Annotated in this window: 58 protein-coding genes; 30 read left to right on the plus strand and 28 right to left on the minus strand. The window is 68.4% G+C overall.

The window, feature by feature from the left end; genetic code table 11:
• From KBY81_RS05545 to KBY81_RS05575, 7 genes are all read left to right on the plus strand, one after another.
• On the plus strand, positions 1 to 2149 hold a 2149-nt coding region (locus KBY81_RS05545), incomplete at its 5' end, for a BamA/TamA family outer membrane protein (RefSeq protein WP_254975885.1).
• On the plus strand, positions 2149 to 3021 hold the full coding sequence (gene lpxC / locus KBY81_RS05550; RefSeq protein ID WP_254975886.1) for a UDP-3-O-acyl-N-acetylglucosamine deacetylase: 873 nt from the start codon (positions 2149 to 2151) through the stop codon (positions 3019 to 3021). The genes KBY81_RS05545 and lpxC, both read left to right, overlap by 1 nt.
• Before the next feature lie 97 nt (positions 3022 to 3118).
• Positions 3119 to 3547 (plus strand): 3-hydroxyacyl-ACP dehydratase FabZ, encoded by a 429-nt coding sequence (fabZ, locus tag KBY81_RS05555; protein ID WP_043327381.1) that lies wholly within the window; start codon positions 3119 to 3121, stop codon positions 3545 to 3547.
• Positions 3548 to 3566: 19 nt separating this feature from the next.
• Positions 3567 to 4373 (plus strand): acyl-ACP--UDP-N-acetylglucosamine O-acyltransferase, encoded by an 807-nt coding sequence (lpxA, locus tag KBY81_RS05560; RefSeq protein ID WP_106220329.1) that lies wholly within the window; start codon positions 3567 to 3569, stop codon positions 4371 to 4373.
• On the plus strand, positions 4373 to 5572 hold the full coding sequence (lpxB, locus tag KBY81_RS05565; RefSeq protein ID WP_254972894.1) for a lipid-A-disaccharide synthase: 1200 nt from the start codon (positions 4373 to 4375) through the stop codon (positions 5570 to 5572). The genes lpxA and lpxB overlap by 1 nt, the downstream gene beginning before the upstream one ends.
• Positions 5563 to 6189, plus strand: coding sequence for a peptide-methionine (S)-S-oxide reductase MsrA (gene msrA, locus KBY81_RS05570; RefSeq protein WP_254975887.1), 627 nt, complete (start codon positions 5563 to 5565; stop codon positions 6187 to 6189). Before lpxB ends, msrA begins: the two co-directional genes overlap by 10 nt.
• A gap of 151 nt (positions 6190 to 6340) precedes the next feature.
• Positions 6341 to 6544: a hypothetical protein gene (locus tag KBY81_RS05575; RefSeq protein ID WP_015110624.1), complete on the plus strand. Its 204-nt coding sequence runs from the start codon at positions 6341 to 6343 to the stop codon at positions 6542 to 6544.
• Between the two features lie 8 nt (positions 6545 to 6552).
• Here KBY81_RS05575 and KBY81_RS05580 read toward each other — a convergent pair whose 3' ends face one another.
• From KBY81_RS05580 to KBY81_RS05600, 5 genes are all read right to left on the minus strand, one after another.
• Entirely contained in the window at positions 6553 to 6828 is a 276-nt protein-coding gene (locus KBY81_RS05580) for a hypothetical protein (protein ID WP_106220326.1), read from the minus strand.
• An 84-nt stretch (positions 6829 to 6912) separates the two neighbouring features.
• Positions 6913 to 8415: a leucyl aminopeptidase gene (locus tag KBY81_RS05585; RefSeq protein ID WP_254975888.1), complete on the minus strand. Its 1503-nt coding sequence runs from the start codon at positions 8413 to 8415 to the stop codon at positions 6913 to 6915.
• A 48-nt stretch (positions 8416 to 8463) separates the two neighbouring features.
• The gene (locus KBY81_RS05590; protein ID WP_254975889.1) at positions 8464 to 9069 is read right to left on the minus strand and encodes a GIY-YIG nuclease family protein; all 606 of its coding nucleotides are present in this window, start codon (positions 9067 to 9069) and stop codon (positions 8464 to 8466) included.
• Positions 9066 to 9752: a hypothetical protein gene (locus KBY81_RS05595; protein WP_254975890.1), complete on the minus strand. Its 687-nt coding sequence runs from the start codon at positions 9750 to 9752 to the stop codon at positions 9066 to 9068. The genes KBY81_RS05590 and KBY81_RS05595 overlap by 4 nt, the downstream gene beginning before the upstream one ends.
• Positions 9753 to 9785: 33 nt before the next feature.
• Complete coding sequence (locus KBY81_RS05600) at positions 9786 to 10493, minus strand: response regulator transcription factor (protein ID WP_106220322.1); 708 nt, start codon at positions 10491 to 10493, stop codon at positions 9786 to 9788.
• Positions 10494 to 10669: 176 nt separating this feature from the next.
• Here KBY81_RS05600 and KBY81_RS05605 point away from each other — a divergent pair, with 176 nt between their 5' ends.
• From KBY81_RS05605 to pyrF, 4 genes are all read left to right on the plus strand, one after another.
• Positions 10670 to 10993, plus strand: coding sequence for a DUF1825 family protein (locus tag KBY81_RS05605; RefSeq protein WP_106220321.1), 324 nt, complete (start codon positions 10670 to 10672; stop codon positions 10991 to 10993).
• A 6-nt stretch (positions 10994 to 10999) separates the two neighbouring features.
• On the plus strand, positions 11000 to 12409 hold the full coding sequence (locus KBY81_RS05610; protein WP_254975891.1) for a flavin monoamine oxidase family protein: 1410 nt from the start codon (positions 11000 to 11002) through the stop codon (positions 12407 to 12409).
• Between the two features lie 154 nt (positions 12410 to 12563).
• A complete protein-coding gene (gene tyrS / locus KBY81_RS05615; RefSeq protein WP_254975921.1) occupies positions 12564 to 13793 on the plus strand; it encodes a tyrosine--tRNA ligase in 1230 nt (409 codons plus the stop codon).
• Positions 13793 to 14545, plus strand: coding sequence for an orotidine-5'-phosphate decarboxylase (pyrF, locus tag KBY81_RS05620; protein WP_254975892.1), 753 nt, complete (start codon positions 13793 to 13795; stop codon positions 14543 to 14545). The genes tyrS and pyrF overlap by 1 nt, the downstream gene beginning before the upstream one ends.
• Before the next feature lie 9 nt (positions 14546 to 14554).
• On the opposite strand, the gene KBY81_RS05625 is transcribed toward pyrF, so the two are convergent.
• The 3 genes from KBY81_RS05625 to KBY81_RS05635 form a co-directional block, all read right to left on the minus strand.
• A complete protein-coding gene (locus KBY81_RS05625) occupies positions 14555 to 16453 on the minus strand; it encodes an EAL domain-containing protein (protein ID WP_254975893.1) in 1899 nt (632 codons plus the stop codon).
• Positions 16454 to 16860: 407 nt separating this feature from the next.
• The gene (locus KBY81_RS05630; RefSeq protein WP_254975894.1) at positions 16861 to 18096 is read right to left on the minus strand and encodes a hypothetical protein; all 1236 of its coding nucleotides are present in this window, start codon (positions 18094 to 18096) and stop codon (positions 16861 to 16863) included.
• A 77-nt stretch (positions 18097 to 18173) separates the two neighbouring features.
• Complete coding sequence (locus KBY81_RS05635) at positions 18174 to 18746, minus strand: peroxiredoxin (protein ID WP_254972880.1); 573 nt, start codon at positions 18744 to 18746, stop codon at positions 18174 to 18176.
• Positions 18747 to 18930: 184 nt separating this feature from the next.
• On the opposite strand from KBY81_RS05635, the gene KBY81_RS05640 reads away from it, so the two are divergent.
• Positions 18931 to 19437, plus strand: coding sequence for a DUF1993 family protein (locus KBY81_RS05640; protein ID WP_254975895.1), 507 nt, complete (start codon positions 18931 to 18933; stop codon positions 19435 to 19437).
• 33 nt (positions 19438 to 19470) lie between these two features.
• Here KBY81_RS05640 and KBY81_RS05645 read toward each other — a convergent pair whose 3' ends face one another.
• Genes KBY81_RS05645 through KBY81_RS05660 form a run of 4 tightly spaced genes read right to left on the minus strand, consistent with a single transcriptional unit; the run spans position 19471 to position 21899 of the window.
• Positions 19471 to 20520 (minus strand): DUF3326 domain-containing protein, encoded by a 1050-nt coding sequence (locus KBY81_RS05645; RefSeq protein WP_254975896.1) that lies wholly within the window; start codon positions 20518 to 20520, stop codon positions 19471 to 19473.
• Positions 20517 to 20726, minus strand: a complete 210-nt coding sequence (locus tag KBY81_RS05650) for a hypothetical protein (RefSeq protein ID WP_106220313.1) — start codon at positions 20724 to 20726, stop codon at positions 20517 to 20519. The genes KBY81_RS05645 and KBY81_RS05650 overlap by 4 nt, the downstream gene beginning before the upstream one ends.
• A complete protein-coding gene (locus tag KBY81_RS05655; RefSeq protein ID WP_106220312.1) occupies positions 20723 to 21088 on the minus strand; it encodes a 2Fe-2S iron-sulfur cluster-binding protein in 366 nt (121 codons plus the stop codon). The genes KBY81_RS05650 and KBY81_RS05655 overlap by 4 nt, the downstream gene beginning before the upstream one ends.
• A 52-nt stretch (positions 21089 to 21140) precedes the next feature.
• A complete protein-coding gene (locus tag KBY81_RS05660) occupies positions 21141 to 21899 on the minus strand; it encodes a TIGR02466 family protein (protein ID WP_254975897.1) in 759 nt (252 codons plus the stop codon).
• 386 nt (positions 21900 to 22285) lie between these two features.
• Here KBY81_RS05660 and KBY81_RS05665 point away from each other — a divergent pair, with 386 nt between their 5' ends.
• The 6 genes from KBY81_RS05665 (at position 22286) to KBY81_RS05690 (ending at position 26562) form a co-directional block, all read left to right on the plus strand.
• Positions 22286 to 22846: a hypothetical protein gene (locus tag KBY81_RS05665; RefSeq protein WP_254975898.1), complete on the plus strand. Its 561-nt coding sequence runs from the start codon at positions 22286 to 22288 to the stop codon at positions 22844 to 22846.
• Positions 22824 to 23540, plus strand: a complete 717-nt coding sequence (locus KBY81_RS05670; RefSeq protein ID WP_254975899.1) for a DUF4336 domain-containing protein — start codon at positions 22824 to 22826, stop codon at positions 23538 to 23540. Before KBY81_RS05665 ends, KBY81_RS05670 begins: the two co-directional genes overlap by 23 nt.
• Complete coding sequence (locus tag KBY81_RS05675) at positions 23537 to 24517, plus strand: NAD(P)-dependent alcohol dehydrogenase (RefSeq protein WP_254975900.1); 981 nt, start codon at positions 23537 to 23539, stop codon at positions 24515 to 24517. Before KBY81_RS05670 ends, KBY81_RS05675 begins: the two co-directional genes overlap by 4 nt.
• A 6-nt stretch (positions 24518 to 24523) precedes the next feature.
• Positions 24524 to 24931 (plus strand): MGMT family protein, encoded by a 408-nt coding sequence (locus tag KBY81_RS05680; RefSeq protein WP_254975901.1) that lies wholly within the window; start codon positions 24524 to 24526, stop codon positions 24929 to 24931.
• A gap of 148 nt (positions 24932 to 25079) precedes the next feature.
• Positions 25080 to 26108, plus strand: a complete 1029-nt coding sequence (locus KBY81_RS16605; protein ID WP_254975902.1) for an HD-GYP domain-containing protein — start codon at positions 25080 to 25082, stop codon at positions 26106 to 26108.
• 22 nt (positions 26109 to 26130) lie between these two features.
• Positions 26131 to 26562 carry a PPC domain-containing DNA-binding protein gene (locus KBY81_RS05690; protein WP_254975903.1) on the plus strand — a complete coding sequence of 144 codons (432 nt, stop codon included), beginning with the start codon at positions 26131 to 26133 and terminating at the stop codon, positions 26560 to 26562.
• Here KBY81_RS05690 and KBY81_RS05695 read toward each other — a convergent pair.
• The 9 genes from KBY81_RS05695 to KBY81_RS05735 form a co-directional block, all read right to left on the minus strand.
• On the minus strand, positions 26513 to 27463 hold the full coding sequence (locus KBY81_RS05695; RefSeq protein WP_106220306.1) for a F0F1 ATP synthase subunit gamma: 951 nt from the start codon (positions 27461 to 27463) through the stop codon (positions 26513 to 26515). The genes KBY81_RS05690 and KBY81_RS05695 overlap by 50 nt on opposite strands.
• A 13-nt stretch (positions 27464 to 27476) precedes the next feature.
• A complete protein-coding gene (gene atpA, locus KBY81_RS05700; RefSeq protein ID WP_106220305.1) occupies positions 27477 to 28994 on the minus strand; it encodes a F0F1 ATP synthase subunit alpha in 1518 nt (505 codons plus the stop codon).
• Positions 28995 to 29058: 64 nt separating this feature from the next.
• The gene (atpH, locus tag KBY81_RS05705; protein WP_254975904.1) at positions 29059 to 29607 is read right to left on the minus strand and encodes an ATP synthase F1 subunit delta; all 549 of its coding nucleotides are present in this window, start codon (positions 29605 to 29607) and stop codon (positions 29059 to 29061) included.
• Entirely contained in the window at positions 29607 to 30122 is a 516-nt protein-coding gene (locus KBY81_RS05710; RefSeq protein ID WP_106220303.1) for a F0F1 ATP synthase subunit B, read from the minus strand. Before KBY81_RS05710 ends, atpH begins: the two co-directional genes overlap by 1 nt.
• The gene (locus KBY81_RS05715; RefSeq protein ID WP_106220302.1) at positions 30122 to 30604 is read right to left on the minus strand and encodes a F0F1 ATP synthase subunit B'; all 483 of its coding nucleotides are present in this window, start codon (positions 30602 to 30604) and stop codon (positions 30122 to 30124) included. Before KBY81_RS05715 ends, KBY81_RS05710 begins: the two co-directional genes overlap by 1 nt.
• Before the next feature lie 100 nt (positions 30605 to 30704).
• On the minus strand, positions 30705 to 30950 hold the full coding sequence (gene atpE / locus KBY81_RS05720) for an ATP synthase F0 subunit C (protein WP_015110594.1): 246 nt from the start codon (positions 30948 to 30950) through the stop codon (positions 30705 to 30707).
• A 154-nt stretch (positions 30951 to 31104) separates the two neighbouring features.
• A complete protein-coding gene (gene atpB, locus KBY81_RS05725; RefSeq protein WP_106220301.1) occupies positions 31105 to 31833 on the minus strand; it encodes a F0F1 ATP synthase subunit A in 729 nt (242 codons plus the stop codon).
• Positions 31834 to 31907: 74 nt separating this feature from the next.
• On the minus strand, positions 31908 to 32381 hold the full coding sequence (locus tag KBY81_RS05730) for an ATP synthase subunit I (protein WP_254975905.1): 474 nt from the start codon (positions 32379 to 32381) through the stop codon (positions 31908 to 31910).
• 46 nt (positions 32382 to 32427) lie between these two features.
• Positions 32428 to 33669 (minus strand): class I SAM-dependent methyltransferase, encoded by a 1242-nt coding sequence (locus tag KBY81_RS05735; RefSeq protein WP_254975906.1) that lies wholly within the window; start codon positions 33667 to 33669, stop codon positions 32428 to 32430.
• A 149-nt stretch (positions 33670 to 33818) separates the two neighbouring features.
• On the opposite strand from KBY81_RS05735, the gene KBY81_RS05740 reads away from it, so the two are divergent.
• From KBY81_RS05740 to KBY81_RS05770, 7 genes are all read left to right on the plus strand, one after another.
• Positions 33819 to 36845, plus strand: a complete 3027-nt coding sequence (locus KBY81_RS05740; protein ID WP_106220497.1) for a phycobilisome rod-core linker polypeptide — start codon at positions 33819 to 33821, stop codon at positions 36843 to 36845.
• A 385-nt stretch (positions 36846 to 37230) separates the two neighbouring features.
• Positions 37231 to 37716, plus strand: coding sequence for an allophycocyanin subunit alpha apoprotein (locus KBY81_RS05745; RefSeq protein ID WP_015110589.1), 486 nt, complete (start codon positions 37231 to 37233; stop codon positions 37714 to 37716).
• Positions 37717 to 37759: 43 nt separating this feature from the next.
• Positions 37760 to 38248 (plus strand): allophycocyanin subunit beta, encoded by a 489-nt coding sequence (gene apcB / locus KBY81_RS05750; RefSeq protein ID WP_015110588.1) that lies wholly within the window; start codon positions 37760 to 37762, stop codon positions 38246 to 38248.
• A gap of 46 nt (positions 38249 to 38294) precedes the next feature.
• A complete protein-coding gene (locus tag KBY81_RS05755) occupies positions 38295 to 38495 on the plus strand; it encodes a phycobilisome linker polypeptide (RefSeq protein WP_106220298.1) in 201 nt (66 codons plus the stop codon).
• A 149-nt stretch (positions 38496 to 38644) separates the two neighbouring features.
• Positions 38645 to 39871: an FtsW/RodA/SpoVE family cell cycle protein gene (locus KBY81_RS05760; protein WP_106220297.1), complete on the plus strand. Its 1227-nt coding sequence runs from the start codon at positions 38645 to 38647 to the stop codon at positions 39869 to 39871.
• A 25-nt stretch (positions 39872 to 39896) separates the two neighbouring features.
• Complete coding sequence (locus tag KBY81_RS05765) at positions 39897 to 40625, plus strand: cytochrome c biogenesis CcdA family protein (protein WP_254975907.1); 729 nt, start codon at positions 39897 to 39899, stop codon at positions 40623 to 40625.
• Positions 40622 to 41941: a cytochrome c biogenesis protein ResB gene (locus tag KBY81_RS05770; RefSeq protein ID WP_254975908.1), complete on the plus strand. Its 1320-nt coding sequence runs from the start codon at positions 40622 to 40624 to the stop codon at positions 41939 to 41941. Before KBY81_RS05765 ends, KBY81_RS05770 begins: the two co-directional genes overlap by 4 nt.
• Position 41942: 1 nt before the next feature.
• Here the strand turns inward: KBY81_RS05770 and queF are convergent, their stop codons facing one another.
• A complete protein-coding gene (queF, locus tag KBY81_RS05775) occupies positions 41943 to 42359 on the minus strand; it encodes a preQ(1) synthase (RefSeq protein WP_254975909.1) in 417 nt (138 codons plus the stop codon).
• A 216-nt stretch (positions 42360 to 42575) separates the two neighbouring features.
• Here queF and KBY81_RS05780 point away from each other — a divergent pair, with 216 nt between their 5' ends.
• Complete coding sequence (locus KBY81_RS05780) at positions 42576 to 42914, plus strand: P-II family nitrogen regulator (protein ID WP_015110582.1); 339 nt, start codon at positions 42576 to 42578, stop codon at positions 42912 to 42914.
• A gap of 40 nt (positions 42915 to 42954) precedes the next feature.
• Here KBY81_RS05780 and KBY81_RS05785 read toward each other — a convergent pair whose 3' ends face one another.
• Positions 42955 to 43785, minus strand: coding sequence for a TlyA family RNA methyltransferase (locus KBY81_RS05785; protein ID WP_254975910.1), 831 nt, complete (start codon positions 43783 to 43785; stop codon positions 42955 to 42957).
• Positions 43786 to 43944: 159 nt separating this feature from the next.
• Here KBY81_RS05785 and KBY81_RS05790 point away from each other — a divergent pair, with 159 nt between their 5' ends.
• A complete protein-coding gene (locus KBY81_RS05790) occupies positions 43945 to 44139 on the plus strand; it encodes a hypothetical protein (protein ID WP_233133925.1) in 195 nt (64 codons plus the stop codon).
• A 52-nt stretch (positions 44140 to 44191) separates the two neighbouring features.
• The gene (purB, locus tag KBY81_RS05795; RefSeq protein WP_254975911.1) at positions 44192 to 45487 is read left to right on the plus strand and encodes an adenylosuccinate lyase; all 1296 of its coding nucleotides are present in this window, start codon (positions 44192 to 44194) and stop codon (positions 45485 to 45487) included.
• Positions 45488 to 45496: 9 nt separating this feature from the next.
• On the opposite strand, the gene KBY81_RS05800 is transcribed toward purB, so the two are convergent.
• Entirely contained in the window at positions 45497 to 48286 is a 2790-nt protein-coding gene (locus KBY81_RS05800) for an RNA helicase (RefSeq protein WP_254975912.1), read from the minus strand.
• A 336-nt stretch (positions 48287 to 48622) separates the two neighbouring features.
• On the opposite strand from KBY81_RS05800, the gene KBY81_RS05805 reads away from it, so the two are divergent.
• Positions 48623 to 49021 (plus strand): hypothetical protein, encoded by a 399-nt coding sequence (locus tag KBY81_RS05805; protein WP_254975913.1) that lies wholly within the window; start codon positions 48623 to 48625, stop codon positions 49019 to 49021.
• A 177-nt stretch (positions 49022 to 49198) separates the two neighbouring features.
• Here the strand turns inward: KBY81_RS05805 and KBY81_RS05810 are convergent, their stop codons facing one another.
• The 3 genes from KBY81_RS05810 to KBY81_RS05820 form a co-directional block, all read right to left on the minus strand.
• Positions 49199 to 50932, minus strand: coding sequence for an NERD domain-containing protein (locus tag KBY81_RS05810; RefSeq protein WP_254975914.1), 1734 nt, complete (start codon positions 50930 to 50932; stop codon positions 49199 to 49201).
• 180 nt (positions 50933 to 51112) lie between these two features.
• A complete protein-coding gene (locus KBY81_RS05815) occupies positions 51113 to 52027 on the minus strand; it encodes a DUF4868 domain-containing protein (protein WP_254975915.1) in 915 nt (304 codons plus the stop codon).
• The gene (locus KBY81_RS05820) at positions 52028 to 52612 is read right to left on the minus strand and encodes a hypothetical protein (protein ID WP_254975916.1); all 585 of its coding nucleotides are present in this window, start codon (positions 52610 to 52612) and stop codon (positions 52028 to 52030) included.
• A gap of 283 nt (positions 52613 to 52895) precedes the next feature.
• Between KBY81_RS05820 and KBY81_RS05825 the strand changes: the two genes are divergently transcribed.
• Positions 52896 to 54062, plus strand: a complete 1167-nt coding sequence (locus tag KBY81_RS05825; protein WP_254975917.1) for a hypothetical protein — start codon at positions 52896 to 52898, stop codon at positions 54060 to 54062.
• A gap of 224 nt (positions 54063 to 54286) precedes the next feature.
• Here the strand turns inward: KBY81_RS05825 and KBY81_RS05830 are convergent, their stop codons facing one another.
• Positions 54287 to 54907 (minus strand): hypothetical protein, encoded by a 621-nt coding sequence (locus tag KBY81_RS05830; protein WP_254975918.1) that lies wholly within the window; start codon positions 54905 to 54907, stop codon positions 54287 to 54289.
• Positions 54908 to 55148: the final 241 nt, after the last annotated feature.

A 55148-nucleotide genomic window follows, 5' to 3' on the forward strand; every position in this document is an offset into this window, starting at 1 on the left:
CCCCGCTCCGGCACCTGCCCCCACCGCCACCCCCGGGGCGACCCCCGGCCCGCCCGCCGCCAGCGACGATCGGCCCGGCAGGCCTTCCCTGGCGCCGGCCCCCGCCCCCTCCGCCTCGGCCGAACCCCGGGTGCTGATCAGTGAGGTGGTGATCGAGGGCCTGTCCGACCATCCCGAGGCTGAGCGGCTCGAGCTGGCGGCCTATGGCGCCATGGTGGTGACCCCCGGCAACAGCATCACCCGCAGCGAGCTGGAAAGGGACCTGCAGGCCATCTACGCCACCGGCTGGTTCTCCGACGTGCGCATCCAGCCCCAGGACGGCCCCCTGGGGGTGCGGCTGGTGGTCTCGGTGGTGCCCAACCCCGTGCTCACCAAGGTGAGCCTGGATCCGGCCGACGCCAAGGTGCCGGAGACCGTGGTGCAGGAGACCTTCGCCGGCGATTACGGCAAGACCCTCAACCTGGTGACCCTGCAGGGCCGCATGCAGGAGCTGCAGAAGTGGTATGCCGATCAGGGCTTCTCCCTGGCCCGCGTCACCGGCCCCTCCCGGATCGGCCCCGACGGCGACGTGCAGCTGCTGGTCCGCCAGGGCACGGTGAAGGGCGTGGAGGTCCAGTTCCTCAACAAGGAGGGCTCGGCCACCAACGACAAGGGCCAGCCCATCAAGGGCAAGACCAAGGAGTGGGTGATCACCCGAGAGATCTCCATCAAAACCGGCGAGATCTTCAACCGCCGCAATCTGGAGGACGACCTCAAGCGCCTCTACGGCACCGGCCTGTTCAGCGACGTCAAGGTGACCCTGCGCCCCGAACCGGAGGATCCCGGCTCGGTGGTGATCGTGCTGGGGGTGGTGGAGCAGTCGACCGGGTCTCTGTCGGGGGGTCTGGGCTACAGCCAGAGCCAGGGGGTCTTCGGCCAGATCCAGGTGCAGGACAGCAACCTGTTCGGCCGGGCCTGGGACCTCTCCACCAGCTTCACGTACGGCCAGTTCGGCGGCCTGGCCGACATCTCCTTCAGCGACCCCTGGATCAAGGGGGACAAGTACCGGACCGCCTTCCGCTTCAAGGCCTTCGTGAGCCGGGACGCCCCCCAGGTGTTCCAGAGCCAGAACAACGGCAACTTCTTCACCGTCTCCGACTTCTACCAGGCCCCTGGCACCGAGGTCGCCTACAACATCTTCTCGCCCTTCAACCCCCTCCTCGAGGCCTTCCCGTCGGTGACGGCGGCCCGGATCGCCGCCGAGACCAGCGGCCAGAACCTCAGCTGGTTCCAGTTCGACGGCAACAGCGTGCTGATCCAGCGCGTCGGCGCCAACGTCCAGTTCGTGCGTCCCCTCAACGGCGGCAACCCCTTCAAGCGGGCACCGTGGACCGTGCTGCTGGGGCTGACCGGCCAGGTGGCGACGCCGATGGACTTCTCGGGCACCTCCCGCCGCTTCGCTCTGGCCACCCCGAACGAGGCCACCTCGCTGCTGGCCGCTCCCACCAGCTCGATCATCTGCGTGGCCTACAACTGCGCCGCCCGCAACCAGCTGGTGGGTCTGCGGCTGGCGGCGACGATGAGCACCCTCAACGATCCCCGCAACCCCACCCAGGGCAACTTCCTCAGCATCGGCACCGAACAGTTCTTCTCGGTGGGCCCCGATTCCCCCACCTTCAACCGGATCCGGGGCAGCTTCACCCACTACATCCCGGTGCGCTGGCTGAAGTTCTACAAGGGCTGCCGGCCCAAGGCCGGCGAGACCGAGGACTGCAAGCAGGCCCTGGCCTTCCAGGTGTCCGCCGGCACGGTGATCGGCGACCTGCCGCCCTATGAGGCCTTCTGCCTGGGTGGCGGCAACTCGGTGCGGGGCTACTTCGACTGCGATCTGGGCGTCGGCCGCAGCTTCGGCGAGGCCACGATCGAATACCGCTTCCCCCTGTTCAGCATCGTCAGCGGCGAGCTGTTCATCGACGGCGGCACCACCTTCGGCAGCCAGGCGAAGGTGCCGGGCAACCTCGGCGGCCTGCTCAACAAGCCGGGCTCCGGCTTCTCGATCGGCACCGGCCTGATCGTCACCACCCCCGTCGGCCCGCTGCGCCTGGAGGTGGCCAGCCAGGACTTCACCGGCGAGTGGCGCTTCAACCTCGGCGTGGGCTGGAAGTTCTAGTGACCAGCTGGCCCAGCGACTATCGCCAGGCCTGGACCCTGCGCTCCAGCGTGGAGCGCTCCGGGGTCGGCCTGCACAGCGGCGCCGTCTCCCGGGTCCGGCTCGGCCCGTCGGAGCGGCCCGGCTACTGGCTGGGCTGGCTGGACGCCCCGGAACTCCCGATGCAGCGCCTCGGCCCCACCCAGGTCAGCGACACCCGCCTGTGCACCTGCCTGCAGGTGGGTGAGCGCCGCCTGGCGACGGTGGAGCACCTGCTGGCGGCCCTGGCCGGCACCGGGGTGAGCCAGGCGGAACTGTGGGTGGAAGGGGAGGAAATCCCCCTGCTCGACGGCTCCGGCCTGCCCTGGGTGGAGGCGATCGCCGAGGCGGGCCTCCGCGACCGGGGCGAGCGCCTCGAGCCGCCGTTGCCGCCGCTGCCCCTCACCCTCGGCCAGGGCCTGGGGTTCGTGGCGGCCCTGCCCAACGACCGGCTGCGTCTGGCGGCGGCGATCGAGTTTCCCCAGGCGGCCATCGGCCGCCAGCTCTATGCCCTCGATCTCACGCCCGAGAGTTTTGTGGCCGAGATTGCCCCGGCCCGCACCTTCGGCTTCCGGGAGCAGGTGGAGCAGCTGCTGGCCGCGGGCCTGATCCGGGGTGGTGCCCTCGACAATGCCCTGGTCTGTGATGGGGACGACTGGGTGAACCCGCCCCTGCGCTTCGCCGACGAACCGGTGCGCCATAAGCTGCTGGACCTGCTGGGAGATCTGGCGTTGGTGGGCCTGCCGAGGGCCCACGTCTTTGCCTACCGCGGTTCCCATGGCCTGCACACCGCCATGGCCGCGGCCCTTGCGGCCCAGGCGCCCCGCCTGCCCGTACCCGTACCGACCCACTGAATCCTTGACCGTTCTTCCCTCCGCCGCTCCCGAGGCCGCCCCGGCCCCATCCCCCGCCACGCCCGCTGGCCCCGCTGCGGACACGACCCGGGCCGTGGTGCTCAGCAGCGAACAGATCCTCAACCTGCTCCCCCACCGCTACCCCTTCGCCCTGGTGGATCGGGTGGTGGAGTACGTCCCCGGCCAGCGGGCGGTGGCCCTGAAGAACGTCACCTTCAACGAGCCCCAGTTCCAGGGCCATTTCCCCGGCCGCCCCCTGATGCCGGGCGTGCTGATCGTCGAGGCCATGGCCCAGGTGGGGGGCCTGATCGTCACCCAGATGCCCGATCTGCCCAAGGGCCTGTTCGTCTTCGCCGGCATCGACGGCGTCCGCTTCCGCCGACCCGTCGTGCCCGGCGACCAGCTGCTGATCACCTGCGAGCTGCTCAGCCTCAAGCGCAAGCGCTTCGGCAAGGTGCACGCCACCGCCACGGTCGATGGCGAGCGCGTCTGCTCCGGCGAGCTGATGTTCTCGCTCGTGGACTGACGCGATGTCGAGCACAGCCATGACGACATCCGTCCACCCCACGGCCCTGGTCGATCCGAGGGCCCGGCTGGCCCCCGGGGTGGAGATCGGCCCCTATGCGGTGATCGGTCCGGAGGTGGAGATCGGCGAGGGCAGCCGCATCGGTCCCCATGTGGTGATCGACGGGCGGGTGCGGATGGGCAAGGGCAACCGGATCTTCCCGGGGGCCTGCATCGGCCTCGAACCCCAGGACCTCAAGTACGGCGGTGCCCCCACCGAAGTGGTGATGGGCGATGAGAACACGATCCGGGAGTGCGTCACCATCAACCGCGCCACGGCTGAAGGGGAGCGGACCGTGCTGGGCAACGGCAACCTGCTGATGGCCTACAGCCACATCGGCCACAACTGCCAGCTCTCCGACCGCATCGTCATCGCCAACGGGGTGGCGGTGGCGGGCCACGTGGTGATCGGTGAGCGGGCCGTGATCGGCGGCGTGCTCGGCATCCACCAGTTCGTCCACATCGGCAGCCTGGCGATGGTGGGCGGCATGAGCCGCATCGACCGCGACGTCCCCCCGTTCATGACGGTGGAGGGCCACCCCGGCCGCATCCGGGGACTGAACCGGGTCGGGCTGCGCCGCAGCGGCATGGCCCAGCTCGACGACGGCGCCCAGTTCCGCCAGCTCCAGGATCTCTGGACCCTCATTTACCGCAGCGATCTGGTGCTGGCCGCCGCCCTGCGCCAGGCCCGGGAGCGGCCACTGCTGGCCGCGGCCGACGAGCTGTGCGCCTTCCTGGAGGCCTCGGTGGGGCCGGGCCGGCGCGGACCGCTGCCGGCCCAGCGCTGATGGTGCGACTGCTGGTCAGCACCGGGGAAGTCTCCGGTGATCTGCAGGGATCCCTGCTGGTCCAGGCCCTGCACGAGGAGGCCGCCCGACGGTCGCTGCCCCTGGACGTGGTGGCCCTCGGCGGCAGCCGCATGGAACGGGCCGGGGCACGGCTGCTGGCGGACACCACCAAGCTCGGGGCCATCGGCCTGTGGGAACCGATCCCCCTGGTCATTCCCACCCTCAAGCTGCAGGCAAGGGTGCGGCGCTGGCTGAAGCAGCACCCCCCCGACGCCGTGGTGCTGATCGACTACATGGGGGCCAACGTCAATCTGGGCCTGCGCCTGCGGCGGCTGTACCCCGATGTGCCCATCACCTATTACATCGCTCCCCAGGAGTGGGCCTTCCGCCTCGGCGACGGTGGCACCACCCGGCTGATCGGCTTCACCGACCGCATCCTGGCGATCTTCCCGGAGGAGGCCAGCTTCTACGCCGATCGGGGCGCCCAGGTCACCTGGGTGGGCCACCCCCTGATCGACACCCTGCAGCAGCGGCCGTCGCGCCAGGAGGCCCGCCAACAGCTGGGCCTGCCGGCGGAGGCGCCGGTGCTGCTGCTGCTGCCCGCCTCGCGTCGGCAGGAGCTGCGCTACGTCCTGCCGCCCATGGCCGCCGCGGTCGCCCTGCTGCAGCGGCGCCATCCAGATCTGCAGGTGCTGCTCCCTGCCGGCCTGCCGGGGTTCGAGGCGTCCCTGCAGCACGCCATGGAGGCCGCCGGGGCCACCGCCGTGCGGGTGATCCCCGCCGGTGAGGCCGACGGGCTGCGGCCGCTCCTGTGTGCCGCCGCCGATGCCGCCCTGACCAAATCCGGCACCGCCAACCTGGAGCTGGCCCTGCGGGGCGTGCCCCAGGTGGCCGGCTACCGGGTCAGCCGGCCCACGGCCTTCCTGGCCAAGCATGTGATCCACTTCAACGTGGAGCACATCTCGCCGGTGAACCTGGTGCTCGGCGAACGGCTCGTACCGGAGCTGCTGCAGGACGCCTTCACACCGGAGGCCATCGTCGCGGCCCTGCTGCCCCTGTTCGATCCGGCCTCCGGGGCGCGGGAGCGGGTGCTGGAGGGCTACGTTCGTCTCAGGCAGAAGCTCGGTGAGCCGGGCGTCACCCGCCGGGCCGCGACGGCGATTCTGGAACCCTTCCCGGGACACCCACCATGCGACTGATCGCCCTGCTGCTTGGCCTGCTGCTGGCCCTCGGCGGGCCGGTGGCCCCGGCCCTGGCGGCCACCGAGGAGGCCGTGCTGGCCGGCGGCTGTTTCTGGTGCCTGGAACATGATCTGGAGGTGCTCCCCGGGGTCCTCGACGTGGAGAGCGGCTACAGCGGCGGCAAGGGGGCCAACCCCACCTACCGGCAGGTCTCCGCCGGGGGAACCGGCCACCAGGAGGTGGTCCGGGTGCGTTTCGACAACACCGAGATCCGCTACGACACCCTGCTGCGGGCCTACTGGCGCAACATCGATCCCCTCGACGGGGGCGGCCAGTTCTGCGACCGCGGCGATTCCTACCGGCCCGTGATCTTCACCACCAGCGCCAACCAGGCCGTGGAGGCCCGCAACAGCCTGGTGGCGGCCGCCCGGGAACTGGGCAAACCGGCGGCGGCGATCAAGGTGGCGATCCGGCCCCTGGCGAAGTTCTGGCCGGCGGAGGGCTACCACCAGAACTACGCCAAGCGCAATGGCGTCCGGTACAACTACTACCGCTGGTCCTGCGGCCGCGACCGGCGCCTGGACGCCGTCTGGGGCCGGCGGGCCCGCACCAGCCAGCGCTGGAAGGGCGGCTGAGCCCATCGCCGCTGCCCCTCCGCCTGGCTCCTCAGGCGGGGCTGCATCGGTTGTGCTGCCGATCACACGCCGGGGAAACCGCACGGCGCCTCCCCCCTGTTCCGGCCGGGAAAATGCCTTAGCGTTTGACCCATCACCGGAGGGCCTCTGTATGTATCTGCTGACCATCCGGGACGGTCTGCAGACGCGCCACATCGGGCCCTACGCGAGCCCCAGGCAGGCGTCCGACGACCTCGACAAGCTGCAGGCCACCTGCGGCGACAAGGCCACCTGGCAGATCCACCGTCTCGAATCCCCCGCCGAACTGCACGCCCACATCCCCGGCAGGGGTGACACCGAACCGGTGGCGGTCTGAGAGATGGCTCAGGCCCGGGGCGGGGTGCGGGGATAGCCGCGCAGCAGGCCGCTCTCGACCATCAGCCCCACACCGGCGTTGATCAGGATCAGGCCGAGGGCCCCGTACCAGACCCAGGGGCCGGCCTCCGGCAGGGACTGGCCCTGGTCGGCCGCCGCCGCCAGGGCCGACCAGGTCTGGATGCCCTTGCGGATCACCCCCTCCCCGAACAGACAGAGTCCGGCAGGAAGGAGGAGCACACCCAGCTGGGCCTTCACGTACCAGCGGATCTTGTGAACGGCCATGGGGCGATGCGTTGTCTGGTCTGGAAGCAAACCTAGGCCGCAGACTCCGGCCGCCAGAGCCGCCGGGGACGGCGGCCTCGCCGTTCAGGCCGCGGCGCCGGCCACCAGCCAGGCCACCAGGGTGCGCACCCCGAAGCCGGTGGCCCCCGACGGATCCAGCCCCCTCGCCTTGTCGCTCCAGACGGTGCCGGCGATGTCGAGGTGGGCCCAGGGCAGCCCCCGGGTGACGAAGTCCTGCAGGAAGAGGGCGGCGGTGATCGAGCCCCCGGGCCGCGGCCCGGTGTTCTTCATGTCGGCGACGTGGCTCTTGAGCCCCTTCCTGTAGGAGCCGCGCAGGGGCATGCGCCAGAGGGCCTCGCCACCGGCCGTGCCGGCGGTGATCAGGGCCTCGGCCAGGCCGTCACTGGGGGACCAGAGTCCGGCGATCTCCTCGCCCAGGGCGATCACGCAGGCGCCGGTGAGGGTGGCGAGATCGACGATGGCATCGGGCTCCAGGCCGCAGGCGTAGACGAGGGCATCGGCCAGGGTGAGACGCCCCTCCGCGTCGGTGTTGTTGATCTCGATCGTCTTGCCGTTGGAGGCGGTGAGCACGTCGCCCGGGTGGATGGCGCCGCCGCTGATCATGTTTTCGCAGCTGGCCACGATCACGTGCACCTCCAGGCCGGCGGGGCGGATCTCGGCGACGGCGCGGGCCGCCCCCAGCACGGCGGCACTGCCGCCCATGTCGTACTTCATCATCTCGATCTGGGAGCCGGCGGTCTTGAGGTTGTAGCCGCCGGAATCGAAGGTGAGCCCCTTGCCCACCAGCACCACCCGCCGGGTCACCGGCTCGGCGGACCGGTAGGTGAGATGGATGAATTTGGGGGGCAGGTCGGAGCCCTGGGCCACCCCCAGGAAGGCGCCCATGCCGAGGGCTTCACAGTCGGCCCGCTCCAGCACCTTGAGCTCGAGACCGAAGGCGTCGGCGATGGCGGCGGCCTCATCGGCCAGCGACTGGGGGGTGGCCTTGTTGGGCGGGGCCGCCACCAGCCGCCGGGCCAGTTCCACACCGCTGCAGGTGGCCGCCACATGGGCCAGGCCCGCCGCAGCACTCTCCGCCAACCCCAGCAGGGTCACCTGGTGGGGCAGGGAGCGGGGCTCGGTCTCGCTCTTGAAGCGCTGGTCGTCATAGAGGCCGAGCCGCACCGCTTCCGCCATGGCCGCCGCCGCCGCCGCCGGCTCAAGCCCCTCCAGGGGGAACCAGAGGCCGAGCTCTTCGGCGCCGGCGCCGGCGGCCGTGCGGGCCGCACCGGCTGCGGCCTGGCGCAGGGCCTCGAGCCCGAACTCGGCCGGTTCCCCCAGACCCACCAGGATCAGCGTGGCCGGGCTGCCGCCGGGCCGCTCCAGGGTGAGGGTCTGGCCCGTCTTGGCCTCGAAGCGGCGCCGCTGCAGCCAGCCCTCAAGGGCTTCCCCCACCAGCTCCTCAGCGGGGCCGCGACCAGCGCCGGCACCGCCGGCGAACAGTCCCACCACCAGGGTGTCCCCCGTCCAGATCTCCGTGAGGGGCCGGGGGGCGTTCCGGTCGACGGCAAGACAGCGAAACTCCATGGACCCAGCGCAGGCGGCCCGTGATCGTAGCCAGCACCGCCCTGGCGTTCAGGCGGGGTCGGCCGTGAACGGGGTGGCCCAGCGGTCCCGGGTCTCCTTGTTGAAGGGGGGCAGCCAGCGGCGGATCAGGGCCTGCTCCAGGGCCCGGCGGGGGGCGACCGCCGCCGGCACGTCCGACCAGAAGCGGATGCTCGGCCGCGCCTCCAGGTCCGCCCGGGCCAGGGCCTCGCCGTAGGCCGCCAGGTAGTCCTTGCAGTCGTGGTCGCCCTTCCAGCGCTGGTCAGCCCGGCCCGTCTCACCGACGTAGAGCAGCAGGGGCAGCGCCAGCTGCGGCGGGCGATCCATCACCAGGTAGAGGGCCGCCCCCCGCTGGGGAAGCCGGGGCCAGCGCCAGAAGGACAGGCTCTGGGGGCTGAGGCTGAGGGGATTGAAGCGCCGCGCCTGCTCGAGGGGATCGGCGGGGTTGGCGGTACCGGGGAACAGCTGGCCCTGCTGGGGGGGGGCGGCGTCAGCGGCGGCGGCGAACAGCGGCGCCTGGTGGTCGGCGAGACGGGCCTGCCAGGCCAGCAGCTGCTCCCGCCACAGCGGCAGGGACGGGGGCGGCGACGCGCCGGCCACCGCGGCCGCCGGAAACAGTTCCCCCTGGCGGCTCATCGGGCCCGCCTCCGGGCCGGGGGCAGCACCGGGCCCGGGGCGGCGTCATAGCGGAACCGGCCGATCCAGCCCTCCACCTGCCCGGGGGAGAGCTCCAGGCGGTGCTGGAGATCGGCCAGATCCCGGAAGGGCTCCCGGGCCCGCTCCTGCAGCAGCCAGCGGCAGCGCTCCGGCCCCAGGCCGAGCCGCTCCTGCAGCAGCCGCACGGACGCCTGGTTGATCGCCAGCGGCGGCGGCGGCACAGGCCGGGGATGGCGACGGCGACGGAAGCGCAGCACCGGCAGCCAGGTGCTCACGAGGGCGGGGGGAACCTGCAGGGCCGCCGCCAGATCCCCGGGGCCGGACCACTGCTGACCCTCGCCCTGGAGGCGGACCAGCCGGTCCACCAGTCCAGGGGGACAGCCGGGCAGCCGCAGCCAGTCGCCGGCCTCGGCGAGGTTGACCTCGAGACTCCAGCCCAGGGCGGCCGCCTGGCGCACCTCGGCCCCATCCCGGAACCGCAGGGCCGGGTTGAGGGCCAGCTTGAGGGCGAGCAGCTCCCGTTCGACGGCCTCCTCGGCCCCCAACCCGGCATCACCGGTCCCCACCGGGGTGGCCTCGGGCCGTGGCGGGAGCGGCGGCAGCTGGCCGGTGGCCTCGAGTAGGTGGCGGGCCAGGGGATCCAGCCAGTGGCGTCCTGCCATGGAGGCCCGAGCGCTCGCAGGTCGGGCCTGAAGCTAGCGGGTGCCTCCGGGTCGGGGCCAGTCGACCAGGCCCAGCTGCAGGCCGATGACCACCGCCTGGATGCGCCCCCGGACCCGCAGCTTGAGCAGCACGTTGCGCACGTGGGTCTTGACGGTGTCGACCGAGACCATCAGTTCCCCGGCGATCTCATGGTTCGTCAGCCCGCGCACCACCCGCTCGAGCACCTGCCGCTCCCGGGGGCTGAGCGGCTCGGCGGCATCGCCGCCGGGCTCCTGGTCCGCCAGCGCCGCCCCCACCAGGCAACGGTCGAGGTAGAGGCCACCGCCGAGCACGGTGTGCAGGGCCTGCAGGCCGGAACCATGGAGCAGGCGCGACTCCGCCACGATGCCGTCGCAGCCCGCCTGCAGGGCCCTGCGGATCCGGGCGAGGCGGTGCTCCTGGGACACCACCAGCAGGGTGCGGATCTCGGGGTGGCGCTCCTTGATCTGCACCACCAGGTCCACGCCGCATCCCTCCTCCAGCCGGTCGCTGACCAACACCAGCGCGGGCCGATGGCGGCGCACCTGGGCCAGCCCTTCGGACGCCGTGGTGGCGGCCCCCAGAATCCGGGCGGGTGTGCCCATGAGCAGGGTGATCTGGGCCCGGCTGCCCAGGCACAGCACCAGCCGGACCCCGTTCAGCAGCGCCAGTCCCCGGCTGAGGTCGTCACGCACCTGGGGCAGCAGGGGGGTGAGGTCCACGGGCGCAGGTGCGGGGACACCCCCAGAGACGGGGGTTGGTCATCTTCACCAGGGGATGGGCCGGAATTCGGTATCCGGCGTGGCGGGCCGGGGGAAGCGATACGTGGATCCGCACTCCCCAGGCCTGCCCGGGCTCTGCAGAATCGACCTTTCCCGCCGTCCGGAGCACCCTCCCCATGGCTTTCTTCGACTCCGAGATCGTCCAGGACGAGGCGAAGCGGCTGTTCAGCGATTACCAGCAGCTGATGCAGCTGGGCAGTGAGTACGGCAAGTTCGACCGCGAGGGCAAGAAGCTCTACATCGAGCGGATGGAGGAGATGATGGAGCGCTATCAGGTGTTCATGAAGCGCTTCGAACTGTCCGAGGATTTCCAGGCCAAGCTGACCGTTGAACAGCTGCGCACCCAGCTCGGCCAGTTCGGCCTCACTCCCGAGAAGATGTTCGACCAGATGACCCTCACCCTCGAGCGCATGAAGAGCCAGCTCGACGCGGCGGGCTGATCCGGCGTGCGGGACGTCATCGTCGTCGGAGCGGGGTTGGCCGGACTGGTGGCCGCCAGGGATCTGCGCAGGTCCGGCCTGTCGGTGCGGGTGATCGAGGCAGCGCCGGCCGTGGGGGGCCGCATGGTGCGGGCGCCCCTGACGCTGGCCGGCAACGGGCCCTCCGGGGCCCGACCTCCCGCCTGGATCGACCTGGGCGGCCAGTGGCTGGGCGCCACCCACGGCCGCTTCCGCTCCCTGCTCGAGGAGCAGGGCCTGCGCCGGTTCCCTTCCCCCCACGACGGTGAGACCGTCCTCTGCTTCGGGTCCCATCGCTGCACCTTCAGCGGCTTCTTCCAGGGGTTTCCGGAGGGGCAGCCGCCCTCGGTGCCCACCCACGACTGGGACGATGCGATGCAGGCCCTCGGACGCTTCCAGGAGCTGGTGGCGTCCCTGCCGGAGGGCCATCCCCATCACCATCCCGATGCCGCCGCCCTCGACCGGCTGAGCTTCCAGGACTGGATCGAGGCCCACACCCACACCCCCTTCGCCGCCTGGTACTTCGCCTACTTCTGCCGGGCCGTCGGTTTTCTCGGGCCGGCGGAGCCGGACCAGGTGTCGCTGCTGCATGTGGCCTGGGGCCAGCGCACGGCGCCCCAGGGCGACCACCCCGAGGAGGAGCTGATCCACGGCGGTGCCGGCCAGCTGCCGGCCTTGCTGGCCGAAAGCCTGGGGGACGCGGTGCTGCTCGGCGAACCCGTGCGTGAGATCCATCAGGCCGAGAACCCCTCCGGCCCCGGTGCGGAGGGCGCCATCACGGTGACCACCGACAGGGCCAGCCACCAGGCCCGGGCGGTGATCGTGGCCATGCCGCCGGCGATGGCCGCCGCGATCCGCTTCACCCCCGGGCTGCCGGCCGATCGGCTCGCCCTCCAGGAGGGCATGGCCATGGGCCGCTGCACCAAGGTGCTGGTCGCCTACGGGAGCCCCTGGTGGCGGCAGGCCGGACTGGCGGGCATCGGCATCGGCGATCGCCCCTGGGTGGAGCTCTGCGCCGACAGCTCCGATCCCGAAACCGGGCTGGGGGTGATCGCCGCCTTCGTGGCGGGCCGCCGGCAGGAGCGCTGGTCAGCCCTGGACGCGGAGCAGCGCCGGGCGGCAGTGCTGGAGGATCTGGCCGCCTACTTCGGCCCGGTGGCGCTGGAACCGCTGGACTACGTGGAGAAGGACTGGCCGCGGGAGCCCTACGTGGGCGGGGCCTTTGCCGGCTGGATGCCCCCCGGGCTGTGGACCCGCAGCGGCGATGCCCTGCTGCGGCCCCACGGCCGGGTGTTCTGGGCCGGCACGGAGGTGGCGGAACGCTGGCCGGGCTTCTTCGAGGGTGCGGTGACCAGCGGCGAGCGGGCCGCCGCCGATGTGTTGGCCCTGCTGGGCTGAGCGACCGGAGCACCACGGCTGCCTACCATCCCCCCCAGGCAGGCGGCTGGCGTCGATGGGGGAAGCGGAGCACGGGGATCAGGCGGCACATCAGGCGGAACCGCCTGGAGCGCCGCTGCCGGTGCCGCCCCTGGCGGACGCCCTGGCCCGGGGCATGGCCGACCTGTTCCCCGCCGGCCGGGAGCCCGACCCGGATCAGCGGCTCGAGGCCCGGCTGGCGGAGGCGGAACGCCAGGGCCGGCCCCTGCGGGTGAAGCTGGGCATCGATCCCACCGGCAGCGACATCCACCTCGGCCACAGCCTGCTGTTCCGCAAGCTGCGGGCCTTCCAGAACGCCGGCCACACGGCGGTGCTGATCATCGGCGACTTCACGGCCCGCATCGGCGATCCGACCGGCAAGAGCAGCACCCGCGTGCAGCTCGACGCGGCGGCGGTGGAGGCCAATGCCGCCACCTACCTGGCCCAGCTGGGCCAGGGCCAGCCCCCCGAGCGCTCCCTGCTCGACTTCGAAACCCCCGGCCGGCTGGAGGTGCGGCGCAACTCCGAGTGGCTCGCCGGCCTGGCGCTGCCCCAGGTGATCGAGCTGCTGGGCATCAGCACCGTGGGCCAGATGCTGGCCAAGGAGGACTTCGCCAACCGCTACGGCTCAGGCACCCCCATCAGCCTGCACGAATTCCTCTATCCCCTGCTGCAGGGCTACGACTCGGTGGCCGTCGCGGCCGACCTGGAACTGGGCGGCACCGACCAGAAGTTCAACGTGGCCATGGGGCGCGACATGCAGCGCCATTTCGGCCAGCGGCCCCAGTTCGGGCTGCTGCTGCCGATCCTGCCCGGCCTCGACGGGGTGCAGAAGATGAGCAAGAGCCTGGGCAACACGGTGGGGCTGATGGAGGACCCCCTCTCGATGTACTCCAAGCTCGAGAAGGTGCCGGACGCGGTGGTGGAGGACTACCTCACCCTGCTCACCGATCTCGACACCGCCGCCCTGCCCGCCAACCCCCGGGAGCGCCAGAAGGCCATGGCCCTGGAGGTCACCGCCAGCCGCCACGGGCGCGAGGCGGCGCTGCAGGCCCAGGCCGATGCGGCCGCTCTGGTGACCGCCGGCGTCGCCGGCGCCGGGGGGACTGGGGACGGACCCCAGGCGGACAGCGTCCCCGAGGCCTCCCTGGCCGGGCTGCCCTTCCCCCTCAAGGCGTTCTATCTGCTCAGTGCCCTGAAGGTCTGCGCCAGCAGCAGCGAGGGGCGGCGCCAGATCCAGGGCGGCGGGGTCAAGCTCGACGGCGAGAAGCTCAGCGACCCCAACCAGGAGTTCGCCAGCGCCGCGGAACTGGCCGGCAAGGTGCTGCAGCTCGGTAAGAAGACCTTCCGGCGGCTGGTGGCCTGATGGCGGACGCCGAACACACCGTCACGACCGCGGAGCCCACCCTGGCCCCGGCCGAGCGAATCATCCTGGCCCTCGATCGCCCCGACGCCGACGCGGCCCTGGCCCTGGCGGCGGCGGTTCCGGAGCTCCGCTGGGTGAAGGTGGGCCTGGAGCTGTTCACCGCCGCCGGACCCGCCGTGGTGCGGGAGCTGCGGCAGCGGCGCCTGCGGGTGTTCCTGGATCTCAAGTTCCACGACATCCCCGCCACCATGGCCGGCGCCTGCCGCAGCGCCGCCCGGCTGGGGGCCGAACTGATCACCGTGCATGCCTGCGCCGGCAGCGAGGCCCTCGCCGCCGCCCAGGCCGCGGCCGAGGAAGGGGCCGCCGAGGAGGGCCTGCCTCCCCCCACCCTGCTGGCGGTGACCGTGCTCACCAGCTGGGAACCCGACCGCTTCCGCCGCGAACTGGCCGTCGAGACACCGGTGGAAGCCTATGCCGGCCAGCTGGCGCAGCTGGCGGCGGCCGCGGGCGTCACCGGAGCCGTGTGCTCCCCCCATGAGGTGGCCCGGCTGCGGGCGGCCCATCCCTGGCCCTTCACCCTGGTGACCCCGGGGATCCGCCCCGCCGGCAGCGACAGGGCCGACCAGCGGCGGGTGATGGCACCGGCGGAGGCGGTGGCCGCCGGGGCGACCCAGCTGGTGATCGGGCGCCCGATCAGCGGCGCCGCCGACCCGGCAGCGGCCTTCGCGGCCTGCTGCGCCGAACTGAACTGAAGCGGCCGCCTACGGCTCCAGGGGAGCCGCCTTGCCGTAAAGCCAGCCCTGGCCCCGCAGCCAGCCCTGGGAGGTGAGCAGGCGGGCCTCCTCAATGGTTTCCACCCCCTCGGCCACCGTGTCGAGCTCCAGGCCTTCGGCCACCCCCACCAGCGCCTGGGACAGCCGCAGGCTCTTGGTGTCCTTCGCCCGCATGGCGCAGGTGAAGGAGCGGTCCAGCTTCAGCCCGGCGATGGGCAGGTCGCGGAGATGGCTGATCGAGGAGTAGCCGGTGCCGAAATCATCCACGTACCAGCGGATCCCACGGCCGGCGAGCTGCTCCATCTGCTGCCGGATCCGCTCGGTGACGCTGAGCAGGGCCGTCTCGGTGACCTCCAGGTGCAGCCGGTCGGGGCTCACCCCGGCGGCTTCGAGGGCTTCCGCCACCAGCTGGGGGTGGTCGGGCTGGGCGAGGCTGGCCGCCGACACGTTCACCGCCATGGAGAGGTCTTCGGGCAGCCGGGAGAGGGCCGCCAGGGCCTGACGCAGCACCAGCTGATCGATCCGCACGATCAGACCGCGGCGTTCGGCGCAGGGAAGGAATTCGACCGGAGGGACCTCAAGGCCATCGGGCCGCACCCAGCGGGCCAGGGCCTCGTAGCCGGTGACCTCCCCGGTGGCGAAGGAGACGATCGGCATGAACCAGGCGGCGAACTCCTCCATCACCAGCCCCCGCTGGATCTCGGCCGCGAACAGCAGGCGCGTGTGGGCCTCGGTGGCCAGGGCGTCGTCGAGCAGGGCGAAGCAGTTGCGGCCCCGGGCCTTGGCCTGACGCATGGCGAGGCTGGCGTCCCGCAGCAGCTCGTCGGGGAGGGCACCGGCGGCGGAGGTGGCGATGCCGATGCTGACGGTGGGATCGATGGGCTGGCCCCCGATGGTGATCGCCGCCCGGCAGGCCCTCAGGATCCGTTCGGCCAGGGAGGCCGCCTCGGCCATGGAGGTCAGATCGCTCAGCAGCACGATGAATTCGTCGCCGGTGCCCCGGCCCACCTGATCGGGATCGCCGACTTCCCGGACAATGCGCGCCGCCAGGAAGGCGAGCAGCTGGTCGCCGCCGGTATGGGTGAGGGCATCGTTCACCGGGGTGAGTCCATCGACACCGATGCTCAGGACCGCCAGGGTCGATCCGGTTCCCGCCTGGCGCTCGAGGGCCGTGCGGATCCGGGCCAGGGCGACACTGCGAACCGCGAGGCCGGTGACGACGTCGTGGACGTCGCGGAGCGAGAGGAGCCAGGCGCTGCCGTTCCCCTCCGCGGCTGGATGGACGCTGCCCCCCATCCAGCACCAGCTGTCGTCGGCGCGGCGGATCCGCAGTTCGCTGCCGAGGCGGCCCCGGTCCTGCAGGTTCAGACCCGCCCGCAGGGCCCGGCCGCGGTCGTCGGGGTGCACGAAGGCCATGGCCGGCCGGCCGAGCAGGGTGGGGGCCGGCCAGCCGAGCAGGGCTTCGACCGACGCGGAGACCCAGAGGATCCGGTGATCGGCGTCCACCTCGATCACCAGATCGAAGACATGGCTGGCCAGCAGGTGATAGCGCCGGTCGAGCTCCAGCCATTGCCGCTGCAGGGGCGTCGGCTCCGTCGCCCCACGCCAGAGGCAGCAGAGCAGCCCATTGGCGGGGAAGAGGCGCAGGGGGCCCGACGGCCCATGGCCATCCCCGCAGCCGGGTACCTCCACATCGATGGTGCTCCCCGCTTCGAAGGCGCGGACACAGCGATCGAACTGGCCGTGGCCGTGGAGGGGCGGAAGCAGATCCAGCAGATGGCTCCCCAGCATCCGGCTCTGGGTGCGGCCATGGAGCACGCAGGCCGGTCCATTGGCATAGGCGCAGACGAAGTCGGTGATGCGGCCCTCGCCATCCCGCTCAGGCACCAGGAGGAGAAAGGGATCCGGCAGGGCGTCAAGGATGGGCTGACGGCCGGGTGAGGCGCCCGGCGCCAGGGAGCGCCTGAGCTGGGGAGACTCGCAGTTACCGGACGTATCGTTGATCACTTTTTTGCGATTACGGTCGCGGGAAACCGGATGCAGGAAGTGAAATGTGTCTGAAAATCCCATCGGAATCGCTCACCATCTCCATGGGGAGTGATGCGGATCTGCGACAGAAGTGGGGTGGTTAGGAAGCACTTCTGCCGAAAATCTCCAGGGATCACTCAAAAAATGCTAATCGAGATTCCTCCATAAGGCAGCGCATCCGCTGCACCCTTCGCCGGGAGGAAGGGATCGATCCCTGCCAGATGTTGGTCCATCGCGATGCTTGGGCACGCCAGGATCGGCGCCGATCAGTTCTCGGCCCGCTCCAGCTGCCGGGCCGCCCAGCGCCCGAAACGGCCGGAGGCGGCCAGCTGCTGGCGGAGTCGCTCCATCTCGGCGCGCCGCTGCTGCCGTCGCTGCTCCTCGCTGGGCACCCGGTCCTCGAAGGGCACCCGCGAGCGCGCCGCCAGCCAGGCCCCCAGCTGGCGCAGGGAGGTGGGACCCGTGGCGTCGTCGTCGATCCGCAGGGGCGGATCGGGGGGCCGGATGGCCTGCAGCCGGTAGGAGCGGTCGCCGTCGGAGTCGACCCGCTCGATCAGCTCCAGGGCTCGCGCTTCCCCCAGGGTGCGCAGGCGGTTGCCGAAACGGCGCTGCAGCACCAGCAGCCGCGGCTCCAGCCGCCATTCCCGGCGCCCCAGGGCCAGCCACAGCTGACCCCAGCCGCCGGCCAGGGCCAGCAGGGCCAGCGGAATCCCCAGGGCCCAGAACCCCGGCCAGGCGGTGCCGCCACGGATCAGCAGGGCCAGCAGGCCCCACAGCACCAGGTTGACCAGGCCCATCACCAGGCGCTGCTGCCGGCGCAGGGCCGGATCGGGCACCAGCAGCGGACTTCCGAAGGTGGGGGTGAGCTCCCGCCAGCCCTCCGGCAGCACGGCCAGTGCCGGGGCCCGGTCCCGGGCCGGGGCCGGGGCGTCGGCCAGCGGCCGCAACCCCAGGAGCCGGTTGAGCTGGTCGGCGGCCTCCTGGCGCTGGCGCGGGCTGCCGAGGCGGGTGATCTCCAGCGGGCGGCCAGCCCGTTCGGCCATCAGGGGACCACCCCAGGCGCCGGCCTGGGCCACATGGAAGCGCCGGATCTCATGGCGGGGCAGCGGCCGGCGGCGACGGAAGGGCCCGCGCTGGGCCTGGCGCACGAGGCTGCCATCCGGCCCGAGCACCAGCCGGTCCTCCGACCAGAGGGCGCCCAGCACCTCCCGCAGGGCGACGGCACCACCGAAACTCCACAGGCTGAGCCACACCAGCAGAAACAGCAGCGCCGGCAGGGCCCACTGGCCGGAGGCCAGCCCGCCCGTCAGCAGCCGCCACAGGACCCAGAGGGCGAAGATCTCCCCCGCCAGCCAGCCGCAGAGCCAGAACGACAGGAAGGCCGCCACGAAGAAGCGGCCCGGTCCCTGGGGGCGGAAACGGAAGCTGGTGGCGCCGCTGCCGTCCTTCACCGCCACTCCGCCCACGGCCGCTGGGCCCATGCTGGCGACGCTTCGCCGCATGGGCATCCTCCCGAAAAGGGGAAGCCCCCGGCTCCTTGGCAGGAGTCGGGGGCGATCGGATCAGCGGTGGCGAGGGCTCAGCCGACGAACTCGCGGCTGGGGGCGGAGACGCCGGCGGGGGCGGTGCCCTTCAGGTAGGCCAGCATCGTGTCGGCGTCCGAGCACTCGAAGGGGTCGGTGGGGCAGTTGTCCTCGAGGCCCGGCTCCACGAACATCTTCTCGATCGTGCCGTCGTTGACGAGCATCGAGTAGCGCCAGGAGCGGGCACCGAAGCCGAGGTTGTCCTTCTCGACCAGCATGCCCATCTTGCGACTGAACTCACCGTTGCCGTCGGGCAGCAGGAACACCTTGTCGGCGCCCACCTGCTTGCCCCACTGGAACATCACGAAGGCATCGTTGACCGAGATGCAGACGATGCTGTCCACACCCAGGCCCTGGAACTCCTCGTACAGGGCCTCGTAACGGGGCAGGTGGTTGGAGGAGCAGGTGGGGGTGAAGGCACCGGGGAGGGAGAACACCACCACCTTCTTGCCCTTGAAGATGTCGTCGGTGGTGAGGTCCTGCCAGCGGAAGGGGTTGGGGCCGGGCACGGACTCATCGCGCACACGGGTCTTGAAGACGACGCTGGGGACCTTTTCGATGGCAGCCATGTGAATGTGTGAAGAACGACTTGACGACGCGCCGCCCGGAGCAGCGATCGCAGAGAGCTTAACTCGCAATCGGTCCGCCTTAGGGGGGAAACCGGCTGAGTGTTTCTGCTCATCGCCGCGGTCGGGCCACCCCGTCGACCGGCCTACAGTCCGCTTCGCCTGCCCCCGGCCCCGCGCCCCAGCCATGACCCTCTCGATGTTCGAGGCGGCCGTTCCGCCCCTGGCCCGCAGCCTGACCAACCTCAGCGGCATCCTGGCCAAGGCGGCCGCCCACGCTGAAGCCAAAGGGATCGATCCGGCGGTGCTGCTGCAGGCCCGCCTCTACCCCGACATGTTCCCCCTGGTGCGCCAGGTGCAGATCGCCACCGACATCGCCCGCCGCGGCCTGGCCCGCCTCGCCGGGGTGGAGAGCACCGCAATGGCGGACGACGAGGCCAGCTTCGCCGACCTGATCGGCCGCATCGAAACGACCCTCGCCAGCCTCGCGGCCTTCTCCAGCGATCAGATCGACGGCACCGAGACCAAGCCGATCGAACTGCCGATCCGCGGTGAAACCCTCCACTTCAGCGGCCAGAGCTTCCTGCTGCTGTTCGTGCTGCCCAACGTCTATTTCCACGTCACCACCGCCTACGACATCCTGCGCCACAACGGCGTGGAACTCGGCAAGCGGGATTTCCTCGGCGAGCCCTGAGGCTCCTGGAGCCAGGCACTGGCCCCAGGAGCCTCAGTCGAGCGGTGGCGGGGGCCGCCGCAGGGCCGCCGGATCGAGGCCCTCCCGCAGGGCCAGCACGATCCCGGCCGCCTCGGCGTAGCTGGAGGCCGGGATCACCGGCAGCCCCAGGGCCTCGCCACCCACCTGCAGCAGGCAGGGGTTCCCCTCCACGGCGATCACGGGCACGCCCCGCTCGGCGCAGGCCAGCACCGCCTCCCCCCCCAGGGCCCCCGCCGGGGCCACCACCGCCCCAAGATCGGCGCCGTGCAGCAGCCCGTGGCCGCTGGCCGGCTCCGGCCGCAGCGAGGGGGCCCGACTCAGCCCCACGAGCACGCAGGGCAGGAAGGTGTGCCCCAGCTCCTCCGCTGCCGCCCGCGGATCCAGCCCGGGGTCCGGCGGCAGCGGCGCCAGGGCGGGGGCATGGGCACAGGGCACCCCCAGATGGCGCACCAGCAGGTGGCTGATCACCGCCTCCGCCCCGGCCAGGGCATCCACCCCTGTGCCGTGGCGGTAGGCCGCCAGGGCGTCGCTGCCGGGTTCGTCGGGGAAGCGGGCCACCACCGCGATGGCCGTGGCCCCGGCCGCCAGCAGCGCTTCACCGGCCCGCAACAGGGCGTCGGGGCGGCCGACTGTGCCCCAGCTGCTGCCGCTGGGCCCGATCGAGAGCCTCACCTCCAAGGGAACGTCGCTGCTCAGCACCGGACCGATCGTCAGCCCCAGGCTGGCGCGGCAGGCGTCAATCACCTGGCGGTGGCGCAGCAGCAGCTCGGCTTCGATGCCCGCATCCAGCAGCACGCCCACCCGCTGGGAGGGCACCGGAGCGAGGGCCAGTTCAGCGGCGGCGAAGCGGTCGAGGCTCCAGCCCTCCACGTAGTGGACCCGCCGGTCGCTCCAGTAGAGGGAGGCGGCGTTCATCACGTTGGGGTGGGTGATCAGGCAGCCGCTGGCCGCCGCCAGCAGCCGGGCCGCCGGCAGGCCGTCGCCGGCGAAGCCGCCCACGGCGCAGCCCACCCCGGTGGGGATCACCAGCAGGGTGGGCAGGGGCGGGGCCGCCGCGCTCAAGGGCCGGGCGCCGGTACCGGCGCCACCACGATCCCCTCCAGCCGCAGGCCGCGGTGGGGATCCACCGCCGTGATCGCCCAGCGCAGGGGCTCGGCGCCCTCACCGGCCAGGCGGCGGGCCTCCCGTGCCAGCGCCTGCCGCAGCTGGGGACGCAGGAGGCCGGGGGACACCTGCAGCCACAGCTCCAGGGGCACCAGGGTGCTCATTTCTGGAACTGACCGAACTGGGCCTCATAGAGGGCGTCCTCCTGGCCGGCCAGCAGGTCGAGGTCGGAGAGTGGATAGGAGACGCACAGCAGGGCATAGCCCTTCGCCTGCAGCTCGGCCTTCACCCCCATGGCGTCGGGCTGGTGCACGGTGCCGCTGTGCAGCAGGGCGGCGCAGGTGGTGCAGACGCCCGAGCAGCAGGAGCTGGGCAGGGGCACCCCGGCCGCCTCGGCGGCGCTCAGCACCGTCTGGTCGCTGCGGCAGGGAAAGCGGTACGCGGTGCCATCCAGGCTGGCGCTGACCTGGAAAACGGGAGGCTCCGGCGTGGTGGCTGGGGTGGTCGCTGGGGTGGTCTCGGACACGGCGGGGGATCGGGGAGGGGCGGCGTTGGCGGGGTGGCGTGGGGTGGGCGGCTCAGGCTCCCGGGTCCCCCCCATCCTCCCCGATCGCCAGCCAGCGACCGGGGTGGGGGGCGAGGTACTCGCCCGGATCGGCCGCGGTCGCCGGGGCCGTGAGCACGAAGTCGATGCTGAGGGAGAAGCGGGTGTCGTCGGGATCTTCGTTGGGCAGCACCGCATGGTCGACGCTGGAGGGAAACAGCAGCAGCAGGCCGGCCCGGGGCGCCACGTCGTACCAGGGGCGGTTGAGGGCGGCATCGGCCCCGATCGGGCCGTCCTGGCCCACAGCCAGACCCGGCACCAGCTCGTTCACCTGCCGGGGGGCGAACAGGCGCAGGCAGCCGCTGCGGCCGCTGCCGTCGCCGTTGAGGTAGTAGATGGCGCTGAGGTGGGCGTTGGGATGGTGGTGGCGCCCCACCTGCTCGCCGGCCTCGCTGATCACCGGCCAGCTGCGCTGCACGTGCAGGGACAGGCGCCGGCGGTCGAACCCGAGCGCCGCCAGATACGCCCAGGCATGGAGTGCCAGCCGGCCGATCAGGGGGGCGAACAGGGGGTCGCGGTGCAGCTCCCCGGCACCGCGCACATCGCCGGTCCAGGCCACCCCCTCCTCGCTGGGGTCCCGCTCCCGCAGCTCCAGGGCCCGCTGCAGCAGCAGGGCGGTGTCGAGGGGATCGGGCGCCAGCTGAACCCGGCCCAGGGCCATGGGGAACAGGGGCTCGATCGCCAGGGCGGGGGCCCCAGCCATGGGGAAGACGGGGGCGGCGGCATCGGGCATGGGCGGCAGGCGACCGGTCCCAGGAATGCTGCCGGACGGGTCCGCCGAAGATGGACGGCAGGCGGCAGACATGACCATCGGTTGGTGCGATGGGGAGAGAGGCTGGTTCACTCCTCCGACCCGTGATCTCAGCCGCGAACGCAGAACGTCCAATGGGATCTTGGTGTCCGGTGGTCCCATCGGAAGGCCACGGAAGTGTCCATCCGGAGAACCACCTCAGGTAGCCTCTGGGCCATGAAGGAAAGGCTGAATCTGGCCGGCTCACCGTTTCCGATTCTTCGCCGGCTGGATTGATGCCCCTCCCCGCCGACCCATCCTGGGCTGCCCCGGCCCTGCTTGCGGGGTTCATCGCCGCCCTGGGCTATGGGGGCAGAACGGCCATCGAAGTGGTGCTTCAGCTGCGGGGAACCGCACAGAAACGCCGGAGTCGGCTGGCGGAGCTCTACGCGCTGTTGCGCGCCGGCGACGCGGCCTATGCAGCCCAACGGAAACTGCTGAAGCGGCTGGCCGCCCAACTGAAGAGTCGTCTACCGGAGACAGCCGCCCTGGAGCCTGGATACGAACGGTTGTTTGCGGAGACGTTCGCGGCCATGAATGAGGAGGAACGGCAGCTGCATGGATTGATACGGGCGATGACGATGCACACGATCCGGCCCCTGAATCAATCGCTGCTGGAGTGGCTGCGCTCCGACCGCTACTTCCGGGCCGCCCCACCGTCCCACCGCCGTTTGGGACAACTGGCCTTGTTTCTGACGCAGCTGGAGGCCCATCTGGTGATCTGGGCGGCCAAGTATGAAGCCTGGATCCCGGACCATCCGGACCATGCGCTGGTGTTCCTCGCCGATGAGGACCACCATGGCGTGGCTTTCCCCAAGGGCGGGGCGGCCATCCTTGCCAGGGTGCTGCGTCATCCCCATCCTTCCCATGCTCCACCGCCTCGCCGATGATCTCTGGGTGGCCGAACAGGCGCAGACGTACGTCGGCCTGAGCATCGGCACCCGGATGAGCGTCATCCGCCTGGAGCCCGGCAACCGGCTGGTGATCCTCTCGCCGATTCAGCCAACCCCCGCCCTCGAAGAGGGCCTGGCCGCCATCGGTGTGGTCACCGACATCGTGGCGCCCAACGCGTTTCACCATCTCCATCTCGAGGCCTTCCGCCAGCGCTTTCCCCGGGCGACCGTCTGGGGTCCGCCCGGCCTGAAACAGAAGTGCCCCCATCTGGAGCTGGATCGTCTGCTCAGCGCCGAAGAGCCCTCCCCCTGGCCGGGATTACTCCTGTGCAGCCTCAGCGGGCTCCACACCCTGACGCCCACCGGCCCAGCGCCGCTGCACGAGGTGGCCTTCTGCCACACCCCCAGCAGGACGCTCATCCTGACGGACAGTGCCTTCCACTTCGATGCCTCCGCCGCCTGGCTCACCCGCTGCCTCACGCGCATCGGCGGCGGTTACGGTCGTCTGGAGCCCTCCATTCTCGAGCGCCTGGCCACCACCGACCGCGCCTCGCTGCGCAGGGCCATGCGGGCCGTCCTGCGCTGGGACTTCGACCGGGTGATCGTCGCCCACGGCGCCGTGGTTGAAACGGGCGGCAAGGTGGCCCTCACCAGGGCCTACAGCTCCTTTCTCGGAACCCCCCTGCCATGAAAGCCGTTGTCGCCGAACGCTACGGGCCGCCGGAGGTGCTCCAGATCCGGGAGCTCGCCACACCCACTCCGAAGGACGATGAGATCCTGATCCGGATCCTTGTCACCACGGTCAGCTCGGCGGACTGGCGGATTCGCAGCCTGACGGTGCCGGCGGGTTTCGGGCTGATCATGCGACTGGTGTTCGGCCTGCGGAAACCCCGCCAGCCCGTCCTCGGCTCCGAGCTGGCCGGCGTCGTCGCCGCGGTGGGTGCGCGGGTGAGCCGATTCCGGGTGGGCGAGCGGGTCTTCGCCTTCAGCGATACCCGCCTGGGCTGCCATGCGGAGTACCTCTGCCTGCCCCAGGACGGCCTGGTGGTGGCCACCCCGCCCGCCCTCTCCGACGAAACGGCTGCGGCGCTGTGCTTCGGCGGCACGACGGCCCTGGATTTCCTGCGCCGGGCCAGGGTGCGACCCGGCGAGAGGCTGCTGGTGAACGGGGCCTCCGGGGCGGTGGGCACGGCCGTTGTCCAGCTGGCCCGCCGCGCCGGGGCTGAGGTCACCGGGGTGTGCAGCACGGCGAACCTCGATCTGGTGCGCCGCCTCGGGGCGGCCCATGTCATCGACCACACCCGGGACGACTTCAGCCGGAACGGCATCACCTACGACGTGATTGTCGACACGGTCGGCAATGCCCCGTTCGCGCGCTGCCGGCGCTCACTGAAGCCGGGTGGAAGACTGTTGCTGGTGCTGGCCGGACTGCCAGACATGCTCCGGGGGGTGTGGGTGTCGCTGACGAGCGACAGAAGCGTCATCGCCGGACCCGCGACCGTGAAGCTGGACGATCTGCACCAACTTGCCGCCCTGGCGGAGACGGGAGCGTTCCAACCGGTGATCGACCGGATCTATTCCTTCGAGCAGATCGTGGCGGCCCATCGGTATGTCGACACGGGACGGAAGAAGGGTAATGTGATCATCGATCTGCGCGGCCAGAGCTAGTTCTCGATGGCGAAGTCCGAGGCTTTTGCGCGCATCAAGAAGCAGGTTCTCACGGTGGTCGCGTCGATTCCCGAATCGAAGCTCACCACTTACCAATCCATCGGCGAGCATCTGGCGGTGATGCCCCGGCATGTCGCCTACATCCTCAGCCAGCTGGAGGACGGCGCCAAGCTGGATGTCCCCTGGTACCGGGTCGTGTCAGCAGATGGAAGCCTGGGCGTGACCAAACGGGATCCCAACGGCGACACCCAGGCCGAGCTGCTCCAGCGGGAAGGGATCAGCGTGGTGGGCCATGCGGTCGTTCCCCCGCTGGCGTCCGTGATGGTCCCGGCCGCGGCGTTGGGCCATGGAATCCCCAGGCAGGAACGCCCGGCCGTGACTCGCCGTGCACCGAAACAGATGCGAGGTCACTGACACAGGTGTAGCGTGAAGACAACAGAAACACACCGACCGCCGTTGCAGGCGCTTCGTGCCGTTCTGCTCATCTGGGAAGGAAGAGGATATGAACGCTTCCGTAGGGAAGGGAAACGGCTCCAATGGCGCGCGGTCAGCGGCCCATGCCGTGGCGACCTGCACCCCCTCCGGCCTGTCGTTGCCGTTGGAGCAGGCCCTGACGGAGCGGATGAAGGAACTCCACTGCCTCCAGCAGATCGAATCCATCATCAGCACGAGCCAGGGCCCGATCGACGCCATGCTCGAGCAGATCGTGGCGACCATCCCGGAGGCCTGGCTGCATTCGGGCAGCGCCGTCGCCAGAATCCGTCTTGGCGACCGCTGCTATCAGACGGGCGATCTCGAGCGCTGCCCGTCGGTGCAGTCCGCGGAGATCTGGGTCAGGGACACCCTCCACGGCTCGGTGAGCGTGGGCTACAGCGACCGTTTCGAGGCGGCCGGCGAGGGCCCCTTCCTGGCGGAAGAGCGGCTGCTGCTCGACACGATCGCCACCCGTCTCGGCAGCCTCATCGCCAGGGAGCTGGCGGAGGCCGGATGGGTCGACACCCTCAGACAGCAGGAGCTCCTCTACCGGCAGCTGCTCTCGGTGCTGGGGGGGATGGCGGAGATGCGGGACCCCTACACCGCCGGTCACCAGAAGCGGGTGGCCAACCTGGCGGTCGCCATCGGGGCGGATCTGGGACTTTCGCCCAAGGAACTGGAAGGCGTGCGGCTGGCGGCGTCCGTGCATGACATCGGCAAGATCACGGTGCCGGCGGAGATTCTCTGCAAGCCCACCAAGCTCAGCCGCCACGAGTACGACCTGATCAAGGAACATGTCGAGGCCGGCCACGAGATCCTCAAGGACGTGGCCTTCCCCTGGCCGATTGCCCGCATCGTCCTCGAACACCACGAGCGGATGGACGGCAGCGGCTACCCGAACGGCCTGGCCGGCGACCAGCTGCTCCTGGAATCCCGCATCGTGGCGGTGGCCGACGTGGTGGAGTCCATGTGTGCCCATCGCCCGTACCGGGCCGGGCTGGGATCCGACGCCGCCCTCAGGGAGATCGAAACCAACCGCGGTCGCCTCTACGACTCCGCGGTCGTGGATGCCTGTCTGCGGGTCTTCCGCGACAAGGGCTACCGCTGCGGCTCCTGACCCCGGAGGCCCACGCCACGCCATGACATACCACCCCCTCCGTCTGCCGCCGGGTGTGGATCTGCGCAGGGAACTCGAACAACGGGCCCAGGCGGATCCGGAGCTCTGCGGCTTCGTCGTCTGCGGGATCGGCAGCCTGGAGAGTCCGGTGCTGCGCTTCGCTGATCAGGACGCAGGCATCGTGCTGGCCGGTCCGCAGGAGGTGATCCTGCTGGCAGGCAGCCTCAGCAGGGATGGCGCCCACCTGCACCTGGTGGTGGCGGATGCCGAGGGCCGGACGATGGGCGGCCATCTCTGCCACGGAAGCCGCGTGCGAACGACCATGGAACTGCTGCTGGCGCGGACGGAAGGCTGGCAGCTGGGCCGGGAGCGGGATCCCGCCACCGGCCACCTGGAGCTGCGGGTCAGCCCATCGCCGCCGCGCCACCCACCACTTCCAGGATCTCCTGGGTGATGGCGGCCTGGCGGGCCTTGTTGTAGTCGAGGGTGAGGGTCTTGGCGAGCGCCTTGGCGTTGTCGCTGGCGTTGTTCATGGCCGTCATCCGGCTGGCCAGTTCACTGGCGGCGGCTTCCTGGAGGGAGCGCAGCAGCTGGTTGGCCAGGTAGAGGGGCAGCAGGGCATTGAGCAGCTGCTCCGGGCTCTGCTCGAACACGAAGTCCGGCTGCAGGGCCGGCTCGGCGTTCTCCACCTTGCCGGTCTCCACCCCGAGGCGGCCGTCACGGGTGATGAGACGGAAGATCTCATCGTCGGAGCTGGCGATGCCCTGGGGATCGAGGGGCAGCAGGGTCTGCACAACCGGCTGGGAGCTCACCAGGTTGATGAAGCGGGTGAAGACGATCTCCACGCGGTCGGTGCTGGCGGAGAGGAACTCGGCAAGCACTTCGTTGGCGATTTCGTTCGCTTCCTGGGAGGTGGGCACCTGCTCCAGACCGGTGAAGGTGGCCCGGATCGGGTAGGAGCGGTTGGTGAAGTAGGTGATGGCCTTGCGGCCCATCAGCACCATGTCCACCGTGAAGCCCTGGCCCTTGAGCTCGGCGAAGCGCTGCTCAGCCCGGCGGATCACGTTGGCGTTGTAGCCACCGCAGAGACCCCGGTCCCCGGTGACCACCAGCAGGGTGATGGTGCCCACCGGACGGCGCTCGGCCAGCAGGGGCGAGTCGGCCCCCTCGAAGCCCATGCGGGACTCGAGGTTCTGGAGCACCCGGGCCAGACGGTCGGCGAAGGGGCGGGTGCGCAGCACCTGCTCCTGGGCACGGCGCACCTTGGCGGCGGCCACCAGCCGCATGGCTTCGGTGATCTTGCGTGTGTTCTTGACCGAACTGATCCGGTCACGGATTGCCTTGAGATTGGCCATGGGTGGTGGCTCCTCAGGCGGCGGCCAGCATCGAGGAGGTGACCTCGACGATGGCGTCCTTGAGCATGGCCTCGGACTCGTCGCTCAGCACCTTCTCGGTCTGCACCTTGTTGATGTACTCGGGCTTGTTGCTCTTGAGGTACTCACGCAGTTCGCGGGCGAACTGGGGCACCAGCTCCACGGGCACGTCGTCGATCAGACCCTTGACGCCCGCGTACACCACAGCCACCTGCTCGGCCAGGATCAGGGGGCTGAACTGGGGCTGCTTGAGCAGTTCGCGCAGACGCTTGCCCCGGGCCAGCTGGGCCTGGGTGGCGGCGTCAAGGTCGGAGGCGAACTGGGAGAAGGCAGCCAGTTCGTCGAACTGGGCCAGTTCCAGCTTCAGGGTGCCGGCGATCTTCTTGATGGCCTTGGTCTGGGCGGCGCCGCCCACCCGGCTCACGGAGATGCCCACGTTGATGGCGGGACGGAGGCCGGAGTTGAACAGGTCGGAGCTCAGGAACACCTGACCATCGGTGATCGAGATCACGTTGGTGGGGATGTAGGCCGAGACGTCGCCGGCCTGGGTCTCGATGATCGGCAGGGCGGTCATGCTGCCCTTGCCCATGGCGTCGGACAGCTTGGCGGCCCGCTCCAGCAGGCGGCTGTGGCAGTAGAAGACGTCGCCGGGGTAGGCCTCACGACCGGGGGGACGGCGCAGCAGCAGCGACATCTGGCGGTAGGCCTGGGCCTGCTTGGTGAGGTCGTCGTACACCACCAGAGTGGCCTTGCCCTTGTACATGAAGGACTCGGCGATGGCCGCGCCGGTATACGGGGCCAGGTACTGCAGGGCCGCCGCTTCCGAGGCGCTGGCCGCCACCACCACGGTGTAGTCGAGGGCGCCGCGCTCACGGAGCACTTCCACCACGTTGGCCACCGAGGCGTTCTTCTGGCCGATGGCCACGTAGACGCAGACGACGTCCTCACCCTTCTGGTTCAGGATCGTGTCGATGCAGATGGCGGTCTTGCCGGTCTGGCGGTCGCCGATGATCAGCTCGCGCTGGCCGCGGCCGATGGGGATCATGGCGTCGATGGCCGTGATGCCGGTCTGCATCGGCTCATGCACCGACTTGCGCTGGATGATGCCGGGCGCCATCGACTCGATCAGGCGGGTCTCGGTGGTGGCGATCTCACCCTTGCCGTCGATCGGCTGACCCAGGGCGTTCACCACCCGGCCCAGCATGGCGTCGCCCACCGGCACGGCGGCGATGCGGCCGGTGGCCTTGACGGTGCTGCCCTCCTGGATGCCCAGGCCCTCGCCCATCAGCACGACGCCGACGTTGTCGTCCTCCAGGTTCAGCGCCAGGCCCTCGGTGCCGTCCTCGAACAGCACCAGCTCACCGGCCATCACCTGCTCAAGGCCGTAGACCCGGGCGATGCCATCACCGATCTGCAGGACGGTGCCGACGTTGCTGACAGAGACCGACTTGTCGTAGTCGGCGATCTGCTTCTTGAGGATGGCGCTGATCTCGTCGGGGCGGATGGAAACCATGGGTGGGAGTCCCCGGAGGGGAGGCGATGAAGTGAGGAGAGGAGGGGAGGGGAGGGGGGAGGCGTCAGCTCACGTTGGCGAGCGACAGACCGAGGCGCCGAACCTGGCCGGCGAGGCTGGCGTCGATCACCCGGGAACCGACACTGAGGACGAACCCGCCGATCAGGGCGGGATCCACCGCAAGGCTGATCTCCACCTTGTCGGTGCCGGCCACGGCCTTGGCCTTCTCGGCGAGCAGCGCCTGCTGCTCTTCGCTGAGGGGGCTCGCCGAGGTCACGGTGGCCAGGGCGATCTGGTTCTGCTCGCGGTAGAGCTCCAGGAGCCGCTCCAGAACGGCATCGAGGAAGCCGATGCGCTGGCGGTCGGTCAGGAGCTTGAGCAGGTTGAGGAAGGAGGGGGAGATGCTGCCGCCGAAGAGTTGCTCGAGCGCCGCCTTCTTGCCCTCGACCTCAAGCACGGGGGAGGCCATCGCCTCACGCAGGTCGCTGGAGTCGTGCCAGAGGGCGAGGATTGCCCGGGCCTGTTCGATCACCGCCTCGGTGTCACCGTTGGCGTCACACACCTGCAGGAAGGCGTCGGCGTAGGGGGTGGTGATGGTATTGAGCAGAGGCATCAGGCGTTCCCCATCGATTGAATGGACTGGTCGATCAGCCGGGCCTGGGCGCTGGCGTCGAGGCGGCCGGGCAGGCTCACCAGTGCTTTGGCGATGGCCATCTCCGCCGCCTCGCGCTGCAGCAGACGGCTGACGCGGGAGATCTCCGAATCGACGTCGGACTGGGAGTCCTGCTTGAGGCGAGCCATCTCCTCGACGGTGCGCTTCTCGCTGTCGAAGCGGATGGCCTCGGCCCGGGCCTTGCCGTCGGCGCGGATCTTCTCGGCACGGGTGCGGGCCTCACCCAGGCTGCTCTGAGCCTCGGCCAGGGAGGCGGTGGCCGCCTTCAGGCGCTCCTCGGCATCCTTGAGTTCGGCCAGGATCCGCTCGCGGCGGCGCTCCAGGATCCCGCCGAGGAATCCCCTCAGGAACCAGGTCAGCCCGGCGATGACGATCGCCAGGTTGATGATGTTGGTCTCGAAGATGTCGAGGTTGAGGCCGAAGCTGCCGTGGCTGGCCAGTAGCGGAGAGATCATCATGAGGCGGTCAGGAGACGGTCGACGATGAGGTCGGCGAGCCTGTCGGCATCGGCCTCAAGAACGCTCAGGGCTTCGGCGCGCTGAGCATCGATCTTGCTGCGGGCACTTTCGCGGCTGGCGATCGCTTCGGCCTGGGCCACCGCCAGGGCCTCCCGGTAGAGACGGTCGGAATCCTGCTCCGCCTCGAGGATCACCTTCTGGGCCTCAAGGCGGGCCCCCTTCAGCTGCTCCTTGAGGTCGGCCTCGAGGCGCTCGGCCTGGGCCAGCTTCTCCTTGGCCTGGGTCCGGCTGGTGGCGATGTAGCCCTCACGGTCCTCGACGGCCTTGCCGACCGGTCGGAAGAACAGGCTGTTGAGAATGAAGGTGAGGATCACCACCTGCAGCGCCATGAGCGGCAGGGTGGCGTCGAGGTCGAACAGACCTCCCTCGGGCGACCCTGCGGTCGCACCTGCCTCGGCGAGCAGAAGCCAGCTGGTCATGGGGCAATAAGGCGGGCGGTGGTGCAGGCGTGGACGGAGCCGGGGGTGGAGAAGGGCCGCAACGGACGGGCGGCCCTGTCATCCCCGCGACGGCCTCCGATCAGGAGAAGGGGTTGGCGAACAGCAGCACCAGGGCGACCACCAGGCCGTAGATGGTGAGCGATTCCATGAAGGCCAGGGAGAGCAGCAGGGTGCCGCGGATCTTGCCTTCGGCTTCGGGCTGGCGGGCGATGCCTTCGACGGCGCCGCCGGAAGCGGTGCCCTGGCCGATGCCAGGACCGATGGAGCCGAGACCGACGGCAAGACCAGCAGCCACGACGGACGCAGCGGAAGTAAGGGAATCCATGGTGGGGTTAGAAATGTGGGGCGCCGGGGAAGCGCGGAAGGAACCTTGTCGAGAACCCTGCGCCGGGGACACCTGGGAAGGCGGGCCCGGATCGAGCCGGACCTGCGCGCAGAGAGTTTGCCAGACCGAGGGAACGGGCCGGCGAGCGGGAGACCTAGTGGTGCTCCTCGTGGACGGCCTCACCGATGTAGTAGGCCGCCAGGGTGGCGAAGATCAGGGCCTGGATGGCGCTGGTGAACAGGCCGAGGAACATCACGGGCAGGGGCACCACCAGGGGCACCAGGAAGGCCAGCACCGCCACCACCAGTTCGTCGGCAAGGATGTTGCCGAACAGACGGAAGGAGAGCGAAAGCGGCTTGGTGAAGTCCTCGACGATCTTGAAGGGGAGCATGATCGGCGTGGGTTCCACGTAGTACTCGAAGTACCGGAAACCCTTGCGGCTCAGGCCCGCATAGAAGTAGGCCAGCGACACCAGCAGCGCCAGGGCGATGGTGGTGTTGATGTCGGCGGTGGGGGCGCCCAGTTCACCGTTGGGCAGATGGACCAGCTTCCAGGGGATCAGGGCCCCGCCCCAGTTGCTCACGAAGATGAACAGGAACAGGGTGCCGATGAAGGGGAGCCAGTCGCGGTAGGCCTTCTCGCCGATGTATTCGCGGGCGATGTCGCGCAGGTAATCCCAGAGGAACTCCAGCAGGTTCTGCACGCCCCGGGGGTCGCGCTCCAGGCGGCGCGTGCCCACCACCACCACGGCGAGAAGGGCACCGATCACGACCCAGGAGCTCAGGAAGACCTGGCCGTGGATCTTGTAATTGCCGAGCTGCCAGTAGAGGTGCTGGCCGACCTCGAGGGCGGCGAAGGGAAGGGCGAGGGGCAACGGAGCCATCGGGGATAGGACCTGGCGGAACGTCGGGTGCCGCAAGGCGGCTGAAGTGGGCCGCCGGAGCGGCTGAAGCGGTATCAGGTGTCGAGGACGGCCTGAACGATCAGGGCGGGCTTGTAGAGGAGAAAGCCCAGGACGGCGGGCAGGATCTCAAGGACGGGGAGCCTGGCGGCCGCGACCACCAGCACCACGGGCACCAGCAGCTGGGCCTTGCCCACCCCCTTGGTTTCGACGCCGAAGCGGGTCACGCTGCGGGCCAGGAGGCGGAGGTACAGGAGTCCCGCCAGGGCTCCCACCAGCAGGCTGAAAGCGGTGGGGAGGTCGAACCACAGGGCCGTGAGGGGCACCGCCAGGGCGGTGGCACAGACCGTGGAAAGAAGGATCCGGCGCTGCAGCCGCAGGTAACCGTCCATGCCGTTGTTCACCGTCGCCGGAGCGGCGGGGAGTTCAGGCTGGGGGAGAGGCTCGTTGGCCGGATGGACTGCGACCTCTTCGGTCGACGTCTCCGCGGGGGGGACGGCATCCGGGGAGGGGGTCAGGGCAGCCTGCAACCGACGAGGCTCCGTCTTGGCGTGCGGACTTTATCACTCGGCCCGTTCAGGCTTTAAGCAACAGAAGCACCCGCTCCGCCAGCAGCCGCCGCGCCGCCGCCACCCGCTCGGCGGGGCCCTGGGCCAGGGGCAGCGCCCCGATCGGCGTGGCGGCGGGGGCCGCCTCCAGGGCCTCCATCAGGGCCAGCTCCTCCTCCGTGAGGGTCAGGGGACGCAGGTCGGGGCCCAGCAGCGCCGTGGAGGGCCAGCCCCACAGGCAGCGGTTGCACTCGCCCCCGGCCGCCAGCAGGGCCGCGTCGCTCAACGCCTGCGGCGCCGTGTCGCTCCAGGCCGCCGCCTCCGGTACCCCGTCGCCCTCCTGGCGGCGCAGGAAGAACTCGAAGTGGCTGATGTCGGGATCGAGGCTCTCCACCAGGGCCCACTGCTGCCGCGCCGGCAGCGCCCGGGCCCGCTCCAGCAGTTCCCCCTGCAGCAGCCGGGCCGGATCCCAGACCTCGGGATTGGAGAAACCGGCGAAGCGGATCCCGGGCTGGTCAACGAAGCGGAACAGGCGCTCGAGGTCGTAGCTGGTCTCCTGGGGGTGGAGGTACATGTCGGCGAAATTGGCATCGGCGGCGGTGTCGAGGGCCCAGCGCTGCTCGTGGTGCCGCCGCAGGCGGTTGGTCTCGGGCAGGGTGGCGAACAGCTCCCGGCCCAGCCGCAGACCCGCCGGTCCGGTGCCCACCCCCATCAGGGCCAGGGCCCGCTGGGTGCGGTGGATCTCCCAGCGGCCGCCGTCGGCATAGAGAAAGAGGTGCAGCAGCCCCCCCGGCCGCAGCAGGGGCACCAGGGCCCGCAGGCCCTCCTCGGGCCGGTCGAGGTGGTGCAGCACCCCCACCGAGTTGATGTAGTCGAAGGGTCCCTCCCCCGCCAGATCGAGCAGGCTGCGCTGCTCGATGCGCAGCTCCTCCACCCGGGCGGCGGCCCCGGAGCGGGCAGTGCGCTCCCGGGCCACCGCCAGGGCGCCGGCGCTGATGTCCACCGCCAGCACGGTGGCCCCCGGGTTGAGGTGGCAGAGATAGTCGGTGCTCACCCCCGTGCCGCAGCCGGCGTCGAGGATCCGCCAGGGCCGCGGCCGCGGCGGCAGGGCCCCGTCCACGGCCGCCACCACGCTGTCCACGCACCAGCGCCAGTTGTATCCCGGCGGCGGACCGTCCTGGAGGGGGTCCCCCGGGTAGGGGAAGCGGTCGTAGAAGGCGCTCACCACCGGCGTCGCGGCGTCCAGCGGGGCCTCCGGGGGGTGATCCATCAATGCCTTGGTGCGGGTTCCGGCAGCATTCCACGGCGCCGGCCGCCGTTCAGCGTGAGCGCCTCAGAAGGCTGCAAACATTTGTTCATCCCGCCCCGGGGGGCCAGGGGGCCAGCCGTAACGTGACCCAGCCCGGCTCGCTCTCGTTCATGACCGTGACCGCCAGCAGCGGCAGCACCAGGGTCGCCCCCCAGCGCTACGACACCCTGCCGCTCTCCAGCGTCCGGAAAGCGGAGCAGCAGGACCGTTTCCCCGACGGCGGCGAACTGGACGCCCTGACCACCTTCTTCCGCAGCGGCCAGATCCGCGTCGAAGCCGCCCGACGGATCTCCGCCAACGCCGACGCGATCGTGGCCCGGGCCGCCAACCGGATCTTCACCGGCGGCACGCCCCTCTCCTATCTCGACGCCCCCCTCAGCACGCCCAGCGCCGGAGCGGGCGATGGGGTCGCCCTCGCCGCCGACCAGGCCGCATTCCAGCGGTCGGTGCGCACCTTCGCCCAGGGCTCCGGCGGCAGTGGTCTGCTCGGCCGCATCCTTGAGGGTGTCCAAGCCGACGCCGACGTGCGGGTCGTGCTGCCCAGCGGCTTCAACCCCATCTCGGTGGCGATCTACGGCAACGCCCGCATGCGCAAGTCGCTGCGGGACATGGCCTGGTTCCTCCGCTACGTGGGCTATGCCGTGATCGCCGGCGATCCCAGCATCCTGGCGGTGAACACCCGCGGCCTGCGCGACGTGCTCGAGAAGGCCTGCTCCCTGGCCGCCACCAACGTGGCCCTGCAGGAGATGCGCGCCGCCGCGGCCGGTCTGTTCAAGGGGGAGCCGGACTCCCGCCAGCTGGTGATCGACTGCTTCAACGTGCTCCTCAAGGAGCTCGAGATCCCCACCCCTTCCACCCGGGCCCGCCTGGGCAGCCCGGTCAACCAGGGCCTGCAGCTGCCGGCGATCTATGCCCTCGCCGCCGAAGGCGCCCAGCGCTTCGTGATGAAGCCGGGCCTCTCCGGTGCCGAAAAGGCCGAGGTCATCCGTGCCGCCTACCGCCAGGTGTTCGAGCGGGACATCGTCAAGGGCTACTCCCAGGTGGTCTGCCCGGTGGAGGCCACCCAGGTGCGCCAGGGCCAGCTCTCGATGCGGGAGTTCATCCGCGCCCTCGGCCGCAGCAAGGTCTACCGGCGCCAGTTCTATGGCCGCTTCTCCAACAGCCGGGTGGTGGAGCTCGCCTTCCGCCACTTCCTCGGCCGTGGTGTGAGCTCGATCGAAGAGTTCCGCCAGTACTTCGCCATCGTCAGCGCCAAGGGGCTCAACGGCCTCGTCGATGCCCTGGTCAACGGGATGGAGTACGCCCGGGTCTTCGGTGAGGAGACGGTCCCCTACCTCCGCGACATCGGCGAAGAGGCCCAGGAGAGCGCCGGCTGGGGCTCCAACCGCAACCTTTTCCGCTTCAGTGCGCCGTTCGAGGGGGCGCCCCAGTACATCACCCTCTACGCCTCCTACCGCCAGCCCCTCGCCGACCAGCATCCCTACGGCGGCGGCAACGATCCCCTGGCCCTCACCTACGGGGCGATCTTCCCCTCCAGCACGGCCTCGGTGGCCACCCGCCCGGCCCCCTTCAGCTACGACACCCGCCGGATCCTGATCGGCAACGGCATGGCCCAGCCCGGGCCCATGGACAGCGCCCAGTTCCGTAAGGCCACCCCGCGCCGGGTCGGGCCGAAGGTGGTGCGCCTGCGCCAGATCGCCACCGGCGGCAGCTCCACTCCCCGCCGGGGGGGCCAGCCCAGCATCCGCGGCACCGAATCCAGCACCCAGGCCGTCATCAATGCGGTCTACGTGCAGGTGCTGGGCACCGCCGGCTACGCCGGTGAGCGCAACAAGGTCGAGGAGATCAAGCTCGAGAACGGCGACATCAGCCTGCGGGAGTTCGTGCGCCAGGTGGCCCGCTCCAATGCCTTCCGTCGCCGTTACTGGAGCGGCCTCTACATCACCAAGGCCATCGAGGTGATGCACCGCCGCATCCTCGGCCGGCCCACCTTCGGCCGCTGGGAGATCAACGCCTACTTCGACACCGCCGCCCGCAAGGGCTTCTACGGCGTCGTCGACGCCATGATCGAAGGCCGCGAATACAACGACTGCTTCGGCGAGGACACCGTTCCCTACGAGCGCTTCATCACCCCGGCCGATCGCAACGCCCGCCGCGTCCCGGGCCTGGTGCGCACCCTGGAGACGGTCGCCGACATCACCCCCCTGCAGCGGCCCACCGTGCCGGTGGCCCAGGAGATCCGCACCGTCGGCGATCTTGTCCCCCGCAACCTGCCCGCCCGGCCCAAGGTGCGTGGGCAGTGGAAGGCGGAGGTGGCCGGTGGCCAGGGAGCCACGGCCGCCACGGGTGCACCCAGCGGTCCCGGAACCCTCCGGCAGCCCCCTGCCCCCACCCGCAGCTGGAGCCAGTCCCCCTGGCAGCCCGGTGGCGGCGCCGCCCCCGTCTGGCGCAGCGGCGTCCCCAGCTCCGGTTCCGGCAACGGCTTCGTGGCCCCTTCCAGCCTCGGCATCGCCGGCGGCTGGAAGGCCCTGGTGGGCACCAACCTGCTGAGCGGTGCCGCCACCGCCCCCGACGGCGCCATGGCCAAGGCCCTGCGGCCGGGCGCCCCCCAGGGCTTCCGTCGCCGTCAGAGCCTGTCGAGGCCCGTGCAGCTGCTCCGCGATCCCAGCGAGACCCAGGTGCAGGAAGTGGTGCAGGCGGTCTACCGCCAGCTCCTCAACCGGGTGCCCTTCGCGGCCGAACGCCAGATGGATCCCGAATCCCAGCTGCGCGACGGTCAGCTCTCGGTGGCCGAGTTCGTGGCCCAGATCGCCGGCAGCGATCTCTTCCAGCAGCGGCTGCAGCGGATGGCCCCCCTGCGGGCCGCCTCCGCCGCCTACCTGGCCCTGCTCGGCCGGGCCGCCATGCCGGCGGAAGTGAGCCGCTTCCTGGCCACCCGCGCCACCGCCGGCCAGCAGGCCGCCGTCGCCGAGCTGCTCAACGCCCGGGAGTACGCCACCGCCTTCGGCCAGGACACCGTGCCCTACCTGCGCGGCCTCGGCACCGAGGATGGCGTCCCCCTGACGACCGTGAACCGCACCGCCTCCCTCTACGGCGGCAACGCCGGGCTCACCCCCTCGCTGAAGGGCGCGATCTGATCAGACCCCGGGCCATAATGGGTGCCCGCTGAGGGGTGCCCATCGGCGCATCCGATGATCCCCCGGGTCTGACCCGGGGGGTTTCTTTTGGTCCGTCTCTACAACGAGACGAAGAGATTGGGCTGTCGATGCACCTGCGGTGCCGGGGACGGCAAGCTGAAAAGATGAACAATTGCTGCGCCTGGACGGTGATAACAACTCCGGCCAAAGCCGTTGCAAGCCAAGGGATCTCGCGACCCGATCCGCCGTGAAGAACTGTTACCGGCTGCCATGGGAGCGACGGCCCTTGCCACAGAATGATGCGACGGTCGGCCAAGCCGATCACCACTAACCCACCGGATACCGGTCTCCTTCACGGTGACCGCTTGTTTCGAGGCAGAACTGCATGAGCATCGTCTCCAACTCGATCATCAACGCGGACGCCGAAGCCCGCTACCTCAGCCCTGGCGAACTTGACCAGATCAAGTCGTTCGTGGCAGGGGGTCAGCGTCGTCTGCGCGTCGCCCAGGTCCTGGCTGAAAGCCGGGAGCGCATCGTGAAGCAGGCCGGAGGCCAGCTTTTCCAGAAGCGCCCCGATCTCGTCTCCCCCGGCGGCAACGCCTACGGGGAAGAGATGACGGCTTCCTGCCTGCGCGACATGGACTACTACCTCCGCCTGGTCACCTACGGCGTGGTCGCCGGGGATGTGACCCCGATCGAAGAGATCGGCGTCATCGGGGCCCGCGAGATGTATCGCGCCCTCGGCACCCCCCTCGAAGCCATGGCGGAAGCCGTGCGCGAGATGAAGACCGCAGCCACGGGTCTCCTCACCGGCTCCGATGCCGAAGAGGCCGGCTTCTACTTCGACTACGTGGTCGGCGCCCTCTCCTGAGGTTTCACCTCCCTATCGTCCAAAGCCATCAAACCCAGGATCCATGCAAGACGCCATCACCAACGTCATCAACCAGGCCGACGTCCAGGGGCTCTATCTCGACGGCAGCTCCATGGGCCGCCTCGAGCAGTACTTCGCCAGCGGTGAGCTGCGGGTGCGTGCCGCCGCCACGATCAGTGCCAACGCTTCGGCCATCATCAAGGAAGCCGTCGCCAAGGCCCTGCTCTACTCGGACATCACCCGTCCGGGCGGCAACATGTACACCACCCGCCGTTACGCGGCCTGCATCCGCGACCTCGACTACTACCTGCGCTACGCCACCTACGCCATGCTGGCCGGTGACACGTCGATTCTCGACGAGCGCGTGCTGAACGGCCTCAAGGAGACCTACAACTCCCTGGGTGTGCCCATCGGCGCCACGGTGCAGTCGATCCAGGCCATGAAGGAAGCCACCGCCTCCCTCGTCGGTCCCGATGCCGGTCGTGAGATGGGCGTCTACTTCGACTACATCAGCTCCGGCCTGGGCAACTGATCCCCAGCAACGCTCCCACCACGGCACGTTTTCCGAGGATCACCCCATGCGCCTGTTCAAGATCACGGCCTGCATTCCCTGCCCCGAGAAGGCGCGCAGCCAGAGGGAGCTGCAGAACACCTACTTCACCAAGTGGGTGCCCTATTCCAGCTGGTTCGCCGAGCAGCAGCGGATCATGAAGCAGGGCGGCAGGATCCTGAAGGTGGAACTGGCCACCGGCCGTCGTCAGCAGAACTGCGGCAACTGAGGACGCCCACGGCGTTCCCACCCATCCGCCCGGCCCATGGCCGGGCTTTTTTGTGGCCGTCGAGCGGCCCGGGCGGCCCCGGCAGCGCCAGCGACGCAGGCGGCGAAATGTTCACCGCGACTCGACAAACCCACCCCGGTCACGGCTGAATGGGCCATTCCCGGAACCCTCCCGCGGCCTTGTCCACCCCTGCCCCCCGCCTGCTCCCCGGCCGTCCCGGCGCCGGCCTGCTGCCGCTGCCCTGGCAGCAGTGGCCGGCGGAGGCCCGCCTGCTGCTGGGCCTGGTGGCCCTCTGGAGCCTGGTGGGCCTGCTGGTGCTCACCTCCGCCAGCTGGTGGGTGGCGGAGCGGGAGATGGGGGACGGGGCGTACTACGTCAAGCGCCAGGCCATCTGGCTGGTGGCCAGCTGGGGCCTGCTGTGGCTGGCCATGCGCACGACGATGCGGCGCTGGCTGCACCTGGCGGCGCCGGCCCTGCTGGTGGGGGCCCTGATGGTGGCCGCCACCCTGGTGGTGGGCACCACCGTCAACGGGGCCAGCCGCTGGCTGGTGCTCGGCCCGGTGCAGCTGCAGCCCTCGGAGCTGATCAAGCCCTTCATCGTGCTGCAGGGGGCGGTGATCTTCTCCCACTGGCGCCGCATCGCCCTCGACCAGAAACTGCTCTGGATCGGCATCTTCGGGGTGGTGATCCTGCTGATCCTCAAGCAGCCCAACCTCAGCACCGCCGCCCTGCTGGGCCTGCTGCTGTGGCTGATGGCCCTGGCCGGCGGCCTGCCCCTGACGCTGCTGCTGGGGGCCGCCGGCGGCGGGATCGTGCTGGGCAGCATCAGCATCATGATCAACCCCTACCAGCTCGATCGGGTCACCTCCTTCCTCAACCCCTGGCGCGTCGCCCAGGGGGACGGCTACCAGCTGGTGCAGAGCCTGCTGGCCATCGGTTCGGGGGGCGTGCTCGGCTCGGGCTTCGGGCTCTCCACCCAGAAGCTCCAGTACCTGCCCATCCAGACCACCGACTTCATCTTTGCCGTCTTCGCCGAGGAGTTCGGTTACGTCGGCTCGGTGATGCTGCTGCTGTTCCTGATGATCTTCGGCTTCGTTGGCCTGCGGGTGGCCCTGGCCTGCCGCAGCAACCAGCACCGGCTGGTGGCCATCGGCTGCACCACCCTGCTGGTGGGCCAGTCGATCCTCAACATCGCCGTGGCCAGCGGCTCGATGCCCACCACCGGCCTGCCCCTGCCGATGATCAGCTACGGGGGCAACTCCCTGCTCAGCAGCCTGTTCCTGGCGGGCCTGCTGCTGCGCTGCTCCCTGGAGTCCTCCGGGCTCGAACCGGTCCGGCCCCGCCGGCGGGCCCCCCGGCCTGCCCCGATAGGCTGAGCCCTGCTGACAATCTGAATCGGCCATGTTCAGCCCCGGGCTGCCGTTCGCCGACTGGGCCCGCAGCAGCGAACTGCTGCTCCAGGGCTCCCTGGCCCACCCCGGCCCCCTGACCCTGGCGGTGGTGTTCAGCGGCGGCCTGCTCACCAGCCTCGGCCCCTGCTCCCTCTCGCTGCTGCCCGTCACCCTGGCCTACCTGGCCGGCTTCGGCGCTGAGCACCAGGGCCGTGCCCCCTGGCAGCGCAGCGTCAGCTTCGCGGCTGGGATCGTGGCGGCCCTGGTGCTGCTCGGCCTGGCCAGCGGCCTGATGGGCCGCCTCTACGGCCGCATCCCCGGCCAGCTGCCCCTGCTGGTGGCCGTCGTGGCCGTGGTGATGGGCCTCAACCTGCTGGGTGTGCTGCGGCTGCCGTTGCCGGCCGGCCCCGACCCCGAACGCTGGCGGCGGCGGGTGCCGGCGCCGCTGGCCCCTTTGGCGGCCGGCCTGGCCTTCGGCCTGGCCGCCACCCCCTGCACCACCCCGGTGCTGGCCGTGCTGCTGGCCTGGATGGCCCAGACCGGCCAGCCCCTGGTGGGCCTGGTGCTGCTCGCCTGCTTCGGTGCCGGCCAGGTGATGCCCCTGCTGCTGGCCGGCACCGTGGCCGCCTCCCTGCCCGGATTGCTGCAGCTGCGCCGCCTGGGCCAGTGGGTACCACCGATCAGCGGTGTGGTGCTGCTGGCCAGCGGCGGCCTCACCCTGCTGTCGGTGCTGCCATGAGCGGCACGGCAGCCTCCCCCTGGCGCCCCCTGCAGCGCCTGGCCGCCTGGATCTCCGACCTGCGCCTGGCGATCGGCCTGCTGTTGGTCATCGCCATCGCCAGCGGCATCGGCACAGCCGTTCCCCAGAAGGAGGAGGCCGGCTTCTACCACCAGCTCTACGACCCCACCCCCTGGCTGGGGGTGCTGGACGGCGACGGGGTGCTGCGCCTGCAGCTGGATCATGTGTATTCCAGTGGCTGGTTCCTGGCCCTGCTGGCCTGGCTGGGCCTGTCGCTGATCCTGTGCAGCTGGCGCCGCCAGTGGCCCGCCCTGCAGGCCTCGCTGCGCTGGATCGACTACCGCAGCCCCCGCCAGCTCAGCAAGCTGAGCGTGGCCGAAACCCTCGTCACCGACCATCCCGTCGCCGGCCTGGAGCGGCTGGAGGCCGATCTGCGCGGCGCGGGCTGGCAGATCCATCGCCAGGACGACCGCCTGGCGGCCCGCCGGGGGGTGCTCGGCCGGGTGGGTCCCCTGCTGGTCCATGCCGGCATGGTGGTGCTGATGGTGGGGGCCGCCTGGGGCGCCCTGGGGGGCCAGCGGCTGGAGCGCTTCCTGGCCCCGGGCCGGGAGCTGGAACTGCTTGACAGCCGCGGCAGCACCCAGGTGACCCTGGCCCTCGACGACTTCCGCATCCAGCGGGATCCCGCCGGCCGCCCGGAGCAGTTCTCCTCCAGCCTGCGGCTGATCACCCCCGGCGATGCGGCCACCACCACCGAAGCCGCCATCAGCGTCAACCACCCCCTGCGCTACCGGGGCATGACGCTGTATCAGGCCGACTGGTCCCTGGCGACGATCAGCCTGCAGCTGGGCCGCAGCCCGGTGCTGGAGCTGCCCCTGCAGACCTTCCCCCAGCTGGGCGACCAGCTCTGGGGGCTGGTGCTGCCCACCCGCCCCGATGGCACCGAGCCGGTGCTGCTGAGCCTCACCAGCGAACAGGGGCCGGTGCAGGTGTTCGGCCCCGATGGCGTGGCCCTGGCCCAGCTGGTGCCGGGCGGCGAGGCCCAGGAGGTGAAGGGGCTGCCGATCCGGGTGGCGAGCGTGCTGCCCGCCAGCGGCATCCTGTTCAAACGGGACCCCGGTGTGCCGCTCGTATACACCGGCTTCGCCATCGCCCTGGCGGGCGGTGCCCTGAGCCTGGTGGCCACCCGCCAGCTCTGGGCCATCGCCGATGGGCCCGGCGGCCGGCTGCACGTGGCGGGCCTCTGCAACCGCAACCTCACCGCCTTCGCCGCCGAGCTGCCGGCGCTGCTGCAGCGGCTGGAACCCCAGCCCTGACTCAGCAGGGCCGGCGCTCGCCGTGGCTGACGCGCACCACGGTGTGCACGTTGCCGCGGGGATTGAAATCGGCCTCCAGCTGCATCCAGAGGGGATCGCAGGCGGCCACCAGGTCGTCAAGGATCCGGTTGGCCGCCTCCTCGTGGGAGATGGAGCGGTGGCGGTAGCCGTTGACGTAGAGCTTGAGGGCCTTGAGCTCCAGCACCCGGGGGCCGGGCTGGTACAGCAGCCGCAGGACGGCGAAATCGGGGTAGCCGGAGAAGGGGCAGGTGCAGGTGAACTCCGGCAGTTCGATGGACACCTCGTAGGCGCGACCCTCGCGGGGGTTGGTGAAGCAGACCAGCTGGGCCTCGGCGATGGCCCGCTCCCCGTACAGGGGGGTCACGGTCTGGGGCTGGTCGGCGACACCGGAAGCCATGGTCAGCAGGACAGGGAGACGGATTTTGACCGTACAGGAGCTGACCCATGGCGCGGAGGCCAGGCCAGGAGCCGCGGCCGCCCGTCAGCGGCCCGGAGCGGGCGTAGCAACCGTTACGACGACCCCGGCAAGGCTCGGCGGTAATGGAGCCGTCCCTCCCTTCAGGCGGGGACTCTGAGAGACTCCAACCGTCGCCTTCCTGACCGCAGCACAGCCATGAAGAAAATCGAGGCCATCATCCGCCCCTTCAAGCTCGAGGACGTGAAGATCGCCCTTGTCAATGCGGGCATCGTCGGCATGACCGTGAGCGAGGTGCGCGGATTCGGCCGGCAGAAGGGGCAGGTGGAGCGCTATCGCGGTTCCGAATTCACGGTCGAATTCCTGCAGAAACTCAAGCTCGAGATCGTCGTCGACGACGACCGGGTGGCCACCGTGGTCCAGGCGGTGCAGGATGCCGCCCGCACCGGCGAGATCGGTGACGGCAAGATCTTCATCAGCACCGTGGACTCGGTGATCCGGATCCGCACCGGCGACCTCGACAGCGGCGCCATCTGAGCACCCGGTTCCTGCCGCCCTGACCCTGGCCGTGGGCCCCTCAGGCCCCGGCCAGGGTCTCCTTCACCAGCTCCGCGATCCTGCCGGACCAGTCCGTGCCCTCGGAGGGAGGTTCGGCGCTGGCCCCGCCCGGCACCAGCCAGAGCAGGTATTCGTGGTTGCCGGCGGGCCCGGTGAGGGGCGAGGCCACCAGTCCCGCGGGGTGCCAGTCCAGCTCCTTCGCGGCGGCGATCACGCCGGCGATGGCATCGGCGTGGGCCGCCGGATCCCGCACCACGCCCCCCTTGCCCACCCGCTGGCGCCCCACCTCGAACTGGGGCTTGACCAGCAGCAGTGCCTCACCCGATCCCACCAGGAGGGCCCGCAGGGCCGGCAGCACCCGGGCGAGGGAAATGAACGACACATCGGCCACGGCCAGATCGGGCCAGGCATCGCCGTCGCCGTAGAGCAGCTCCGGGGTGAGGTGGCGCAGGTTGGTGCGCTCCCGCAGCACCACCCGTTCATCGGTGCGCAGGCTCCAGGCGGTCTGGCCGTAGCCCACATCGATGCCGTACACACGCACGGCCCCGTGCTGCAGCAGGCAGTCGGTGAAGCCGCCGGTGGAGATGCCGCCGTCGAGGCACACCCGGCCCCGCACCTGGATCGGCAGGGCCGCCAGGGCCCCTTCCAGCTTCTCGCCCCCCCGGGAGACGAACCGGGGGGGCTGCTCCACCTCCAGGGGCAGGGTCTCGGCCACCTCGGTGCCGGGCTTGTCGAGCACCTCGCCGCCGCCGCGCACCCGGCCGGCGCGGATCAGCTGCTGGGCCTGCTGGCGGCTGGCCACCAGGCCCAGATCCACCAGCCGGCGATCGAGCCGCTGCTTACGGGCCATCCTGCATTTCGGCCATGGGTCCTGCCGCTCCACCGGCATGTTGTCACCGAACAGCGATCCAAACCGAACAAAAACCGATGGGCAGACGGTTCGGCGCGGAACAGTCGCAGGATGGCTCCAGTCTTTTCCCGGTTCCCTCCCATGGCTGCCCCCGGATCCATGGCTGCCAACAGATCCAATGTGGTGGAGCTGCTCCACCCGGGAAGCTTCGTGCGACTGCGGGACCATCCCGAGGATCTGCCTCCCTTCCAGCTGATCCGGCGCCGCGGCACCCGCTGCTGGGTGCGGCAGCAGGCCTGGGGGTCGATGGTGCACCTGGAGCTGCCCTACCGGCGCCTCACCGCCGCCGCCTGAGCCGGTGGGGGCGGCTCGATAGGTTGGGGGATCGTTCACCACCGCCCGGCCCTTGATCGAGCGTTACACCCTGCCCGAAATGGGCCGCCTCTGGAGCGAGGAAGCGAAGTTCCAGAGCTGGCTCGAGGTGGAGATCGCCGCCACCGCCGCCAACGTGGAGCTGGGCCGGGTGCCCGCCGAGGCCTTGGCCACGATCCGGGAGAAGGCGGCCTTCGAGGTGCCGCGGATCCTGGAGATCGAGGCGGAGGTGCGCCACGACGTCATCGCCTTCCTCACCAACGTCAACGAGCACGTCGGTGATGCGGGCCGCCACATCCATGTGGGCATGACCAGCTCCGACGTGCTGGACACCGGTCTGGCCCTGCAGCTGAAGGCCTCGGTGGCCCTGCTGCGCACCGAGCTCGATGGCCTCGCTGACGCCCTGCGCCGCCTGGCCCGGGCCCACAAGGACACGGTGATGATCGGCCGCTCCCACGCCATCCACGGCGAGCCGATCACCTTCGGCTTCAAGGTGGCCGGCTGGCTGGCCGAAACCGAGCGCAACCGGGAGCGGCTGGAGCGGCTGGAGCGGGTGGTGGCCGTGGGCCAGATCAGCGGCGCCATGGGCACCTACGCCAACACCGATCCGCAGGTTGAGGCGATCACCTGCCGGCTGCTGGGCCTGGAGCCCGACACTGCCAGCACCCAGGTGATCGGCCGCGACCGCCATGCCGAGTACGTCCAGACCCTGGCCCTGGTGGGCACCTCCCTGGAGCGTTTCTCCACCGAGATCCGCAACCTGCAGCGCTCCGACGTGCTGGAGGTGGAGGAGAACTTCGCCAAGGGCCAGAAAGGCAGCTCGGCCATGCCCCACAAGCGCAACCCGATCCGCAGCGAACGCATCAGCGGCTTGGCCCGGGTGCTGCGCAGCTACACCGTGGCGGCGCTGGAGAACGTGGCCCTCTGGCACGAGCGCGACATCAGCCACAGCTCGGTGGAGCGGATGATGCTGCCCGACTGCTCGGTCACCCTGCACTTCATGCTGCGGGAGATGACCGCCGTGGTGGAGGGGCTGGGGGTGTACCCCGAGAACATGGCCCGCAACATGAACGTGTATGGCGGCGTCGTGTTCAGCCAGCGGGTGCTGCTGGCGCTGGTGGAGGCGGGGCTGAGCCGGGAGGAGGCCTACCGGATCGTGCAGCGCCACGCCCACGCCGCCTGGAACACCGAGGGGGGCGACTTCCGCGCCAACCTGGCGGGCGATCCGGCGGTGACGGACCACCTGGGCGCCGAGCAGTTGGAGGCTTGCTTCGCCACCGACCTGCACCGGGCGAATCTGGACGTGATCTGGGAGCGGCTGGGGATCTGAGGGGTGCGCTCAGGCGGCCGGCGGCCGCTCCGTCGCGGGGTCCAGCTTGCCGTTGCCCGTGGCCAGCAGATCCTCGATCTCACAGACCGGGAAGCGGTTGATGCTCTTGAGGGCCAACCGTGAGTTGCGGCGCAGCTGCTCGCTGATCGCCTCGCAGTAGGGAATCTGGGCCAGGAGATCGACGGTGCGGCGCAAGATCCGCACCACGTCGCCCTCGTCGAGGGAGGTGTTGGCGATCACATCGTTCCAGCTGGCGCCCCGGGCCCAGGCGTGGACCAGGCCGGTGAGCTCGGGCTCCCACCACACCGGCACCACCACCGACGCCCGCTCCTGCTGGCGCTGCAGCTCGCGCCGCAGGCTGCGCAGGTCGTGGAGCGCCTCCTCGGAGGCCGGTGGCGGCGGGTAGCCGCACCAGAGGTCGGGCCGGTTCACCTCCGTGGAGATGGCCTCCAGCACCGCCGCCAGCTCGGCTGGATCGAGGGCATCGAGGTGGCCGCTCATCAGGGCCAGCCCCAGCCAGAGCTCGTTGTCGCCCCGCAGGGCGGCCACGGTGCGGCCCACCTCGGTGGGCTCCAGCCCCTCCTCGCCATCGAGGGCACCGAAGAAACGCAGGATGTCGATCAGGGACAGGAAGGTGTCCCAGTGGCGGTTGGCGCGGTGGTGCAGCAGCCGCTGCCGCTCGCCGATCTCCTCCTGGAGTTCCTCCATGCGGCGGCGGTGCTTCTTGAGGTGCTTGCGGTCGCCCCAGCGGTGGGCCGGGTGGGCCTCCAGCTCCTGCTCCAGCCGCTGCACCAGCTCACCCTGCTGGCGCACCTCGCCGGCCAGGTCGTAGCGGGGGGTGTGCATGTCGTGGCGGCGGGCCATCGAGGACACCGCCAGGGCCAGGCCACCGCTGGCGTTGTCGCCGTGACGCAGCTCATTGGCGTGGTGCAGTTCCGGCGGCTCCAGCTGGTCGACCTGCAGGCAGCTGAGCTCGGCGTGCAGGGTCACCACCGCATGGCAGGGCAACAGGATCCAGACGTTCTCGTCGGTGAGGCAGAGCAGCAGCGGGAACTGGCCGGAGCCCGGCACCTTGGCCACGATCACCGCCGGCGTGACCCGGCTGCGCAGGGCCGGCGCCTTGACGCTCACCAGGGTGCCCTCGCTGGCGAACTGAAGGGCCAGGGTGAGCTCATGGGCGAGGGTCTCCTCGGCCTGCTGCTGCAGGATCCGGTGCAGGCGCCGCTCCTCCCGCAGGCGGCCGCGGACTTTCTCGTAGTCCTCGAAATCGTCCCAGGGCACCTCGCCGCCGCTGGATTCCAGGCTGGCCAGCTGGGCCATCAGCTCGGCGATGCGGGATTCGTCCTCGGCCAGGTCCAGCCCCGCCAGGTAGCGGCCGAAGCTGCGCTCCACCAGCTCCCGGGCCTTGGCCAGGTCGTAACGCTGCAGCAGGTTGAGCACCATGCCGTAGCTGGGTGTGAACTGGCTCACCAGGGGATCGGCCGGGCTGGTGGCCAGCGCCCCGGCCTCCCGCACCCCTTCGAACCGGCTCTGGACCGTCACGACGTAGCCCTGGGTGTCGAGGCCGCGGCGGCCGGCACGGCCCGCCATCTGCAGGAACTCGCTGCCCATCAGGGGCCGGTGGCCCCGCTCGGTGCGCTTGGAGAGGGCCGAGATCACCGTGGTGCGGGCGGGCATGTTGATGCCCGCGGCCAGGGTCTCGGTGGCGAACACCACCTTGATCAGCCCCTGCTGGAACAGCTCCTCGATCAGCTCCTTCCAGGCCGGCAGCACGCCGGCGTGGTGGGCGGCGATGCCCCTCAGCAGGGCATCGGCATGGCCGCCCTCCCGCACCGCCTCCGGGGTCACCGCCATGAAGGCGTCGAGCCGCTGGCGAATGCGCGCCTGCTCGTGGGGATCCACCAGGCACACCTTGGCCAGGTCGCGGACGGAGCGGTCGCAGTTGCGGCGACTGAAGATGAAGTAGATGGCCGGCAGCATCTCCCGCTCCGCCATCTGGGCCACCACGAAGCCGATCGGCGGCGCCTCCGGCTGGGGCGGCCGCGGTTCCTTCGGTCCCTTGCGGCGGGTGGATTTCGGAGGTCGCCAGACCTTGCAGTTGGGGTGCAGGCCGGTGCCCTCGTCGTTGAGCAGGGGGTGCAGACCCTTGGCGCTGCAGAAGCTGAAGGCCAGGGGGACGGGGCGGAAGTCGCTGTGGATCAGCCGGGTGGGGCCATGCACCCGCTCGATCCAGTCGGTGAGCTGCCCGGCATTGGCCACCGTGGCCGAGAGGGCCACCAGCTGCACCCGCGAGGGGCAGTGGATGATCGATTCCTCCCAGACGGTGCCCCGCTGGGTGTCGTTCATGTAGTGGCACTCGTCGAGCACCACGGCCTCCACATCGGCCAGGGGGTCGTCGTCGAGGTGGTCGATCTCCGCGTAGAGCATGTTGCGGAAGATCTCGGTGGTCATCACCACCACCTGGGCCTCCCGGTTCAGGCTGAGATCACCGGTGAGCAGGCCCACCTTCTCATCGCCGAACTGGTGGCGGAAATCGCGCAGCTTCTGGTTGGAGAGGGCCTTGAGGGGCGTGGTGTAGAAGACCTTCTGGCCATGGGCCAGGGCCCGGTGGATGGCGTACTCGCCCACCAGGGTCTTGCCGGAGCCGGTGGGGGCACTCACCACCACCGAGTGGCCCTGGTTCAGGGCGTCGATCGCCTCGAGCTGGAAGCCGTCGAGGGGGAAGGGGAACAGCTGCTCCAGCGGCGGCACGCCACCGGTGGTGGTGTCAGCGGAGCCGACGGTGGGGCTGGAGGGCATCGGGGGATCCTATGGCGCGGCCGCCCCGGGTGGCGCGGCTCAGGCGCCGTGGGAGCCGGTGCGGGAGAAGGTATTGAGCAGCAGCACGTGGGCGCGTGAGCTCGGCCAGTGGCCCTGAAGGCGGAGATCACGGCGGAAGGCCCCGAGACGGTGGGCTGCGGGTCTGGCTGGACAGGCCCAGGAATGTCAGCGGTTATTGGAAGATACTGGGGGTGGTGCTCCCGCCCGCGGGCATGGCTGGCGACACCGGCAGCACCGCGGGCGGCCGGAGATGGACGCTCGCGCAGCGTGACGCTGTTCGGTACTGGCTATGGGGCTTTGGGGAGCTCGCGGGAGGTGCAGCCGCGTTCCGAGTTCGACCCTCAGAGTGGGCAGATGAATCAGGTGACGCCGATCTCGCCGAAACCTGTGTTGGAGGTGTGGCCGGAATGGATGGCCATGGGCCGCGAGCTGAACGCCGGAAGCCGCTTCGCAGAAGCGCTGGCCCTTGGGGTAGGGGCGGAACACCTCTGGCTGCGACCGCCGCTCTGGGACGTGCGGATCGACCTGTCTGAGCCGGACGGCGCAGGGCTAAAGCTGATGATCGCCGAGTATCAGGAGTACGCCATCGATGACCCAACCCCGCACCACAGCATGAACAGCACCAAGACAGGCCGCCAGCTTGTAACTATGGAGTATTGGCCCATCGCCCGAACGCAAAACAACACTGTATTGATAGGGCGGAAACCTGATTGATACAGGGTTGGTTAAAAGTTGAGCGTCGCAAATCTCGGGCGGCGAAGCCGTACCGAGCATTTGTGACGTACGGCATGGCCTCCATTGACTGCGGTTTGCGCTGTTCCAGAATCGCGACTGCGTAGGTAGTATTCTCGTATCTCGCCTCCCGTTGGACCGCCGGGCCTCGCGAAATTCTCAGAAATCATCAACTATTGCAGGACCTCGGAGGACGGAAATGAGTTCCTCCGGCGTACAAATTCTTGGAACACCATCCTGCAACCAGCCAAACTTGTCTAAAGGACGGATGAACTGTTGCGAAGGCGTGCAGACACAGAATTCGACGTCCAGCGTCCGGTCAAAATGCGAATCCGAGAGGGATACTTCGTGCTGCACCGCTTCGGCCGCCGCTTCCGCTTGCCTGTAGTCTGAGGCCAGTCGTGATCCGAGTTGTTGTACAGCATCAGGATCACCACGGAAGAACCGCTCCGAATGTGCGTGTGCCTTGCATTCAATGACGTAGAGCCGACCTCGAGCTTTCACCAGCAAATCACATTCGGTCTTGCCGCCGCTTCGATTTCTTACTTTGGTCTTCCAGCCTACCACCGTCGCATTTGGAGTTTCGGTCTCGATTCTGCTTTTCAGACTTAGTGTGAAGCGGTCTCCGTGTTGGGATGAGAACCACACCTTTCCAGCCTCCACGAGGTCCCGAAGGAAGTCTAGAGTGCCACGCAAATCGAAATATATCTGACCGCTCGGTGCCTGACAAACAAGCGGATATGGTCGCAACACGCTGAGGTCGATTTGGTCCCGTCGCCCAGGAAGAACGGTGAATGCATTCAGGAACTCCTCTACCAGCTCCTGCCTTCTTATCTCTGTGTCTGCCCATGGTGACGAGATTGCACCAAGGGCACTAATCCAATACTCACGTGGGAACCGTAAGTAGCCAGTGCGCAGCAGACGGAAGGTAAACCACAGCTTAAGTGCATAGTCAGCCGATCCGTCGTCTGGCTCCAAGTTCAATGTGAAGCTATCGTGGTAGCTCGATGCGTCCACTGATTTAGGCCACAACAATGTGTGCCAAACATTCCCTGACAAACCTCCCAGGACTTGAGCAATGGCCTCCAGGCGGACGCCAAAGAGGTCCTTTATGGGATCGCGGTATGCCTCTAGAATATGAAGAACTGGATTTAGTTCAACATACGATGGAGCGAAGTTGACGTTCAGAGAGAGCACTCGCTTAGGTTCTCTCAATATTGTCTCCGTACCCTTGCCGCCGAGGCAAAATATCAGAACCTGTTGCTCGCCTTTCGATTTCGTTGCCATGACGCCCTGCTGGCGAAGCAGGTCATCGGGCCGTCTAGCCTCGTAGGCGTCGACAGCCTGTTGGACTCGAGCCCCGACCTCGCAGCGCAGTGGATTGCTAGCCGTGGGGGAAAACTGTGCACCTTTTCCAACCCACCGCATTGCCCCGCCGATGTTCTCCATTGCTCTGGCAGCGGTAGCGATACGATCAGCGTCAAAGAGGAGATCAGTAGTCCAGACGTGAGCCATCTTGTACTGGCTCTTGTCTGTTGAGACATCTGCCGTGATGTTCAACGTTGGATTCGTGTACTTGACGAGTCCGAGCGACAGGTATGCAAGCCAGTTGTCTGATCCCATCACACGCACAGGTGCGCGTCGCAGTATTGCCATCAGATCGTCAAGACTACGAGTGCGGCAGAGTTCTGCCAACCTGTTCTCGGCGGCAGAAAATGAGTCACGCAGGGCACTGAAAGCCACGCCTGAAGACGGGTGAGAATCGTAGTGTGAAACTATGGGTGCAAATATGCGCTCCTCCTCGTCAACACGATTTGACAACACTTCTTGGGAGTTGCCGTTGAAGAAGTCCTCTAGCTGCCCGCATAGTGGATCAAATATGGCTCTGCTCATCTGGGTTTGCGTGCCTCGGCAATGACAACGGGCGCATGATGATATTCACTTGCGCAACATGCTAACATCATTTCTCGCCGAACGCTCGTCATCTCCTGCCCGCAGTGAGCTGGAGGGAAAGAAACCCTGAAGGCACATTGAATCTGCTTCAGTGGGTCAAGTGTATGGCCATGTGAGGCATTAAACCTGTGTCGCGTCTGGAACGTCGTAGATCAGGTCGGTCACCTCACTGAGTAGGCGATGATCCAAGAGAACTTGAATAATCGTCCTAATCGTCTGATCACAGGGAATAAGCCGATTCGTGACAGGATCAAAATTCAGGCCCCAGCCACGTCTTTGGCTGACTGCATAAACCGCATCGAGAAATCCTGGCCTAGTGAACAGGGAACGCTCCTCGATTCGCGCCATTCGCCTCAGATGAATTGAGTTTGTGCCAACATAATCGATCATTGGCTGCATATCGGTGAAGAGTGAGGAAAACTGAGGGTTCTGCTGCATGTCGACGAAGGCTTGTGCGTAGGAGGCCCGATACTCCATGGCAGACTCAAAGGCACGTTTGTTAACGATGAATATCTTCTGGTCGATGGCGTAGAAGTCGAAGCTTCTCTCAATTTTGAAGGCATTATCTTCCGCGGCAGACAACTCTCCATTGCGGAATACAATGTTGATATGAGTTCTGAGATATGATGCCTTCCAGTTGCTCGTTGACTTTTTGACTGCGTACACCACCTGGCCATTTTGCCGAAACTTGACAACGTAGCCACTTGCGTTCGTTAAATCTCTGATCGACCGAACTCGACATTCTGGCTCTGGGCGATCGACACGCTCCCTGAGAAACTCGAAGTCAGTGCCAGCTATCGGCGAGCCGAGACAGCTATTTTCATTTGTCTGTGCAAGGTATGTATAATCTGCCCACTCAGTGATGCGACCGACTTCGGCTTGAACGATGCCCTGAAGCAAGCCATTTAAGTGTAGATCTGTCTGAACAAAGAACGAAGAAAATCGATGCTCAGATGCACTTCTCTTGAATACCCAAAGATGGGTGGAGCTGCCGACATAGTCGAATGCACGAAGTGAAGCAAAGGCCTGCTGCATCTAACTTTTCCTGAGGATGTAAAAGTCTTGGACGGTCTGAGCCGCATACGCTCCGAGATGCAGAGTGCCATGTTTCATCACGCGCACTTCTCTTTCTACATTGTTGATCACGATGGTAGCCTCATACAGCTTCCAGCCGAAGATCAAGAGGAGAGGATTCATCAGGATTTGTCCGGACTTGAGCGTTATTGCAAACATCCACAGCAGAAAAACGCCAAATCCAAGTAGCTTCTGAGGATCGTTATATGATATCCCCATGAAGGAGACGACGTACGGGAACGTGTAGTTAATGATCTCGTTTGGCGTCGCTTTTAGTCGCCTGACCTCGACCATGAATGGATATCTGATACGCTGAAGAGAGCTCTTGGCCAGGAGGGTTGCCAGCAAGGTAATAGCAAGGAACGTCAACGAAAAAGTCGGATTTGCAAAAGGAATGAACTGGCAGGATCCGTCTCTTAGGGCTGCCGATGTGCATAGAGGCTGCGTCCACCATTTTGCAGGAATGTCTTGCAGTGCGAGTATAATCGCAAGCGGTAAGTACGATCCGAGGAATATCAGGAGTCCTGGGACAAGCTGGAATTGCATCGCTGAACAAGGGTGCCTGTGGGATGGCTTTCTAAACTTGTAATGGCTAACGCTGCCCCGGAGTGGCCGGCAAGGAGCCTAGTGTGGCGCAGCCGAGGATCGATGGTGGCCTGTCCACTCGAGGGGTTTGTTAGGCAGTCTTTAGCAGCTTCAGAGAAAGAACCGCTTAGGCAGATTCTTCTGGCAATATAGAGGAATAGTGGGCCTAGAGATCAGAACCAAAGAGATGGCTTCAGCAGACAGTACAGACGTACCGACGCAATGGTACGGAATGGAGAGACTGATGGCCGAGGCCTTGGCCGAGGCAGGAATGGAGTTTTCAGGAGAGCATTACTCAAGTACGTCTAAAACGGGGCTTGCCGAGGTGTCCTATGGCGGGCGAGGAAGATACAAATTCGACTTTCTCATACCTGGAGAGATACCTACTGTCATCGAGATCAAGCATTCTTGGCTAGGGAATATTCGCTTTTCTGGCGAGCTGCCTCTCGCAGCTCTTGAGGTCTTCGCCAGGTGTAGAACGGTATTAATTATAATTGGAGATACCTCGAGCTCTGCATCAAGCGACCTAACCTTATGGTCAAAGGTGTCACATTTCGTGCCGGACGCTTCTGAATCAAAAGATATTAGACGAGCGGCACTCGCCTTTGCTCGCCATTTATTAGAAGAATTGCCTAGCGCAAGAATTCTAACCAGAGAAGATGCAAAAAGCAAGTCCTTCGCATTTCCGAAGAATGGTGTGGTCAGTCTCTTTGGGGACAACGTTGAGCTGGCTATTGATACGGTGTCAGTTTATTTTTCTAGCTTGGTGGACCCGGGCAAGATGGCAGCAGTTAAAGTGGAGATGGATCAGTTAATGACTGAATATATATCAGGTCATTTTACAGCATGCGCGCTGCGCCTTGGTCGAACACTTGAACTCGCAACTTACGCATTTGCCGGCATAATGGGTGAGCCAACGCAGAATCTAGAACATCAAGCAATATCGGCTGTACAAGGAAGCATCAGAGAACTTGGCCAAGACATGAATGAGCTAAACTTTACTTCCGCCGATCCCGATTCACCAGAATACAGCAGAGCAAGGTCTAGACTCATTAAGTCAATTACTGTAACGCAAACCGCTTTGCTCAATCTGGCAGCAGCTGTAGATGCTCTTGCCTCTGATGATTTAGTTCCTGCAGGAAGGGCTAACGTTGATTTTCTGTTGCGACGTGCACAAAAGAGCATGCACCGCAAACAAGCATCCAATGGAGCAAAGGCCGAGATCAGTAAGCTAATTAATGAAGGGCTGACTAGGAAGATCCTCGCTCTACGGAATGATGCAGCTCATGGTGATCCTGATCTTCAAATCCGCGAAGTGACGAAGCCGCAAATTGATCAGGCACTATCTGAGTTGACATCTTATATTTCTACACTTGGGAATATTGTTGCCTTGACAGAGGCGAAGCCATGAACAAGACACGAACTCCCTAATCCAAGCCTCTGTTAGTTCCAACACGTTAGAATAATGACTATACATGTAGCCCGAATCTGAGTGAAGCAGCCTCTGCGCATGCATCCAACGAATCTCCAAACGCCTAACGCCCAAGTTCACCTGCAAAGCGGCCCACACAGAGCTTCCCTAGCTGGGGGATCCTGGGCCGCTTTGTCAGGTGCAACGCTTCGTTCGGCGGAAGGCTATGCCTTCTCAGTGACGAAGATTGTGCTGGCTCGAACGCGGTTAACTGATTGGACATACACCCCTGTTCTGTGGTCACCGACGGTGCATTCGAGACTCGCCTGGACTAAGTCGTCGAGTTTCGAAACGCCGGGCGGAAGGTCCGGGCCCACAACCCATACTCCGTCTGGCGTGTAGATCAGCCCATAGCTCGCTGGCGTGAGCTTGCGCATATCGGCTACCTGTACATCCAAGCGTGGAAGCGTTCTCCAGTTACCTGGTTTCAGCGGATGCTTCTTCGCCTGCAGCCATATAGTCTTGACTGCTCGATCGCCGTCTCTCGCCAGAACGTCGAGCAGAAGAGCGGCATCCGCGCCAGTCTCAGGCTCTTTAGTTTGCTTTGAGAACTCGACGAACTCGATGTCGGCTCGCCATCCATTGGTGTCGATCCGTGACCCGCGTAGCTTCGAGAACAGTGCGCCGGTGCAGGCTTCTTCGTTCGCGTACTGAGACCAGCAGTCAGCAACTGCGTTGGCCGCTTCAGCAACTTCACGCCCGATCCTTCGGATCAGAGTCGTGGGAATGCGTTGCCAGGTTTGCGAGTCAAAGCTTGCCGGATCACGACCGAGGTGAAGCAGCACGCTATCTGCAACGAGAGCATCCGTAGCTAGACCTGTTCTGGTGACGACGTACGTGTCTCCGAGTCGGCCTTCAATCACGGCAACAAGCTCGTCAGCAGGATACGGGTGCGCTTTCGGCCACGGGCCCAAGCCGCTCGGACGCTGAACAGCGGCTGCAACCAGCCGACCGCGATGTAAGTAAGTCTGCGTACGAGTTTTTGCTCCCATGTCGTCTCAGCAAGGTTTGTCCGCCGAACGCTGC

The sequence above is a fragment of the Cyanobium sp. Lug-B genome, assembly GCF_024345635.1.
Lineage (GTDB): Bacteria > Cyanobacteriota > Cyanobacteriia > PCC-6307 > Cyanobiaceae > Cyanobium > Cyanobium minutissimum.

Coding starts and splice junctions, on each gene's coding strand:
- KBY81_RS05590 (WP_254975889.1), bottom strand. CDS start 9,069: ATGAGCCGCCAGGGGGAACTGTTTCCGGCGGCCGCGGTGGCCGGCGCG.
- KBY81_RS05820 (WP_254975916.1), bottom strand. CDS start 52,612: ATGCAATTCCAGCTTGTCCCAGGACTCCTGATATTCCTCGGATCGTAC.
- lpxB (WP_254972894.1), top strand. CDS start 4,373: ATGGTGCGACTGCTGGTCAGCACCGGGGAAGTCTCCGGTGATCTGCAG.
- KBY81_RS05575 (WP_015110624.1), top strand. CDS start 6,341: ATGTATCTGCTGACCATCCGGGACGGTCTGCAGACGCGCCACATCGGG.
- KBY81_RS05595 (WP_254975890.1), bottom strand. CDS start 9,752: ATGGCAGGACGCCACTGGCTGGATCCCCTGGCCCGCCACCTACTCGAG.
- KBY81_RS05825 (WP_254975917.1), top strand. CDS start 52,896: ATGGCCGAGGCCTTGGCCGAGGCAGGAATGGAGTTTTCAGGAGAGCAT.
- KBY81_RS05650 (WP_106220313.1), bottom strand. CDS start 20,726: ATGAGCACCCTGGTGCCCCTGGAGCTGTGGCTGCAGGTGTCCCCCGGC.
- KBY81_RS05745 (WP_015110589.1), top strand. CDS start 37,231: ATGAGCATCGTCTCCAACTCGATCATCAACGCGGACGCCGAAGCCCGC.
- KBY81_RS05640 (WP_254975895.1), top strand. CDS start 18,931: ATGACCCTCTCGATGTTCGAGGCGGCCGTTCCGCCCCTGGCCCGCAGC.
- KBY81_RS05635 (WP_254972880.1), bottom strand. CDS start 18,746: ATGGCTGCCATCGAAAAGGTCCCCAGCGTCGTCTTCAAGACCCGTGTG.
- KBY81_RS05660 (WP_254975897.1), bottom strand. CDS start 21,899: ATGCCCGATGCCGCCGCCCCCGTCTTCCCCATGGCTGGGGCCCCCGCC.
- apcB (WP_015110588.1), top strand. CDS start 37,760: ATGCAAGACGCCATCACCAACGTCATCAACCAGGCCGACGTCCAGGGG.
- KBY81_RS05715 (WP_106220302.1), bottom strand. CDS start 30,604: ATGACCAGCTGGCTTCTGCTCGCCGAGGCAGGTGCGACCGCAGGGTCG.
- KBY81_RS05740 (WP_106220497.1), top strand. CDS start 33,819: ATGACCGTGACCGCCAGCAGCGGCAGCACCAGGGTCGCCCCCCAGCGC.
- msrA (WP_254975887.1), top strand. CDS start 5,563: ATGCGACTGATCGCCCTGCTGCTTGGCCTGCTGCTGGCCCTCGGCGGG.
- tyrS (WP_254975921.1), top strand. CDS start 12,564: ATGGCCGACCTGTTCCCCGCCGGCCGGGAGCCCGACCCGGATCAGCGG.
- KBY81_RS05735 (WP_254975906.1), bottom strand. CDS start 33,669: ATGGATCACCCCCCGGAGGCCCCGCTGGACGCCGCGACGCCGGTGGTG.
- KBY81_RS05765 (WP_254975907.1), top strand. CDS start 39,897: ATGTTCAGCCCCGGGCTGCCGTTCGCCGACTGGGCCCGCAGCAGCGAA.
- KBY81_RS05670 (WP_254975899.1), top strand. CDS start 22,824: ATGCTCCACCGCCTCGCCGATGATCTCTGGGTGGCCGAACAGGCGCAG.
- KBY81_RS05780 (WP_015110582.1), top strand. CDS start 42,576: ATGAAGAAAATCGAGGCCATCATCCGCCCCTTCAAGCTCGAGGACGTG.
- atpE (WP_015110594.1), bottom strand. CDS start 30,950: ATGGATTCCCTTACTTCCGCTGCGTCCGTCGTGGCTGCTGGTCTTGCC.
- KBY81_RS05630 (WP_254975894.1), bottom strand. CDS start 18,096: ATGCGGCGAAGCGTCGCCAGCATGGGCCCAGCGGCCGTGGGCGGAGTG.
- atpA (WP_106220305.1), bottom strand. CDS start 28,994: ATGGTTTCCATCCGCCCCGACGAGATCAGCGCCATCCTCAAGAAGCAG.
- KBY81_RS05815 (WP_254975915.1), bottom strand. CDS start 52,027: ATGCAGCAGGCCTTTGCTTCACTTCGTGCATTCGACTATGTCGGCAGC.
- KBY81_RS05760 (WP_106220297.1), top strand. CDS start 38,645: ATGGGCCATTCCCGGAACCCTCCCGCGGCCTTGTCCACCCCTGCCCCC.
- queF (WP_254975909.1), bottom strand. CDS start 42,359: ATGGCTTCCGGTGTCGCCGACCAGCCCCAGACCGTGACCCCCCTGTAC.
- KBY81_RS05605 (WP_106220321.1), top strand. CDS start 10,670: ATGGCTTTCTTCGACTCCGAGATCGTCCAGGACGAGGCGAAGCGGCTG.
- KBY81_RS05580 (WP_106220326.1), bottom strand. CDS start 6,828: ATGGCCGTTCACAAGATCCGCTGGTACGTGAAGGCCCAGCTGGGTGTG.
- KBY81_RS05755 (WP_106220298.1), top strand. CDS start 38,295: ATGCGCCTGTTCAAGATCACGGCCTGCATTCCCTGCCCCGAGAAGGCG.
- lpxA (WP_106220329.1), top strand. CDS start 3,567: ATGACGACATCCGTCCACCCCACGGCCCTGGTCGATCCGAGGGCCCGG.
- KBY81_RS05710 (WP_106220303.1), bottom strand. CDS start 30,122: ATGATCTCTCCGCTACTGGCCAGCCACGGCAGCTTCGGCCTCAACCTC.
- KBY81_RS05800 (WP_254975912.1), bottom strand. CDS start 48,286: ATGCCCTCCAGCCCCACCGTCGGCTCCGCTGACACCACCACCGGTGGC.
- atpH (WP_254975904.1), bottom strand. CDS start 29,607: ATGCCTCTGCTCAATACCATCACCACCCCCTACGCCGACGCCTTCCTG.
- pyrF (WP_254975892.1), top strand. CDS start 13,793: ATGGCGGACGCCGAACACACCGTCACGACCGCGGAGCCCACCCTGGCC.
- KBY81_RS05690 (WP_254975903.1), top strand. CDS start 26,131: ATGACATACCACCCCCTCCGTCTGCCGCCGGGTGTGGATCTGCGCAGG.
- atpB (WP_106220301.1), bottom strand. CDS start 31,833: ATGGCTCCGTTGCCCCTCGCCCTTCCCTTCGCCGCCCTCGAGGTCGGC.
- KBY81_RS05695 (WP_106220306.1), bottom strand. CDS start 27,463: ATGGCCAATCTCAAGGCAATCCGTGACCGGATCAGTTCGGTCAAGAAC.
- KBY81_RS05785 (WP_254975910.1), bottom strand. CDS start 43,785: ATGGCCCGTAAGCAGCGGCTCGATCGCCGGCTGGTGGATCTGGGCCTG.
- KBY81_RS05585 (WP_254975888.1), bottom strand. CDS start 8,415: ATGGAGTTTCGCTGTCTTGCCGTCGACCGGAACGCCCCCCGGCCCCTC.
- KBY81_RS05810 (WP_254975914.1), bottom strand. CDS start 50,932: ATGAGCAGAGCCATATTTGATCCACTATGCGGGCAGCTAGAGGACTTC.
- KBY81_RS05675 (WP_254975900.1), top strand. CDS start 23,537: ATGAAAGCCGTTGTCGCCGAACGCTACGGGCCGCCGGAGGTGCTCCAG.
- KBY81_RS05770 (WP_254975908.1), top strand. CDS start 40,622: ATGAGCGGCACGGCAGCCTCCCCCTGGCGCCCCCTGCAGCGCCTGGCC.
- KBY81_RS05790 (WP_233133925.1), top strand. CDS start 43,945: ATGGCTGCCAACAGATCCAATGTGGTGGAGCTGCTCCACCCGGGAAGC.
- KBY81_RS05680 (WP_254975901.1), top strand. CDS start 24,524: ATGGCGAAGTCCGAGGCTTTTGCGCGCATCAAGAAGCAGGTTCTCACG.